At 72.0% G+C, this 56,015-nt stretch carries 50 protein-coding genes and 2 tRNA genes (1 of these 52 running past the window's edge); 36 read left to right on the top strand and 16 right to left on the bottom strand.

The window, feature by feature from the left end; translation table 11 throughout:
- The 3 genes in view from AB0E07_RS11730 to AB0E07_RS11720 are tightly spaced (at most 54 nt apart) and all read right to left on the bottom strand, a layout consistent with a single transcriptional unit that may run on beyond the window.
- On the bottom strand, positions 1–1,357 hold the 5' portion of the coding sequence (locus AB0E07_RS11730; protein ID WP_362248872.1) for a thiamine pyrophosphate-binding protein. 332 nt of this gene lie to the left of the window's left edge; only the first 1,357 of its 1,689 coding nucleotides appear in the window; it begins with the start codon at positions 1,355–1,357; its stop codon lies off the left edge, out of view.
- Positions 1,354–2,322 carry an agmatinase gene (speB, locus tag AB0E07_RS11725; RefSeq protein WP_362248869.1) on the bottom strand — a complete coding sequence of 323 codons (969 nt, stop codon included), beginning with the start codon at positions 2,320–2,322 and terminating at the stop codon, positions 1,354–1,356. The genes AB0E07_RS11730 and speB overlap by 4 nt, the downstream gene beginning before the upstream one ends.
- A gap of 54 nt (positions 2,323–2,376) precedes the next feature.
- Entirely contained in the window at positions 2,377–3,843 is a 1,467-nt protein-coding gene (locus AB0E07_RS11720; RefSeq protein WP_362248866.1) for a sodium:solute symporter, read from the bottom strand.
- Between the two features lie 187 nt (positions 3,844–4,030).
- On the opposite strand from AB0E07_RS11720, the gene AB0E07_RS11715 reads away from it, so the two are divergent.
- Positions 4,031–5,611, top strand: a complete 1,581-nt coding sequence (locus tag AB0E07_RS11715) for a PucR family transcriptional regulator ligand-binding domain-containing protein (protein ID WP_362248863.1) — start codon at positions 4,031–4,033, stop codon at positions 5,609–5,611.
- Between the two features lie 72 nt (positions 5,612–5,683).
- The gene (locus AB0E07_RS11710; RefSeq protein WP_362248860.1) at positions 5,684–6,472 is read left to right on the top strand and encodes a phosphatase; all 789 of its coding nucleotides are present in this window, start codon (positions 5,684–5,686) and stop codon (positions 6,470–6,472) included.
- A gap of 225 nt (positions 6,473–6,697) precedes the next feature.
- Here the strand turns inward: AB0E07_RS11710 and AB0E07_RS11705 are convergent, their stop codons facing one another.
- The 3 genes from AB0E07_RS11705 to AB0E07_RS11695 form a co-directional block, all read right to left on the bottom strand.
- The gene (locus AB0E07_RS11705; protein WP_362248857.1) at positions 6,698–7,564 is read right to left on the bottom strand and encodes an acyl-CoA thioesterase II; all 867 of its coding nucleotides are present in this window, start codon (positions 7,562–7,564) and stop codon (positions 6,698–6,700) included.
- A gap of 34 nt (positions 7,565–7,598) precedes the next feature.
- Complete coding sequence (locus AB0E07_RS11700; protein WP_362248854.1) at positions 7,599–8,756, bottom strand: acyl-CoA dehydrogenase family protein; 1,158 nt, start codon at positions 8,754–8,756, stop codon at positions 7,599–7,601.
- 131 nt (positions 8,757–8,887) lie between these two features.
- The gene (locus AB0E07_RS11695) at positions 8,888–9,487 is read right to left on the bottom strand and encodes a TetR/AcrR family transcriptional regulator (protein WP_362248851.1); all 600 of its coding nucleotides are present in this window, start codon (positions 9,485–9,487) and stop codon (positions 8,888–8,890) included.
- A gap of 86 nt (positions 9,488–9,573) precedes the next feature.
- On the opposite strand from AB0E07_RS11695, the gene AB0E07_RS11690 reads away from it, so the two are divergent.
- The 12 genes from AB0E07_RS11690 to AB0E07_RS11635 all read left to right on the top strand — a co-directional run bounded on the left by AB0E07_RS11690 (position 9,574) and on the right by AB0E07_RS11635 (position 24,129).
- Complete coding sequence (locus tag AB0E07_RS11690; RefSeq protein ID WP_362248848.1) at positions 9,574–11,190, top strand: carboxyl transferase domain-containing protein; 1,617 nt, start codon at positions 9,574–9,576, stop codon at positions 11,188–11,190.
- Between the two features lie 19 nt (positions 11,191–11,209).
- On the top strand, positions 11,210–13,261 hold the full coding sequence (locus AB0E07_RS11685; protein ID WP_362249077.1) for an acetyl/propionyl/methylcrotonyl-CoA carboxylase subunit alpha: 2,052 nt from the start codon (positions 11,210–11,212) through the stop codon (positions 13,259–13,261).
- A complete protein-coding gene (locus AB0E07_RS11680; protein WP_362248845.1) occupies positions 13,258–14,202 on the top strand; it encodes a hydroxymethylglutaryl-CoA lyase in 945 nt (314 codons plus the stop codon). The genes AB0E07_RS11685 and AB0E07_RS11680 overlap by 4 nt, the downstream gene beginning before the upstream one ends.
- A 5-nt stretch (positions 14,203–14,207) precedes the next feature.
- Positions 14,208–15,368, top strand: a complete 1,161-nt coding sequence (locus AB0E07_RS11675; protein WP_362248842.1) for an acyl-CoA dehydrogenase family protein — start codon at positions 14,208–14,210, stop codon at positions 15,366–15,368.
- 113 nt (positions 15,369–15,481) lie between these two features.
- Positions 15,482–15,916: a hypothetical protein gene (locus AB0E07_RS11670; RefSeq protein WP_362248839.1), complete on the top strand. Its 435-nt coding sequence runs from the start codon at positions 15,482–15,484 to the stop codon at positions 15,914–15,916.
- A gap of 5 nt (positions 15,917–15,921) precedes the next feature.
- A complete protein-coding gene (locus AB0E07_RS11665) occupies positions 15,922–16,833 on the top strand; it encodes a hypothetical protein (RefSeq protein ID WP_362248837.1) in 912 nt (303 codons plus the stop codon).
- Positions 16,834–16,950: 117 nt separating this feature from the next.
- Positions 16,951–17,994, top strand: coding sequence for an ABC transporter substrate-binding protein (locus AB0E07_RS11660; protein WP_362248834.1), 1,044 nt, complete (start codon positions 16,951–16,953; stop codon positions 17,992–17,994).
- 91 nt (positions 17,995–18,085) lie between these two features.
- On the top strand, positions 18,086–18,973 hold the full coding sequence (locus tag AB0E07_RS11655; protein ID WP_362248831.1) for a siderophore-interacting protein: 888 nt from the start codon (positions 18,086–18,088) through the stop codon (positions 18,971–18,973).
- A gap of 153 nt (positions 18,974–19,126) precedes the next feature.
- Complete coding sequence (desA, locus tag AB0E07_RS11650) at positions 19,127–20,569, top strand: lysine decarboxylase DesA (RefSeq protein ID WP_362248828.1); 1,443 nt, start codon at positions 19,127–19,129, stop codon at positions 20,567–20,569.
- Positions 20,553–21,830 carry a lysine N(6)-hydroxylase/L-ornithine N(5)-oxygenase family protein gene (locus AB0E07_RS11645; RefSeq protein ID WP_362248825.1) on the top strand — a complete coding sequence of 426 codons (1,278 nt, stop codon included), beginning with the start codon at positions 20,553–20,555 and terminating at the stop codon, positions 21,828–21,830. Before desA ends, AB0E07_RS11645 begins: the two co-directional genes overlap by 17 nt.
- Positions 21,827–22,360 carry a GNAT family N-acetyltransferase gene (locus AB0E07_RS11640; RefSeq protein WP_362248822.1) on the top strand — a complete coding sequence of 178 codons (534 nt, stop codon included), beginning with the start codon at positions 21,827–21,829 and terminating at the stop codon, positions 22,358–22,360. Before AB0E07_RS11645 ends, AB0E07_RS11640 begins: the two co-directional genes overlap by 4 nt.
- Entirely contained in the window at positions 22,357–24,129 is a 1,773-nt protein-coding gene (locus AB0E07_RS11635; protein WP_362248819.1) for an IucA/IucC family siderophore biosynthesis protein, read from the top strand. The genes AB0E07_RS11640 and AB0E07_RS11635 overlap by 4 nt, the downstream gene beginning before the upstream one ends.
- A 71-nt stretch (positions 24,130–24,200) precedes the next feature.
- Here the strand turns inward: AB0E07_RS11635 and AB0E07_RS11630 are convergent, their stop codons facing one another.
- Entirely contained in the window at positions 24,201–25,799 is a 1,599-nt protein-coding gene (locus AB0E07_RS11630) for a beta-N-acetylhexosaminidase (protein WP_362248817.1), read from the bottom strand.
- Positions 25,800–25,877: 78 nt separating this feature from the next.
- Between AB0E07_RS11630 and AB0E07_RS11625 the strand changes: the two genes are divergently transcribed.
- The 3 genes from AB0E07_RS11625 (at position 25,878) to glmS (ending at position 28,999) form a co-directional block, all read left to right on the top strand.
- Positions 25,878–26,759 (top strand): DUF4429 domain-containing protein, encoded by an 882-nt coding sequence (locus tag AB0E07_RS11625; RefSeq protein ID WP_362248814.1) that lies wholly within the window; start codon positions 25,878–25,880, stop codon positions 26,757–26,759.
- Between the two features lie 133 nt (positions 26,760–26,892).
- Positions 26,893–27,150, top strand: a complete 258-nt coding sequence (locus tag AB0E07_RS11620) for a hypothetical protein (protein WP_351924452.1) — start codon at positions 26,893–26,895, stop codon at positions 27,148–27,150.
- 31 nt (positions 27,151–27,181) lie between these two features.
- Entirely contained in the window at positions 27,182–28,999 is a 1,818-nt protein-coding gene (glmS, locus tag AB0E07_RS11615; RefSeq protein ID WP_362248811.1) for a glutamine--fructose-6-phosphate transaminase (isomerizing), read from the top strand.
- 135 nt (positions 29,000–29,134) lie between these two features.
- Here glmS and AB0E07_RS11610 read toward each other — a convergent pair whose 3' ends face one another.
- Together AB0E07_RS11610 and AB0E07_RS11605 are read right to left on the bottom strand one after the other, a co-directional pair.
- Complete coding sequence (locus AB0E07_RS11610) at positions 29,135–29,695, bottom strand: GPR1/FUN34/YaaH family transporter (RefSeq protein WP_362248808.1); 561 nt, start codon at positions 29,693–29,695, stop codon at positions 29,135–29,137.
- A gap of 161 nt (positions 29,696–29,856) precedes the next feature.
- The gene (locus tag AB0E07_RS11605; protein WP_362248805.1) at positions 29,857–30,384 is read right to left on the bottom strand and encodes a universal stress protein; all 528 of its coding nucleotides are present in this window, start codon (positions 30,382–30,384) and stop codon (positions 29,857–29,859) included.
- 330 nt (positions 30,385–30,714) lie between these two features.
- On the opposite strand from AB0E07_RS11605, the gene AB0E07_RS11600 reads away from it, so the two are divergent.
- From AB0E07_RS11600 to AB0E07_RS11575, 6 genes are all read left to right on the top strand, one after another.
- A complete protein-coding gene (locus AB0E07_RS11600; protein WP_362248802.1) occupies positions 30,715–31,023 on the top strand; it encodes a hypothetical protein in 309 nt (102 codons plus the stop codon).
- Positions 31,024–31,401: 378 nt separating this feature from the next.
- The gene (locus tag AB0E07_RS11595; RefSeq protein ID WP_362248799.1) at positions 31,402–32,625 is read left to right on the top strand and encodes a helix-turn-helix domain-containing protein; all 1,224 of its coding nucleotides are present in this window, start codon (positions 31,402–31,404) and stop codon (positions 32,623–32,625) included.
- Between the two features lie 137 nt (positions 32,626–32,762).
- Entirely contained in the window at positions 32,763–33,365 is a 603-nt protein-coding gene (gene orn / locus AB0E07_RS11590) for an oligoribonuclease (protein WP_362248796.1), read from the top strand.
- A 115-nt stretch (positions 33,366–33,480) separates the two neighbouring features.
- Positions 33,481–33,553, top strand: a tRNA-His gene (locus AB0E07_RS11585).
- Between the two features lie 76 nt (positions 33,554–33,629).
- Complete coding sequence (locus AB0E07_RS11580) at positions 33,630–34,148, top strand: GNAT family N-acetyltransferase (protein ID WP_362248793.1); 519 nt, start codon at positions 33,630–33,632, stop codon at positions 34,146–34,148.
- Positions 34,149–34,175: 27 nt separating this feature from the next.
- Entirely contained in the window at positions 34,176–34,460 is a 285-nt protein-coding gene (locus tag AB0E07_RS11575; protein ID WP_362248790.1) for a hypothetical protein, read from the top strand.
- A 510-nt stretch (positions 34,461–34,970) separates the two neighbouring features.
- Here the strand turns inward: AB0E07_RS11575 and AB0E07_RS11570 are convergent.
- The gene (locus AB0E07_RS11570) at positions 34,971–36,026 is read right to left on the bottom strand and encodes a LacI family DNA-binding transcriptional regulator (RefSeq protein ID WP_362248787.1); all 1,056 of its coding nucleotides are present in this window, start codon (positions 36,024–36,026) and stop codon (positions 34,971–34,973) included.
- Positions 36,027–36,359: 333 nt separating this feature from the next.
- On the opposite strand from AB0E07_RS11570, the gene AB0E07_RS11565 reads away from it, so the two are divergent.
- From AB0E07_RS11565 to AB0E07_RS11550, 4 genes are all read left to right on the top strand, one after another.
- Complete coding sequence (locus tag AB0E07_RS11565) at positions 36,360–37,676, top strand: extracellular solute-binding protein (protein WP_362248784.1); 1,317 nt, start codon at positions 36,360–36,362, stop codon at positions 37,674–37,676.
- Positions 37,677–37,681: 5 nt separating this feature from the next.
- Positions 37,682–38,701: a sugar ABC transporter permease gene (locus tag AB0E07_RS11560; protein WP_362248782.1), complete on the top strand. Its 1,020-nt coding sequence runs from the start codon at positions 37,682–37,684 to the stop codon at positions 38,699–38,701.
- A 10-nt stretch (positions 38,702–38,711) separates the two neighbouring features.
- On the top strand, positions 38,712–39,620 hold the full coding sequence (locus AB0E07_RS11555; protein WP_362248779.1) for a carbohydrate ABC transporter permease: 909 nt from the start codon (positions 38,712–38,714) through the stop codon (positions 39,618–39,620).
- A gap of 100 nt (positions 39,621–39,720) precedes the next feature.
- The gene (locus AB0E07_RS11550; protein WP_362248776.1) at positions 39,721–41,157 is read left to right on the top strand and encodes a GH1 family beta-glucosidase; all 1,437 of its coding nucleotides are present in this window, start codon (positions 39,721–39,723) and stop codon (positions 41,155–41,157) included.
- Between the two features lie 107 nt (positions 41,158–41,264).
- Here the strand turns inward: AB0E07_RS11550 and AB0E07_RS11545 are convergent, their stop codons facing one another.
- The 3 genes from AB0E07_RS11545 to AB0E07_RS11535 form a co-directional block, all read right to left on the bottom strand.
- Positions 41,265–42,731 (bottom strand): cellulose binding domain-containing protein, encoded by a 1,467-nt coding sequence (locus AB0E07_RS11545; protein WP_362248773.1) that lies wholly within the window; start codon positions 42,729–42,731, stop codon positions 41,265–41,267.
- 109 nt (positions 42,732–42,840) lie between these two features.
- Positions 42,841–44,238, bottom strand: coding sequence for a HAMP domain-containing sensor histidine kinase (locus AB0E07_RS11540; RefSeq protein WP_362248770.1), 1,398 nt, complete (start codon positions 44,236–44,238; stop codon positions 42,841–42,843).
- Positions 44,235–44,945 (bottom strand): response regulator transcription factor, encoded by a 711-nt coding sequence (locus AB0E07_RS11535; protein ID WP_362248767.1) that lies wholly within the window; start codon positions 44,943–44,945, stop codon positions 44,235–44,237. Before AB0E07_RS11535 ends, AB0E07_RS11540 begins: the two co-directional genes overlap by 4 nt.
- A gap of 110 nt (positions 44,946–45,055) precedes the next feature.
- Here AB0E07_RS11535 and AB0E07_RS11530 point away from each other — a divergent pair, with 110 nt between their 5' ends.
- Complete coding sequence (locus tag AB0E07_RS11530; RefSeq protein ID WP_362248764.1) at positions 45,056–45,583, top strand: hypothetical protein; 528 nt, start codon at positions 45,056–45,058, stop codon at positions 45,581–45,583.
- A gap of 53 nt (positions 45,584–45,636) precedes the next feature.
- Here AB0E07_RS11530 and AB0E07_RS11525 read toward each other — a convergent pair whose 3' ends face one another.
- Positions 45,637–46,506, bottom strand: a complete 870-nt coding sequence (locus AB0E07_RS11525; RefSeq protein ID WP_362248761.1) for a fused MFS/spermidine synthase — start codon at positions 46,504–46,506, stop codon at positions 45,637–45,639.
- Between the two features lie 84 nt (positions 46,507–46,590).
- Positions 46,591–47,028 (bottom strand): hypothetical protein, encoded by a 438-nt coding sequence (locus tag AB0E07_RS11520; RefSeq protein WP_362249073.1) that lies wholly within the window; start codon positions 47,026–47,028, stop codon positions 46,591–46,593.
- A gap of 296 nt (positions 47,029–47,324) precedes the next feature.
- On the opposite strand from AB0E07_RS11520, the gene AB0E07_RS11515 reads away from it, so the two are divergent.
- Positions 47,325–48,758 carry a hypothetical protein gene (locus AB0E07_RS11515; protein WP_362248759.1) on the top strand — a complete coding sequence of 478 codons (1,434 nt, stop codon included), beginning with the start codon at positions 47,325–47,327 and terminating at the stop codon, positions 48,756–48,758.
- A gap of 8 nt (positions 48,759–48,766) precedes the next feature.
- Here AB0E07_RS11515 and AB0E07_RS11510 read toward each other — a convergent pair whose 3' ends face one another.
- The gene (locus AB0E07_RS11510; RefSeq protein WP_362248756.1) at positions 48,767–49,363 is read right to left on the bottom strand and encodes a histidine phosphatase family protein; all 597 of its coding nucleotides are present in this window, start codon (positions 49,361–49,363) and stop codon (positions 48,767–48,769) included.
- Positions 49,364–49,553: 190 nt separating this feature from the next.
- Between AB0E07_RS11510 and AB0E07_RS11505 the strand changes: the two genes are divergently transcribed.
- From AB0E07_RS11505 to AB0E07_RS11475, 7 genes are all read left to right on the top strand, one after another.
- Complete coding sequence (locus AB0E07_RS11505; RefSeq protein ID WP_362248753.1) at positions 49,554–50,531, top strand: phosphatase PAP2 family protein; 978 nt, start codon at positions 49,554–49,556, stop codon at positions 50,529–50,531.
- Positions 50,482–51,633: a hypothetical protein gene (locus AB0E07_RS11500; RefSeq protein ID WP_362248751.1), complete on the top strand. Its 1,152-nt coding sequence runs from the start codon at positions 50,482–50,484 to the stop codon at positions 51,631–51,633. Before AB0E07_RS11505 ends, AB0E07_RS11500 begins: the two co-directional genes overlap by 50 nt.
- A complete protein-coding gene (locus AB0E07_RS11495; RefSeq protein ID WP_362248748.1) occupies positions 51,624–53,210 on the top strand; it encodes a hypothetical protein in 1,587 nt (528 codons plus the stop codon). The genes AB0E07_RS11500 and AB0E07_RS11495 overlap by 10 nt, the downstream gene beginning before the upstream one ends.
- A complete protein-coding gene (locus AB0E07_RS11490; protein WP_362248745.1) occupies positions 53,207–54,541 on the top strand; it encodes an AAA domain-containing protein in 1,335 nt (444 codons plus the stop codon). The genes AB0E07_RS11495 and AB0E07_RS11490 overlap by 4 nt, the downstream gene beginning before the upstream one ends.
- Positions 54,542–54,790: 249 nt before the next feature.
- Positions 54,791–55,159 (top strand): hypothetical protein, encoded by a 369-nt coding sequence (locus AB0E07_RS11485; protein WP_362248742.1) that lies wholly within the window; start codon positions 54,791–54,793, stop codon positions 55,157–55,159.
- Positions 55,160–55,290: 131 nt separating this feature from the next.
- Entirely contained in the window at positions 55,291–55,890 is a 600-nt protein-coding gene (locus AB0E07_RS11480; RefSeq protein ID WP_362248739.1) for a bifunctional DNA primase/polymerase, read from the top strand.
- Positions 55,881–55,954, top strand: a tRNA-Lys gene (locus tag AB0E07_RS11475). Before AB0E07_RS11480 ends, AB0E07_RS11475 begins: the two co-directional genes overlap by 10 nt.
- Positions 55,955–56,015 lie beyond the last annotated feature (61 nt).

Raw genomic sequence — 56,015 nt, 5'->3', positions numbered from 1 at the left:
CCAGTACCGGGCGGGTCGGGTCAGCCGCGGCCGCGCCGAGCGCCGCCGGGAAGCCGTAGCCGAGGCCGCCCGCGCCCTGCGCGGAGTGCATGTGGTTGGGGCCCTGGGCGTCGAAGGCGGACCAGGCCCAGTAGGCCAGGATCGTCATGTCCCAGAAGGAGGGCGAGTCGGCGGGCAGGGCCTTGCGGACCGAGGCCAGCACGTCCTGTTCCAGGGTGAGTTCCTGGGCGGCGATACGGGCGCGGACGCGGGACAGGACGTCCCTGACCCGGTCGGCGGCCGAGTCGTCCGTGCGCCGCGTCGCCGTCTCCAGCAGGGCCTGGAGCGCGAGGCGGGCGTCCGCGTGGATGCCGAGCGCGGGGTGGTTGGACTCCAGTTTGCCGAGGTCCGCCTCGATCTGGATGACCCGGCCGCGGGGCTTGAACGTGTGGTAGTTGGAGGAGAGTTCACCGAGCCCGGAGCCGACGACCAGCAGGACGTCGGCGTCCTCCAGGAAGTCGGTGGTGTGCCGGTCCTCGATCCAGGACTGGAGGGACAGCGGGTGCGTCCAGGGGAAGGCGCCCTTGCCGCCCGGGGTGGTGACCACCGGCGCCTGGAGCAGCTCGGCCAGCTGCCGCAGCTTGCGGCTCGCGTCGGCCCGGACCACTCCCCCGCCCGCGATGATCGCCGGGCGGGCGGCCCGGGACAGCAGATGGGCGGCGACCGCGGTCAGTTCCACGCGCGGCGCCAGTTCCTCCGGCGTGGCGTCGACGCCGGTCACCACCGGCAGCGCGGTCTCCGCGAGGAGGACGTCCTGCGGGATCTCCACCCACACCGGTCCGTGCGGCGCGGTCAGCGCCGACTTCCAGGCCGCCGCGATGGCGGAGGGGATCTGCGACGGGGTGCGGACGGTGTGCACGGACTTCACCACACCGCGGAACGAGGCCGCCTGGTCGGGGAGTTCGTGCAGATAGCCGTGGCGACCCCCGCCGAGGCCGGCCGTCGGGATCTGGCTGCTGACGGCGAGGACGGGGGCGGAGGCCGCCGCCGCCTCCTGGAGCGCGGCCAGCGAGGTCAGCGCGCCCGGACCGGTCGACAGCAGCAGCGGGGCCGCCTCACCGGTGATCCGGCCGTAGGCGTCGGCGGCGAAGCCGGCGTTGTTCTCCACCCGCAGGCCGACGTAGCGCAGGTCGGAGCGGCGCAGCGCGTCGAACATGCCGAGGGCGTGCTGGCCGGGCAGTCCGAAGACGGTCGTCGCGCCGAGCCCGGCCAGCGTCTCCACGACCAGGTCTCCGCCGTTGCGGCCGGGTGGAGGGTTGAGCGCGGCCTCCGTCTGGGCTGCGGTGGGGCGGAGCTCCAGGTCGTGGTCGTGAGTCACTTCGCGCGGGCCTCTGCAATCTGGCGGGACATGATCGTGGTGAGTTCGTACGCCGTGTGGGACGCGGCCACCGACGTGATCTCGGCGTGATCGTACGCGGGCGCCACCTCGACGACGTCGGCCGAGACCAGGTTGCAGGAGGCGAGTCCGCGCAGGATCTCCAGCAGTTCGCGGGAGGTCATGCCGCCCGCCTCGGGGGTGCCGGTGCCGGGCGCGTGCGCCGGGTCCAGGCAGTCGATGTCGATGGAGATGTACAGCGGGCGGTCGCCGATGCGCTGGCGCAGCTGGTCGGCGATCTCGTCGGCGCCCCGGCGGTAGACGTCGGCGGAGGTGACGATGCCGAAGCCCATCTTCTCGTCGTCGGTGAGGTCCTGCTTGCCGTAGAGCGGGCCGCGGGTGCCGACGTGGGAGAGGGCCGAGGTGTCGAGGATGCCCTCCTCCACCGCGCGCCGGAACGGGGTGCCGTGGGTGTACTCGGCGCCGAAGTAGGTGTCCCAGGTGTCGAGGTGGGCGTCGAAGTGGAGCAGGGCGACCGGGCCGTGCTTCCTGGCGACGCTCCTGAGCAGCGGCAGGGCGATGGTGTGGTCGCCGCCCAGGGTCATCAGCCGGGCGCCGGTGCCGAGCAGGTCGTCGGCCGCGGCCTCGACCGTCTCGACGGCCTCGTTGATGTTGAAGGGGTTCACCGCGATGTCGCCGCCGTCGGCGACCTGCGCGAGCGCGAACGGGGACGCGTCCTGCGCGGGGTTGTAGGGGCGCAGCAGCCGGGACGCCTCGCGGATCGCGTTGCCGCCGAAGCGGGCGCCCGGCCGGTACGAGACGCCCGAGTCGAAGGGCACCCCGACCACGGCGACGTCGGCGGTGCCGACCTCGTCCAGGCGGGGGAGCCGGGCGAAGGTCGCGGGACCGGCGTAGCGCGGGATGCGCGAGGAGTCGACGGGGCCGCGGGGCGTCTCGTTGCTGCTCATGGGGATATGCCTTCTTTCCTACGCTTCGTCGCGTATGTACATCTGGCTACGACTCTACTGGTGAGCCGGCACGGGTTCGGACACGAGTTCGGGGGCCCGTCCGGCGAGGCGCTCGCGCCAGGCGGCGAGGACGGCGGCGTCGGTGGGCTTCGTCATCAAGGAGACGGCGACGTAGGCGGCGAGGGAAGAGAGCAGGCCGTAGTAGACGGGTTCGTTGGCCAGGATTCCGTAGGCCGCCATCAGGCCGACGACGGCGAGTCCGCCGACGATCACCGAGGCGAGCGCGCCCTGCGCGGTGCCGCGCTTCCACAGCAGGCCGCCGAGGATCGGGACCAGGAGGCCGCCGACGAGCAGGTTGTAGGCGACGGTGAGCGCCTCGACGACGTTGTTCAGGGCGATGGCCGTGACGACGACCGCGACGCCCATGACCAGGATGAAGACCCGGTTGCCCTTGACCTCGTCGTGCTCCTCGCCGGCGCCGGCGGGCCTCACGACGCCGCGCAGCCGCGACCAGATGTCGTTGTTGGCGACGGTGGCGCAGGCGATGAGCGCGCCGGAGGAGGTGGACATCACGGCGGCGAGGGCGGCGGCGAGCACCAGGCCGCGCACGCCCATGGGCAGTTCGTCCTTGACGATGGTCGCGAAGGCGTCGTCGGCGCTGGCGAGGTTCGGGTAGAGCACCTTGGCCGCGGTGCCGATCACGGCGCCCGCGAGGGCGTAGGCGAGGCAGTAGGTTCCGGCCACGGTGCCGCCCCACTTGGCGGTGCGGTCGCTGCGCGCGGTGAAGACGCGCTGCCAGATGTCCTGCCCGATGAGCATGCCGAAGGTGTAGATCAGCACGTAGGTGAAGATCGTCTCGCCGCCGATGCCCAGCGGGTCGAAGTACTCGGTGGGCAGCTGCGCCTTCATCTCGGCGAAGCCGCCGGCCTTGACCACGGCGATCGGCAGCAGCAGGAGCAGCACACCGATCGTCTTCACGACGAACTGCACCATGTCGGTGAGGGTGATCGACCACATGCCGCCGAGCGTGGAGTAGGCGACGACGATGGAGCCGCCGAGCACGATGGCGAGGGTGCGGTTCATGTCGAACAGGACGTCGAAGATCGTGGCGTAGGCGATCGTCGAGGTGACGGCGAGCATCAGGGTGTACGCCCACATCACCAGGCCGGAGATGACGCCCGCCCGGCCGCCGTAGCGCAGGTCGAGCATCTCGGAGACCGTGTAGACCTTCAGCCGGGCGATCCGCGCGGAGAAGAACACCGACAGGGCGAGCAGCCCGAGTCCGATGGTGAAGACCATCCAGGCGCCCGAGAGGCCGTACTGGTAGCCGAGGCCCACGCCGCCGATGGTGGACGCGCCGCCGAGCACGATCGCCGCCATGGTCCCGGAGTACATGGCCGGGCCGAGCCGGCGTCCGGCGACCAGGAACTCGCTCTTGGACTTGGCGCGGCGCATGCCCCACCAGCCCATGGCCAGCATGCCGGCCAGATAGACGACGATCACTGTGTAGTCGACGGCCATGCGGGGCCCTCCCTTGCGTGCGTACCGGTGGCGTGTCGTGCGGGTGGCGGAACACCGGCGGCGGTTCACGGGGACATCCGCCCGTACCCGTGGCTGCCGGTCCGGACCGACCCTAGGTGGCCGGAAAGCGACTGCGAAGTGTACGTTTCATCCACCCAGGCCCCACGGAGTGGAGGGAACGCACACCATGCCGGAGCCGGCCGTTCCGCCCACCCCGCCCGTACCGCTCTCGGCGCTGCTGGCCCGCGAGGACCTCGCGCTGCGGCAGATCGCGGGCCCGTCCGACCCGGACCCCGCGATCCACTGGGCGCACACCTCGGAGATGGCGGACCCCTACCCCTACCTGCTCGGCGGGGAGCTGCTGCTGACCGCGGGCGTGCACATCCCGGAGGCGGCCGGCTCGGGCACCTATTTCGACGACTACGTCTCCCGGATCGTCGCGGCGGGCGGCGCGGCCCTCGGCTTCGGGGTCGCGCCGGTCCACGACACGGTGCCGCGCGCCCTGGTCGCGGCCTGCGAGGCGTACGAGCTGCCGCTGCTGGAGGTGCCGCCCCGGACCACGTTCTCCGGGGTGGCGCGGGCGGTGTGGCAGCTGATGGCCCAGGCCCGGCTGGCCGAGCTGCGCCGGGTCACGGAGGCCCAGCGCAGCCTCGCGGCGGCGGCCTCCCGCCCGGACCCGGTGCCCTCGGTGCTGCGGCAGCTGGCCCAGCGGGTCGGGGGCTGGGCGGTGCTGTACGGCCCGGACGGGGGCGCGGTCACGGAGGCGGGGCGCGCGCCGGAGACCCGGGCCCGGGAGGCGCTGGCCGAGCTGGCGGGGGTGGTGCGGCCGGCGGGCACGGACCCCGCGGCGGCGGACGCCGAACGGCAGCGGCCGGCGCCGCTGTCCGCCGAGAGCCACGAACAGGGGCGCCCGGGGTCCCGGTCCGCCGAGGGCGACAGGCGGGGACGGACGACCCCCACGCCCGCCTCCGCCACGGACACGGTCGCCGAGACCCACCTGGCCGCCTACGCCCTCGGCCCCGGCCACGGCTTCGTCCTCGGGGTCGCCGCCCCGGGCCGGGACACCGGCGACCACACCATCGCCTCCGTCGCCGCCGTCCTGCTCTCCCTGCTCACCGGCGAGCAGCAGAGCGGCACCGGGGCGGCCCGTACCTCCGCGCTGGTACGGCTCCTGCTCGGCGCCGCGCCCGAGGACGTGGCCGCGCTGCTGGGCACCGACCCCTGGTTCGTCGTGCACGCCCGCCCGGACACCGGCACCGCACCCGACCCCGTGGCCGCCTCCGCGCTGGGCACCGCGCTGGGCTCCCCGCTGGTCGACCTCGCCCGGGACGCCGTACGGGTCCTGCTCCCGGCCGGCCGGGTCCCCGACCGGCAGCCCGGCTGGACCCTGGGCGTCAGCGACGCGGTCGCCCCCGCCGACTGGCCCGCCGCCGACACCCGCGCCGCCCGCGCGCTGGCCCGCGCCCGCGCCACCCGCGTCCCGCTGGTCCGCCACGGCAGCCGGCCCGGACTGACCGAACTCGTCCCGCCGGACGAGGCCGAGGCGCACTCCCGTGCCCTCCTCGCGCCGATCGCCGACTCCCCCGCGCTGCTGGAGACCCTGCGCACCTGGCTCTCCCTGCACGGCAGTTGGGACCGCAGCGCGATCGCCCTCGCGGTGCACCGCAACACCGTGCGGCAGCGCGTCGCCCGCTGCCAGGCCCTGCTCGACACCGACCTGGACGATCCGGACGTCCGCATGGAGCTGTGGTTCGCGCTGCGCGGGTGAGGGTCAGTGACCCACGTCCCAGCGGCCGGGACACCCGGCGCGTCCGCCGGGCTCTGCCTCACAATGGGGCACATGCCGATACCCGGGACACCCAGCCGCGCCGAGCTCGTCGAACACCTCGTCAGGACCCGTATCGCGGGCGACGTAGCCACCCCTCGCGAGAACAACCTCTCCCACTACCGCAAGCTCGCGAACGGCGACCGCAACTTCTGGCTCGGCCTGGAGCTGGGTGACCGCTGGACCGACGAGCAGGACGTGCTCGCGGTGATGGCGGAGCGGGTCGGCGTCAACGACGACCCCGAGTACCGCTACGGCCAGGACACCATCGACCCCGAACTGACCGTCGACGCCCTGGACCGCATGGCGGGCCGGCTGCGCAAGGCCGCCGACGGCGGGCAGCGGGTGCTGTTCGCCACCGGGCACCCCGGCGGCATGCTCGACGTGCACCGCGCCACCGCGGCCGCGCTGCGCACCGCCGGCTGCGAGATCGTGGTGATCCCGGACGGACTCCAGACGGACGAGGGCTACGTGATGCAGTTCGCGGACGTGGCGATGCTGGAGCACGGGGCGACGCTGTGGCACACCCACTCGGGCGAGCCGATGAAGGCGATCCTCACCGCACTGGAGCGGCTCGGCAGCCCGCTGCCCGATCTGGTCGTCGCCGACCACGGCTGGGCGGGGTACGCGGGTCAGCACGGGGTCGACTCCGTCGGTTACGCGGACTCCAACGACCCGGCCCTGTTCCTCGCCGAGTCCGAGGGCACCCTCCAGGTGACGGTCCCCCTGGACGACCACGTGGTGAGCCCCCGCTACTACGACCCGATGACCCAGTACCTCCTGACCGCATCAGGCCTCACCTGAACAACTTCCCCGCGCCCCACCCACCCCAGGGGCGCGGGGCTGTATCGATGTGCGGCTCCGCCGCGGGGCGCGACAGCCAAAGAGCGACCCCGGCCGACTCTTTAGGGGCGCGGGGAACTGCGCGACAAGCCACGACGGCGCGGCAGCCAAAGAGCGACCCCGGCCGAAGTTTTTAGGGGCGCGGGGAACTGCGCGACCAGCCCCCACGGCGCCGCACCCGACCACCTACCGCGGCGCCCGCACCACGCCCTCCTGAATGACCGTGACGGCCAGCCGTCCGTCCTGCGTATAGATACGCGCCTGCCCGAGCCCCCGCCCGCCGGAGGCGGAGGGCGACTCCTGGTCGTACAGCAGCCACTCGTCCGCCCGGAACGGCCGGTGGAACCACATCGCGTGGTCCAGCGAGGCGCCGACCACGTCCCCCACAGCCCACCCGCCCCGCCCGTGCGCGAGCAGCACCGAGTCCAGCAAGGTCATGTCGGAGACGTACGTGGCGAGCACGACATGCAGCAACGGATCACTGTCGAGCTTGCCGTTGGCCCGGAACCACACCTGCGAGTGCGGCTCCCGGGGCTCCCCGAACGCCCCGTACGGCGGCTCGTCCACGTACCGCAGATCCACCGCGCCCCGCGCCTCCAGGAACCGCTCCACGACACCGCTGTCCAGATGGGCGTACCCCCGCAGCCGCTCCTCGGAGGTGGGCAGGGTCGCGGGATCCGGCGCGAGAGGCATCGGCTCCTGGTGCTCGAAGCCCTCCTCCGGCCGCTGGAAGGACGCGGAGAGGGCGAAGATCGGCTGCCCGTGCTGGACGGCGACGACCCGGCGGGCGGTGAAGGACCGGCCGTCGTTCATGCGGTCGACGGTGTAGACGATGGGCGCGCCCGGGTCCCCGATGCGCAGGAAGTACGCGTGCAGGGAGTGGGCGAGCCGGTCCTCGGGGACCGTACGCCCGGCGGCGACCAGCGCCTGGGCCGCGACCTGCCCGCCGAAGACGCGGGGGACGACGGCGGACCGGGACTGGCCGCGGAAGATGTTCTCCTCGATCTGCTCAAGGTCGAGCAGATCGAGGAGATCTTGTAGTGCCTGGCTCATGGGCTGGTTGTACCGGCCAGTAATTTCGGGGACCTTACAGACCCATGTCCTTGGCGATGATCGTCTTCATGATCTCGCTGGTCCCGCCGTAGATGCGGTTGACGCGGTTGTCCGCGTACAGACGCGCGATCGGGTACTCGTTCATGAAGCCGTAGCCGCCGTGCAGCTGGAGGCAGCGGTCGATGACGCGGTGCGCGACCTCGGTGCAGAACAGCTTGGCGCTCGCGGCCTCGGCCGGGCTCAGCTCGCCCTCGTCCAGCGCCTCCAGCGCGCGGTCGGCGACGGCCTGGGCGGCGTCGACCTCGGCCTGGCAGGCGGCCAGCTCGAACTTGGTGTTCTGGAACGACGCGACCGTCTTGCCGAAGACGGTGCGCTCCTGCACGTACTGCTGGGCGAACCGGACGGCGGCCTTGGCCTGCGCGTAGGCGCCGAAGGCGATGCCCCAGCGCTCGGAGGCCAGGTTGCTGCCGAGGTAGTAGAAGCCCTTGTTCTCCTCGCCCATCAGGTCCTCGACGGGCACCTTCACGTCGACGAAGGCCAGCTCGGCGGTGTCGGAGGTGCGCAGGCCCAGCTTGTCCAGCTTGCGGCCGATGGAGTAGCCCTCGGACTTGGTGTCCACCGCGAACAGCGAGATGCCGTGACGGCGGTCCTCGGCGGTCGGCGCGGCGGTACGGGCGCAGACGATCACGCGGTCGGCGTGCACACCGCCGGTGATGAAGGTCTTGGCGCCGTTGAGGACGTAGTGCGTGCCGTCCTCGGAGAGCTTGGCGGTGGACTTCATGCCCGCGAGGTCGGAACCGGTGCCCGGCTCGGTCATCGCCAGCGCCCACATCTCCTCACCGGAGACGAACTTCGGCAGGTAGCGCTTCTTCTGCTCGTCGGTGGCGAGCATCTTGATGTACGGCAGGGCGAGCAGCACGTGCACGCCGGAGCCGCCGAAGGTCACGCCGGCGCGGGCGGTCTCCTCGTACAGGACGGCCTCGAACTTGTGGGTGTCCAGGCCCGCGCCGCCGAACTCCTCGGGCACGTTGATGCCGAAGACGCCCAGCTCGCCGAGCTGGTGGTAGAACTCCCGGGGCGCCTGACCGGCGGCGAACCATTCGTCGTACACCGGTACGACCTCGGCCTCGATGAAGGCGCGGATGGTCTCCCGGAACGCCTCGTGATCCTCGTTGAACACCGTACGGCGCACGCCGCCACCTCCACCTATGTCTAAGCGCTTGCTCACCCACGGTACCGGCGAGTATGAACGGCCGTCCAGAGGAACAGGCCCGTAACGCTCGTCACGCCCCCGCGCCCTCCCGGCCCCATGCCCGCCCGCGCTCACCCCTCGCCGGCCGCCGCGCCGAAGGCACCGCGGGCCATGCGGTGCAGCAGTTCCGCGGTCGTCCCGCGCCCCGGCAGCGCACCCGGGCGGCCGAGGTGCGGGGTGGAGTTCAGCAGGCCGAAGACCGAGTGGACCGCCGAGCGGGCGGTGGGCTCGGTGAGCGCCGGATACACCTTGCGGACCAGGTCCACCCAGAGCTCCACGTACTGGCGCTGGAGCTGGCGGACCAGCTTGCGGTCGCTGTCGCGCAGGCGGTCCAGCTCCCGGTCGTGCAGGGTGATCAGGGGGCGGTCGTCGAGCGCGAAGTCGATGTGCCCCTCGATGAGGGAGTCCAGGATCTCGCCGGGCCCCCCGCCGTCGGCCTCCGCCAGGCGGCGCTTGGCCCCCGTCAGGAGTTGCTCGCTGATGCCCACCAGCAGCTCCGCCAGCATCGCGTCCTTGCCCGCGAAGTGCCGGTAGAGGCCGGGGCCGCTGATGCCGACGGCGGCGCCTATCTCGTCGACCCCCACGCCGTGGAACCCGCGCTCGGCGAAGAGGCGCGCGGCCTCCTTGAGGATCTGCTCACGACGGGTGGGTGCGTCGGTTCTGGTGGCCATGGGAGTAATTCTAGACAGGGAGGTTAGCGGTCGTTAACCTGAAGGAAATGCGTTAACGCTCATTAACAAGGTGAGGGGACCGCAGGATGCACGAGGCACCGGAGCTGACGAGCGCGGCCGATCCCGCGTCGGACGCCTGGAAGGCCAACGAGGCGGCGCAGCTCGCGCTGGTGGAGGAGTTGCGCGGCAAGCTGGCCGCCGCCCGGCTGGGCGGCGGCGAGAAGGCGCGCGCCCGGCACACCGCGCGCGGCAAGCTGCTGCCCCGGGACCGGGTCGACACCCTGCTCGACCCGGGCTCGCCCTTCCTGGAGCTGGCCCCGCTGGCCGCCGACGGGATGTACGACGGACAGGCCCCGGCGGCCGGCGCCATCGCGGGGATCGGCCGGGTGAGCGGGCGCGAGTGCGTGATCGTCGCCAACGACGCCACCGTCAAGGGCGGCACGTACTACCCGATGACGGTGAAGAAGCACCTCCGCGCCCAGGAGGTGGCGCTGGAGAACCGGCTGCCGTGTCTGTACCTGGTCGACTCCGGCGGCGCCTTCCTGCCCCTGCAGGACGAGGTCTTCCCCGACCGGGACCACTTCGGGCGGATCTTCTACAACCAGGCCCGGATGTCCGGCGCGGGCATCCCGCAGATCGCCGCGGTCCTCGGCTCCTGCACGGCGGGCGGGGCGTACGTCCCGGCGATGAGCGACGAGGCCGTGATCGTCCGCAACCAGGGCACGATCTTCCTCGGCGGACCGCCGCTGGTGAAGGCCGCCACCGGTGAGGTCGTCACCGCCGAGGAGCTGGGCGGCGGCGAGGTCCACTCCAAGGTCTCGGGCGTCACCGACCACCTCGCCGAGGACGACGCGCACGCGCTCAGGATCGTCCGGAACATCGTCGCCACGCTCCCCGCGCGCGGCCCGCTCCCCTGGCACGTGGAGCCCGCCGTCGAGCCCAAGGTCGACCCCCACGGCCTGTACGGCGCGGTGCCCGCCGACCCCCGCACCCCCTACGACGTCCGCGAGGTCGTCGCGCGCGTGGTCGACGGCTCCCGCTTCGCCGAGTTCAAGGCCGAGTTCGGGCAGACCCTGGTCACCGGCTTCGCCCGGATCCACGGCCACCCGGTCGGCATCGTCGCCAACAACGGCATCCTGTTCTCCGAGTCCGCCCAGAAGGGCGCCCACTTCATCGAGCTGTGCGACCAGCGCGGCATCCCGCTGGTGTTCCTCCAGAACATCTCCGGCTTCATGGTCGGCCGGGACTACGAGGCCGGCGGCATCGCCAAGCACGGCGCCAAGATGGTCACCGCCGTCGCCACCACCCGGGTGCCGAAGCTGACCGTCGTGGTCGGCGGCTCCTACGGTGCCGGCAACTACTCCATGTGCGGCCGGGCCTACTCGCCCCGCTTCCTGTGGATGTGGCCCGGCGCGAAGATCTCCGTCATGGGCGGCGAGCAGGCCTCGTCGGTCCTGGCCACCGTCAAGCGCGACCAGCTGGAGTCCCGCGGCGAGGAGTGGCCCGCCGAGGAGGAAGAGGCGTTCCGGGCACCGATCCGCGCCCAGTACGAGCGGCAGGGCAACGCCTACTACGCGACCGCCCGCCTCTGGGACGACGGTGTGATCGACCCGCTGGAGACCCGGCAGGTGCTGGGCCTGGCACTGACGGCCTGCGCCAACGCGCCGCTGGGTGAACCCCAGTTCGGCGTCTTCCGGATGTGAGGGGCTTTTACCGATGACGATGTTCGACACGGTCCTCGTGGCCAACCGGGGCGAGATCGCGGTCCGGGTCATCCGCACCCTGCGCGCCCTCGGCGTCCGCTCGGTCGCCGTCTTCTCCGACGCCGACGCCGACGCCCGGCACGTACGGGAGGCGGACACCGCGGTGCGCATCGGCCCGGCCCCGGCCGCCGAGAGCTATCTGTCCGCGCCCCGGCTCCTTCAGGCCGCGGCCCGCACGGGCGCCCAGGCCGTCCACCCGGGGTACGGATTCCTCGCCGAGAACGCCGACTTCGCGCGCGCCTGCGCCGAGGCCGGCCTGGTCTTCATCGGCCCGCCGGCCGAGGCGATCTCCCTGATGGGCGACAAGATCCGCGCCAAGGAGACCGTGAGGGCGGCGGGCGTCCCGGTCGTCCCCGGCGGCCGCGACCCCGAACTGGCCGCGGCGGCACGGGAGCTGGGCGCGCCCGTGCTGCTGAAGCCCAGCGCGGGCGGCGGCGGCAAGGGTATGCGGCTGGTGCGGGACCTGGCCGTCCTGGACGAGGAGATCGCGGCGGCCCGGCGCGAGGCCGCGGCCTCCTTCGGCGACGACACCCTGCTCGTCGAGCGGTGGATCGACCGGCCCCGGCACATCGAGATCCAGGTGCTGGCCGACGGCCACGGCAACGTCGTCCACCTCGGGGAGCGGGAGTGCTCCCTCCAGCGGCGCCACCAGAAGATCATCGAGGAGGCGCCCAGCGTCTTCCTCGACGAGCGGACCCGGGCGGCGATGGGCGAGGCGGCCGTGCAGGCGGCCCGCTCCTGCGGCTACCGCGGCGCGGGCACGGTGGAGTTCATCGTCCCCGGCGGCGACCCCGACGCCTACTACTTCATGGAGATGAACACCCGCCTCCAGGTCGAGCACCCGGTCACCGAGCTGATCACCGGCCTCGACCTGGTGGAGTGGCAGCTGCGGGTGGCGGCCGGGGAGGAACTCCCCTTCGCCCAGGAGGAGATCCGGCTGACCGGCCACGCGGTCGAGGCCCGGATCTGCGCCGAGGACCCCGCGCGCGGCTTCCTCCCCTCCTGCGGCACGGTGCTGCGGCTGGACGAGCCCTCCGGGGACGGCGTCCGCACCGACTCGGGGCTCAGCGAGGGCACCGAGGTCGGCAGCCTGTACGACCCGATGCTCTCCAAGGTCATCGCCTACGGCCCCGACCGGGCGACGGCCCTGCGCAAGCTCCGGGCGGCCCTCGCGGACACGGTGACGCTGGGCGTGCAGACCAACGCCGGGTTCCTGCGCCGCCTGCTGGCCCATCCGGCGGTGGTGGCGGGCGACCTGGACACCGGTCTGGTCGAACGGGACGTCGAGACCCTGGTGACGGCCGAGGTCCCGGACGAGGTGTACGCGGCCGCCGCGCTGCTGCGCCAGTCCGCGCTCGCCCCGGCGGGCGACGGCGGCTGGAGCGACCCGTTCGCCGCGGCGGACGGCTGGCGGCTGGGCGGCGAACCGGTCTGGACCCCGCACCATCTGCGCGTACCGGGCCACGACCCGGTGACCGTACGGGTGCGCCGGCGGCGCGAGGGCTGGACCGAACTGCTGCTGCCCGGCCGTGACGAGCCCCTGCGGGGACCTTCCGGCCCCCTCCCCCGGCCCGGTGCCGAGGGCCGGTTCGGTGCCGAGGGCCGGTTCGGTGCCGAGGGCCGGTTCGCCGTCCTGCTGGACGGTGTCACCCACACCTTCGCCGCCTCGGCGGACGGCACCTGGCTGGGCCGGGACGGCGACGCCTGGCAGGTCCGTGACCACGATCCGGTGGCCGCGTCCCTGACCCGTTCCGCCCATTCCGGCGCCGACTCCCTCACCGCCCCCATGCCCGGCACCGTGACCGTGGTCAAGGTCGCCGTCGGGGACGAGGTGAGCGCCGGTCAGAGCCTGCTGGTGGTGGAGGCGATGAAGATGGAGCACGTCATCTCCGCCCCGCACGCCGGGACCGTCGCCGAACTCGACGTCTCGCCCGGCACCACGGTCGCCATGGACCAGGTCCTCGCGGTCGTCGCCCCCGCGGAGACCGCGACGCCGGAGGAGCCCTCATGAGCGCCCTAGACCTCGGCCTCCCCATGCCCGTGCCGGACCCGGGCCTGCCCGCGCGGGTCCGCATCCACGAGGTCGGCGCCCGCGACGGCCTCCAGAACGAGAAGGCCACCGTCCCCACCGAGGTGAAGGCGGAGTTCATCCGCCGCCTGGCCGGCGCGGGCCTGACCACCGTCGAGGCGACCAGCTTCGTCCATCCCAAGTGGGTGCCCCAACTGGCCGACGCGGAGGCGCTGTTCCCTCTCGTCGCCGACCTGCCGGTGGCGCTGCCGGTGCTGGTGCCCAACGAACGCGGCCTGGACCGGGCGCTGGCCCTGGGCGCCGACCGGGTGGCCGTCTTCGCCAGCGCCACCGAGTCCTTCGCCAAGGCCAACCTCAACCGCACGGTGGACGAGGCGCTCGCCATGTTCGAACCCGTGGTGAGCCGCGCGAAGGCGGCGGGCGCGCAGGTGCGCGGCTATCTGTCGATGTGCTTCGGCGACCCCTGGGAGGGGCCCGTGCCCGCCGACCGGGTGGTCCGCGTCTGCCGGGCGCTGCTGGAGATGGGCTGCGACGAGCTGAGCCTAGGCGACACCATCGGCGTCGCCACCCCCGGCCAGGTGACCGCGCTGCTCACGGCCCTCGGCGGCCAGGGCGTGCCCGTCTCCGCGCTGGGCGTCCACTTCCACGACACCTACGGCCAGGCCCTGTCGAACACCCTCGCCGCGCTCCAGTACGGCGTGACCACCGTCGACGCCTCCGCGGGCGGCCTCGGCGGCTGCCCGTACGCCAAGTCCGCCACCGGGAACCTCGCCACCGAGGACCTCGTGTGGATGCTGCACGGCCTCGGCATCGAGACCGGGGTCGATCTCGGCCGCCTCGTCGCCACAAGCGAGTGGATGGCCGGCCGACTGGGCCGCCCCAGCCCGTCCCGCACCGTACGAGCCCTCTCCCACAAGGAGTGACCCCCATGGACCACAAGCTCTCCCAAGAGCTCGAAGAACTGCGCCGCACGGTGGAGGAGTTCGCGCACGACGTCGTGGCGCCCAAGATCGGCGACCTGTACGAACGCCATGAGTTCCCCTACGAGATCGTGCGCGAGATGGGCCGCATGGGCCTGTTCGGCCTGCCGTTCCCGGAGGAGTACGGCGGCATGGGCGGCGACTACCTGGCGCTCGGTATCGCCCTGGAGGAGCTGGCCCGGGTGGACTCCTCGGTGGCGATCACCCTGGAGGCGGGCGTCTCGCTGGGCGCGATGCCGATCCATCTGTTCGGCACCGAGGAGCAGAAGCGCGCGTGGCTGCCGCGGCTCTGCTCGGGCGAGCTGCTCGGCGCCTTCGGGCTGACCGAGCCGGACGGCGGCTCGGACGCCGGCGCGACCCGGACGACGGCCCGGCTGGACCCCGACACCGACGAGTGGGTGATCAACGGCACCAAGTGCTTCATCACCAACTCCGGCACCGACATCACCGGCCTGGTCACGGTCACCGCCGTCACCGGCCGGGGGCCCGACGGCCGCCCCCTGATCTCCTCGATCATCGTCCCGTCCGGCACCCCGGGCTTCACGGTGGCCGCGCCCTACTCGAAGGTCGGCTGGAACGCCTCCGACACCCGTGAGCTGTCCTTCGCCGACGTGCGCGTGCCCCGGGCCAACCTCCTCGGCACCGAGGGCCGGGGGTACGCCCAGTTCCTGCGGATCCTCGACGAGGGCCGCATCGCCATCGCGGCGCTGGCGACGGGCCTGGCGCAGGGCTGTGTCGACGAGTCGGTGCGCTATGCCAAGGAGCGGCACGCCTTCGGCCGCCCGATCGGCGCCAACCAGGCGATCCAGTTCAAGCTGGCCGACATGGAGATGCGGGCCCACACCGCCCGGCTGGCCTGGCGGGACGCGGCGAGCCGCCTGGTGACGGGCGAGCCCTTCAAGAAGGAGGCGGCCCTGGCCAAGCTGTACTCCTCCACGGTCGCGGTGGACAACGCCCGGGACGCCACGCAGATCCACGGCGGCTACGGCTTCATGAACGAGTACCCGGTGGCCCGCATGTGGCGCGACTCCAAGATCCTGGAGATCGGCGAGGGCACGAGCGAGGTGCAACGCATGCTGATCGCGCGCGAGTTGGGCCTGACCACCTGACGAGTTCACCCAATTCCCCTGCGTAACATCGGCTGTTAAGATCCCCCGGTTTGCGCGGCGAGCGACTCGGCCACGCCGCGCCATCCGTGCCTGACCAACACAGGGGATCTGCCATGCGCTTGAGTCGAAAGTTCGCCTCTATGGGGCTGACCGCCGCCGCCACGGCGGGACTCGTTCTCGGGACCGCACCGCAGTCGAGTGCCTCCGCGCACCTGACCTGTCCCGACCACGAGACGTACTGCATGACGTTCTACTTCAACAGCGGCAACGCGGGTTCCTACACCGTGTTCCGGGGATTCGACCACTACTCCCTGGACGGCTACAAGTTCCTGGGCGCCGGTGCCGGAAAGGGCCAGTACGTCAAGAACAACGCCGCCTCCGCGGCGAATCTGGCCCCGTACAACCTCGTCATCTACTACAACAGCAACCTCTCCGGCGCCTGCGACGCCCTGCCGAAGTTCTCGTCCGCCTCGCGGCTGGTGAACACGTACAACGAGAACGCCTCCTTCGGCTACGGGCGTTACGACGGCAACTGCTACAAGTTCTGATCCGCGTGCGACGCCTGGCACCCGTGTGCCTGGCCCTGGCCGCCGCCCTGCTCGGCTGCTCCTCCGGGAGCGGTCCGGGCGGGGAGGGCGCCCCGGGCACGGCCGCCGAGAGTTCCGCCGCTCCGGGCGGCGGCGCGAGGGAAGAGCGGGTCGGATACGTGGACCTGCTGCCGATCGCCCGTTACGGCTACACCGACGCCGAGACGGCCGTGATCGAGGCCGCGGAGCAGGTCCTGACCCGGCGCTGCCTGCGCTCGTTCGGCATCGCCTACGAACCGCCCGCTCCGGAACCGGAGTCGGCCCCGCCCGCCGACCGCCGCTACGGACTGTCCAGCGCGAGCGAGGCGGCCCGCCTCGGCTACCACCCCGACCTCGCTCCCCCACCCACCGGACCGGACCTCCCCGAGGACGCCCTGCGGGTCTTCTACGGAAACCGCGGCGCCCCGACGGAGAGCGGCGAGAAGCTCCGGTACAAGGGAAGGGACGTGCCGGCGGACGGCTGCTTCGGACAGTCCGTGGCGCACCTCGCCAAGAAGTACGACGCCCCTCGACAGGCGGAGACCGCGCGCTCCATCTCCACCCGGAGCTATACGGAGGCCCTCGCCGATCCCGCGGTGAAGGCGGGCTTCCGAACCTGGTCCTCGTGCATGCGGAGTTCGGGGTTCACCTACGCCTCCCCGCTGGATCCGCTGAACGAGAAGGCATTCCAGGGCGAGGACGTCTCCGCCGAGGAGAAGGCGACCGCGGTCGCGGACGTGCGCTGCAAGAAGGAGACGGGACTGCTCGACACCTGGTTCGAGGCCGAATCCGCCCTGCAGCAGGCGGACATCGACAGGAACGCCGAAGCCCTGGAGGAGCTTCTCGCCGCGCACGGAAGGAAGGTGGAGGCGGCCCGGCGCATCGTCACCGAGGGGTAGGGCGCCCGGTCCGTGGCGGCCGTCACAGGGACCCGCTCGTGGACAAGAGCTGAGGTTAGGCTAACCTACCTTCGAATTGTCCGGCGCAAGATCGCCCCGTTCGAAGGCAGCTTACCCATGCACAACCCCCGAGCCACCCACCTCACCCGCCGTGGCATCCTCGCCGCGGGCGGCGCCCTCGGCCTCGGTGCCGTGCTCGCGGCCTGCGGCGACGACACGGAAAGCGCTGGGTCCGGCAAGGAGACGGCCGCCGCGAAGTCCGGCCCGTGGACCTTCAAGGACGACCGCGGCACGACCGTGAAGCTCGACCAGGTGCCCGCGAACATCGTTGCCTTCACCGGTGTCGCCGCGGCCCTGTACGACTACGGCATCGCGGTCAAGGGCGTGTTCGGCCCGACCACGACGGCGGACGGCAAGCCCGACGTCCAGGCCGGCGACCTCGACGTCAGCAAGGTGACCGTGCTCGGCAACGAGTGGGGCAAGCTCAACATCGAGAAGTACGCGGCCCTTTCGCCCGAGGTCCTCATCACCACGACCTTCGACGACGCGGGCACCCTGTGGTCCGTGCCGCTGGAGTCCGCGGACAAGATCGCCAAGCTCGCCCCGAGCGTCGCGGTCTCCGTCTACGACCGTCAGATGACCGAGCCCCTCCAGCGCATGTGGGAGCTGGCCGAGTCGCTGGGCGCGGACATGAAGTCCGCCGAGATCGCCGACTCCAAGAAGAAGTTCGAGGCCGCCGCGGCCCGGCTGCGCGCCGCCGCCAAGGCGAAGCCCGAGATCAAGGTGATGGCCGGCTCCGCCGCCGAGACCATCTTCTACGTCTCCGGCACCAACTTCTCCATCGACCTGGAGTACTTCAAGTCGCTGGGCGTGAACTTCGTCGAACCCTCGGAGAAGGCGAAGGCCGAGAGCGCCGGCTGGTACGAGGCCCTCAGCTGGGAGAACGTCGACAAGTACGACGCGGACATCATCCTGATGGACGACCGCTCCTCCACCATCCAGCCCGCCGACATCACCGAGGCGACCTGGAAGAAGCTGCCCGCCGTCAAGGCCGGCCAGGTCATCCCGCGTTCGCCGGAGCCGATCCTGTCCTACGACAAGTGCACGCCGCTGCTGGACAACCTGGCCGAGGCGATCGAGAACGCCAAGAAGGTCGCCTGACCTCTCGGGTGCCCCAGGGGCGCGGAAGGCCGGGCGACCGGTCTTCCGCGCCCCCGAACCGAACCCTCCCCCCACCCTCCGAGGTACCCCCATGCCCACGATCGTGGCCGAGTCGTTCCGCTTCTTCTCCCTCCGTGTCCTGCGGACCCGGAGGCTCGGCCCGTCCCTGGTGCGGGTGACCTTCGACGGGGAGGACCTGGACGACTTCCGTTCCGACGGCCTCGACCAGTCGCTGTCCCTGTTCCTGCCGCAGCCGGGGCAGAGCGAGCCGGTCGTGCCGGTCGAGCTGGGGGACGGCTGGTGGCAGGGGTGGCGCGAACTGCCCGACGACGTACGGGCCGTGATGCGTTCGTACACCCTGCGGGCCCTGCGCCGGGACCCGGACGAGATCGACATCGACTTCGTGCTGCACGGGGTCGAACCCGGCGCGTCCGTGCCCGCCGGGCCCGCCTCACGGTGGGCCGCGCGGGCCGCGGCCGGGGACCGGGTGCTGCTGATCGGCCCGGCGATGGCGGACAACCGGGCCATCCGCTTCCGGCCGCCCGCGGACACCGACCTGGTGGTCGTCTGGGGTGACGAGACCGCCGTTCCGGCCGTCTCGGCCATCGTCGAGGCGCTGCCGGCCGGCACCCGGGCCCGGGTCTGGCTGGAGGTCGCCCGCAGCGGGGACGTGCAGGAGCTGGTGACCGCGGCGGACGCCGAGATCACCTGGCTGGTCCGGGAGAACCGGTGCAGCGAGGACCGGGGCGGCGAGAACCGGTGCGGCGAGGGCTCCCCCATGGCCCTCGACGCCCTTCGCGGCGCCGAACTCCCCGCCGCCGAGCGCCCGTACGTCTGGATCGCGGGCGAGTCGGGGTGTGTGAAGGCGCTGCGCCGGCACTTCGTGCACGAGCGCGGGATCGACCGGCGCCGGGTCACCTTCGTCGGCTACTGGCGGCGGGGTCTCACCGAGGAACAGCTGCGCGAGAACGGGGACTGACGGGGGCGAAGTGACGACAGTCACTGGAGGGTTGGGTTCCGCATGTGTTACCACCAGTGAAATTAGGTTAGGCTTACCTAAGTTGATCAGCGTCGTTCTCTCTCCCCGCCCCCACCCCTCGTACCCCGCACGGACTTCCCCGGAGGACCCCCCATGCGCTCGCACCTGCTCAATGACACGACCGCGGAGCGGTACCGCCGCTCCGTGACCGAAGGAGTCGAGCGGGTGGCGGCCAAACTCGCCACCACCGAACGTCCGTTCACCGGTGTCTCCGTCGACGCCCTCGCCCCCACCATCGACGCGATCGACCTCGACAAGCCGCTGCTCGACACCGCCGCCGCGCTCGACGAGCTGGAGGACGTCTACCTCCGGGACGCGGTCTACTTCCACCACCCCCGCTACCTCGCCCACCTCAACTGCCCGGTCGTCATACCGGCGGTGCTCGGCGAGGCGATCCTCTCCGCCGTCAACTCCTCCCTGGACACCTGGGACCAGTCGGCCGGCGGCACCCTCATCGAGCGCAAGCTCATCGACTGGACCAACGCCCGCATCGGCCTCGGCCCCGCCGCCGACGGCGTGTTCACCTCCGGCGGCAGCCAGTCCAACCTCCAGGCGCTGCTGCTGGCCCGCGAGGAGGCCAAGGCCGACCGCCTCGCCGACCTGCGCGTCTTCGCCTCCGAGGTCAGCCACTTCAGCGTCAAGAAGTCGGCCAAACTCCTCGGCCTGAGCGCCGACGCGGTGGTCACCGTCCCCGTCGGCCCCGACAAGCGCATGCAGACCGTCGCCCTCGCCCACGAGCTGGAGCGCTGCAAGAAGGCCGGGCTCGTGCCCATGGCCGTCGTCGCCACCGCCGGGACCACCGACTTCGGCTCCATCGACCCGCTGCCCGAGATCGCCGAGCTGTGCCAGCAGTACGGCACCTGGATGCACGTGGACGCCGCCTACGGCTGCGGGCTGCTCGCCTCGGTGAAGCACCGCGGCCGGATCGACGGCATCGAGCGGGCCGACTCCGTCACCGTGGACTACCACAAGTCCTTCTTCCAGCCGGTGAGTTCCTCCGCCGTCCTGGTCCGCGACGCCGCGACCCTGCGCCACGCCACCTACCACGCGGAGTACCTCAACCCGCGCCGGATGGTGCAGGAACGTATCCCCAACCAGGTCGACAAGTCTCTCCAGACCACCCGCCGCTTCGACGCGCTGAAGCTGTGGATGACCCTGCGCGTCATGGGCGCCGACGGCATCGGACAGCTCTTCGACGAGGTCGTCGACCTGGCCGCCGAGGGCTGGCAACTGCTCGCCGCCGACCCGCGCTTCGACGTCGTCGTCGAGCCGAGCCTGTCCACCCTGGTCTTCCGCTACATCCCGGCCGCCGTGACCGACCCCGCCGAGATCGACCGCGCCAACCTCTACGCCCGCAAGGCGCTGTTCGCCTCCGGTGACGCCGTCGTCGCGGGCACCAAGGTCGGCGGCCGCCACTACCTGAAGTTCACCCTGCTCAACCCCGAGACCACGACGGCCGACATCGCCGCCGTCCTCGACCTGATCGCCGGCCACGCCGAGCAGTACCTGGGAGACTCCCTTGACCGCGCTTCCTGAGACCACGGACCAGACCTACGACTTCGTGGGCATCGGGCTCGGCCCCTTCAACCTCGGCCTCGCCTGCCTGACCGAGCCCATCGACGAACTCGACGGTGTCTTCCTGGAGTCGAAGCCCGACTTCGAGTGGCACGCGGGCATGTTCCTGGACGGCGCCCACCTCCAGACCCCGTTCATGTCGGACCTGGTCACGCTCGCCGACCCGACCTCGCCGTACTCCTTCCTCAACTACCTGAAGGAGAAAGGCCGGCTGTACCCGTTCTACATCCGCGAGAACTTCTACCCGCTGCGCGTCGAGTACGACGACTACTGCCGCTGGGCCGCGAACCGGCTGAGCAGCGTCCGGTTCAGCACCACCGTCACCGAGGTGACCTTCGAGGACGGGCTGTACGCGGTGCGCACCGAGGGCGGCGAGGTCTTCCGCGCCCGGCACCTGGTCCTGGGCACCGGCACCTCCCCGCACTACCCGGCGGCCGTCGAGGGCCTCGGCGGCGACTTCTTCCACAACTCCCGCTACATGCAGAACAAGGCGGAGCTCCAGAAGAAGGACTCCATCACGATCGTCGGCTCCGGCCAGTCCGCCGCCGAGATCTACTACGACCTGCTCGCCGAGATCGACGTGCACGGCTACCGGCTGAACTGGGTCACCCGCTCCCCGCGCTTCTTCCCGCTGGAGTACACCAAGCTCACGCTGGAGATGACCTCCCCGGAGTACATCGACTACTTCCGCGCGCTGCCGGAGGAGACCCGCTACCGCCTCACCGCCCAGCAGAAGGGCCTGTTCAAGGGCATCGACGGCGATCTCATCAACGAGATCTTCGACCTGCTCTACCAGAAGAACCTCGGCGGCCCGGTCCCCACCCGGCTGCTCACCAACTCCGCCCTCAACGGCGCCCGTTACGAGAACGGCACGTACACCCTCTCCCTCCGCCAGGAGGAGCAGGGCAAGGAGTACGAGCTCCGGACCGAGGGCCTGGTGCTGGCCACCGGCTACGCCTACGCCGAGCCCGAGTTCCTCGCTCCGATCGCCGACCGGCTGGTCCGTGACGCGCGGGGCAGCTTCGACGTCGCCCGCAACTACGCCATCGACGTGACCGGCCGGGGTGTGTTCCTCCAGAACGCCGGTGTGCACACCCACAGCATCACCAGCCCCGATCTGGGCATGGGTGCCTATCGCAACAGCTTCATCATCAGTGAGCTGCTCGGCAGTGAGTACTACCCGGTCGAGAAGACCATCGCGTTCCAGGAGTTTGCCGTATGACCTTCACCTTCCGCCCGCTCGACCCCCTCAAGGACGCCGTCCTGCTGCACGCCTGGGTCACCCACCCCAAGGCGGCGTTCTGGATGATGCAGGACGCCCGGCTGGAGGACGTCGAGCGCGCCTACATGGAGATCGCGGCCGACGAGCACCACCACGCCCTGCTCGGCCTGGACGCCGACGGCACCCCCGCCTTCCTGATGGAGAAGTACGACCCCGCCCACCGCGAACTGGTCGGCCTCTACGAGCCGGAGCCCGGCGACGTCGGCATGCACTTCCTCACCCCGGCCACCGACCGGCCCGTGCACGGCTTCACCCGGTCCGTGATCACCGCCGTGATGGCGCACCTCTTCGAGGACCCCGCCGTCCGCAGGGTCGTGGTGGAGCCGGACGTCTCCAACACGGCCGTGCACGCCCTGAACGCGGCCGTCGGCTTCGTCCCCGAGCGGGAGATCCAGAAGCCGGAGAAGAAGGCGCTGCTCAGCTTCTGCACCCGGGAGCAGTTCTTCGCGGCGACGGCGGTGCACGCATGAGCCTCGCCGAGTCCGTCGCCCACCTCTCCCCCGAGCGCTGGGAGTTCGCCAACCGGCTGCTGGTCCGCAAGGCGCTCGCCGAGTTCGCCCACGAGCGGCTCATCACCCCGGCGGCCACCCCCGACGGTGCCTACGAGGTCCGCAGCGACGACGGTCTGACCCGCTACCGGTTCACCGCCGTCCGCCGCGCCCTCGACCACTGGCAGATCGACGCCGGCTCCCTCTCCCGGCACCGGGAAGGCGCCGAACTCCCACTCGCCGCGCTGGACTTCTTCATCGAGCTGAAGTCCGCCCTCGGGCTGAGCGACGCGATCCTGCCGGTCTACCTGGAGGAGATCTCCTCCACCCTCTCCGGCACCTGCTACAAGCTCGGCAAGGAGCAGGTCCCGGTCGCCGAGCTGGCCCGGCGCGGCTTCCAGGCCGTCGAGACGGGGATGACCGAGGGCCACCCCTGCTTCGTCGCCAACAACGGACGGCTCGGCTTCGGCGTCCACGAGTACCTGGCGTACGCCCCCGAGACGGCGAGCCCGGTCCGGCTGGTGTGGCTGGCCGCGCACCGCTCGCGGGCGGCGTTCACGGCCGGGGTGGGCCTGGAGTACGAGTCCTTCATCCGCCAGGAGCTGGGCGAGGAGACCGTCGAGCGGTTCCACGGCGTCCTGCGCGAGCAGGACCTGGACCCGGGCGACTACCTCCTCATCCCCGTCCACCCCTGGCAGTGGTGGAACAAGCTCACGGTCACCTTCGCCGCCGAGGTCGCCCGCCGGCACCTGGTGTGCCTGGGCGAGGGCGACGACGAGTACCTGGCCCAGCAGTCCATCCGGACCTTCTTCAACACCACCAGCCCCGAGAAGCACTATGTGAAGACGGCCCTGTCCGTGATCAACATGGGCTTCATGCGCGGTCTGTCGGCCGCGTACATGGAGGCGACCCCGGCCATCAACGACTGGCTGGCCCAGCTCATCGAGAACGACCCGGTGCTCAAGGAGACCGGCCTGTCGATCATCCGCGAGCGGGCGGCGGTCGGCTACCGGCACCTGGAGTACGAGGCCGCCACGGACCGCTACTCGCCGTACCGCAAGATGCTCGCGGCGCTGTGGCGGGAGAGCCCGGTCGGCTCGCTCCGGGACGGCGAGTCCCTGGTCACCATGGCCTCGCTGGTCCATGTCGACCACGAGGGCGCCTCCTTCGCGGGCGCGCTGATCGAGCGGTCCGGGCTGGCGCCCGCCGAGTGGCTGCGCCGCTACCTCCGGGCGTACTACACCCCGCTGCTGCACAGCTTCTACGCCTACGACCTGGTGTACATGCCGCACGGCGAGAACGTGATCCTGGTGCTGAAGGACGGCGCCGTCGAGCGCGCGGTCTACAAGGACATCGCCGAGGAGATCGCGGTCATGGACCCGGACGCGGTGCTGCCGCCGACGGTGGAGCGGCTGCGCGTGGACGTCCCCGAGGACACCAGACTCCTCTCCATCTTCACGGACGTCTTCGACTGCTTCTTCCGCTTCCTCGCCTCGAACCTCGCCGCCGAGGGCGTGCTCACGGAGGACGAGTTCTGGCGCACGGTCGCCGAGGTCACCCGCGAGTACCAGGACGCGGTGCCGGAACTGGCCGACAAGTTCCGCCAGTACGACATGTTCGCCCCCGAGTTCGCCCTGTCCTGCCTCAACCGGCTCCAGCTGCGCGACAACCAGCAGATGGTGGACCTGTCCGACCCGGCGGGCGCGCTCCAGCTGATCGGCACGCTGAAGAACCCGATCGCGGGGCTGTAGCGGCCCCACAGACCGGCGGGCACCCCGGAGTACGGTCCTCCGGGGTGCCCGTCCCGCCTTCTCTCCCCCCTTTACCCGGCCGGCCAGGGCACCTGCGGCGCCCGGTGGTAGCCGATGCCCAGCGCCTCCCAGCGCGGGCCCTGCGCGGCCAGCCGCACCCGGTAGGCCTCCCAGTCGTGCGCGGCCGCCGGCGACCAGCCCAGCTCGGCCACGCCCGCGACCCGCGGGAACGCCATGTACTCGATGTGCGCGGACGTCTCCAGCGTCTCGCTCCACAGCGGCGCCTCGACCCCGCGCACCGCCGAGGCGGGCACCCCGGGCAGATAGGCGCCGGGGTCCCAGTCGTAGGAGCGGCGCACGTCGACGTAGCCCGCCCAGGACAGGCCGAGCGGGGTGCTCGCGTCGTACTTCATGTCGAGGTAGATCCGGTCGGCGGGCGAGAGGATCAGCCCGGTGCCGTTCCGGGCCGCCGCCGCGACCTGCTCCTTCTCCTGCGGGCTGGTGCCGTCGAGCCCCCAGTACTGCGCGAGGGCGCCCTTCGCCGGGGTCGCGCCGGTCAGCTGGTGCCAGCCGACGACCGTCTTGCCGTACGCGGCGACGACCGGCTGCACCCGGTCCATGAACTTCACGTAGTCCTCGTGCGGGGTCGAGTGCGCCTCGTCCCCGCCGATGTGCAGGTACCGGCCCGGAGTGAGCGCCGCCAGCTCGCGGATCACGTCGTCCACGAAGTCGTAGGTGATCTCCTTCGACACGCACAGCGAGCTGAAGCCGACCTCGGTGCCGGTGTACAGCGGCGGCGCCACCCCGTCGCAGTTCAGCTCGGCGTACGAGGCGAGCGCCGCGTTGGTGTGGCCGGGCATGTCGATCTCGGGGACGACCTCCAGGTGCCGGGAGGCCGCGTACCGGACGATCTCCCGGTAGTCGGCCTTGGTGTAGAAGCCGCCGGGTCCGCCGCCGACCTCGGTCGAGCCGCCGTGGGTGGTCAGGCGCGGCCAGGAGTCGACGGCGATGCGCCAGCCCTGGTCGTCACTGAGGTGCAGATGCAGCTTGTTGAACTTGTACAGCGCCAACTGGTCGATGTACCGCTTGACCTCGGCGACGCCGAAGAAGTGCCGGGACACGTCCAGCATCGCGCCGCGCCAGGCGTAGCGCGGGCGGTCCTCGACCGAGCCGCCGGCGACCAGCCAGGGGCCGGGCTGCGCGGAGTCCTTCTCCACGGCCGCGGGCAGCAGCTGACGCAGGGTCTGGACGCCGTGGAACAGGCCGGCGGGCGCGCCCGCGGTGATGGTGACGCCCCGGGCGCCGCTGTCCAGCCGGTAGCCCTCGGCGCCGTACGGCCCCTTGGCGAGCCGCAGCCGGATGCCGTCGCCGCGGGTGGTGACGGGAAGGCGGTAGCCGGTGGAGGGCCGCAGCACGCCCGCGAGGTACTCGCCGACCCGGCGCACCTCCCGCGAGCCGTCGACACGGATACGGGTGCTGTCGGTGATGCGGTACGGGGATCCGCCCGGCGCCACCGAGGCGGGGGCCGGGACCACCCGGTCCAGCGGGCTCGCGGCGGCGGACGGCGGGGCCGGTGCCGCGCCGGAGGTGAGGGCTCCGGCCGCCGCGACGAGCAGCAGGGAACCGAGGATCCGGGAGAGACGGGGAGTCGTTCTGTGGTGCCGTGTCACATGAACTCCCTTCGGAATTGGTAGAGACCACCATCCCGCACATCCATGGATCACAGAAGCGGTGGAACAATCCCCCTCATGGTGGAAATCATCCAGAAGGACGGCACCTGGGCCTTCGACGGGGACGCGCTGCGGCTGACGCCCGGCCGGGACAAGAACGTCAGCCTCCTGCGCAAGACCCTGGGTGAACTCGTCGTCCCGCTGGGCGCGTTGGCGGGGATCTCGTTCGAGCAGGGCAAGAAGGCCGGCCGGCTCAGGCTGCGGCTGCGGGACGGCGCGGACCCGCTGCTGCACGCCACCGGCGGCCGGCTCACCGAGCCCCACGACCCCTACCAGCTGCTGGTCGAGCCCGGCCGCTACGGCGTCGCCGAGTACTTCACCGACGAGGTCCGCACCGCCCTGACCCTCGACCAGGTGCCCTCCGACCCGGTCTCGGAGTACCTGCTGCCGGGTCCGGCGGTGCCGCTGTCGGTCTCCGCCGGGGACGGCACCGCGAGCTTCGACGGCGAGCGGATCCGGCTGGAGTGGAACTGGAAGACCGAGGACTCCAAGGCGGCCGCGGGCGCCCGGACCCTGAGCCTCGCGGACATCAGCGCCGTGGAGTGGTACCCGGCGGCCGGCCTGGAGAACGGCCACCTCCGCTTCACCGTGCGCACCGCCCCGACCAAGGCGCCGCCGAAGTACGACCCCAACGCGGTCGAGCTGTGGGGCTTCAAGAAGGACCCCCTGATGGCGCTGGTGGCGGCGGCGGTCCAGGTCCGCCTCCCGCACCCGGCGTCCGCCGCCGCGCGGGAACCGGAGCCCGCCCCGGCCCTCCCGCTGCCCTCCCCCGCCACCGCCGAGGACGGCCACGACGCGCTGCTGCGCCGACTGCGCGAGCTGGGCGAACTGCACCGGGACGGCACCCTGACGGAGGAGGAGTTCACCCTCGCCAAGCAGGCCGTCCTGAAACGCATGTGAGCGGGCCCGCCGCACAGGCCGGGGACGGCTCTCACGGGTGCCTCATATCGCGTTCCCAGCCCTCTGACACGCCCCTGCCCGAAATCGGGCAGGATTCTTGCGAAAGGCTCGCCCGTACCTCAGGATCTACCGGGTGCACGACGAACTTGTTGATCACCTGACGCGGTCCACGCCCCTGAGCCGGGGCGAGGCGCTGCGGGTGGTCCAGGACGTGCTCGCCTACTTCGACGAGACGACCGAGGAGTTCGTCCGTCGCCGCCACCGCGAGCTCCAGGCCCAGGGCCTGGTGAACGCGACGATCTTCGAACGGATCGAGGCGGACCTGAAATACCGGGCGGTCGCACCGCCGGAGCTGAGCCTCCGGCAGCTGCGCCGCATCGTCTACGGCTGAGCTCCACGGCCAGGAAACGGATTACCTCCATATGTGCGGAATCGTCGGATACATCGGCAGGCGTGATGTGGCCCCGCTGCTGCTCGAAGGGCTTCAGCGCCTGGAGTACCGCGGCTACGACTCGGCGGGCATCGCCATCACCGCCCCGAAGACGGCCGGCCTGCGGACGGTCAAGGCCAAGGGCCGGGTCCGGGACCTGGAGGCCAAGGTCCCGGCGCGCTTCAAGGGCACCACCGGTATCGCCCACACCCGCTGGGCCACCCACGGCGCCCCCTCCGACGTCAACGCCCACCCGCACCTGGACGTCGACGGCAAGGTCGCCGTCGTCCACAACGGCATCATCGACAACGCCTCCGACCTGCGCCGCAAGCTGGAGGCGGACGGTGTCGAGTTCCTCTCCGAGACCGACACCGAGGTGCTGGTCCACCTCATCGCCCGGTCCCAGGCGGAGAAGCTGGAGGACAAGGTCCGCGAGACCCTCCGGCTGATCGAGGGCACGTACGGCATCGCCGTGCTGCACGCCGACTTCCCGGACCGGATCGTGGTCGCCCGCAACGGCTCCCCGGTCGTCCTCGGCATCGGCGAGAAGGAGATGTTCGTCGCCTCCGACATCGCCGCCCTGGTCGCCCACACGCGGCAGATAGTGACCCTCGACGACGGCGAGATGGCCACCCTCAAGGCCGACGACTTCCGCACCTACACCACCGAGGGCACCCGGACCACGTCCGAGCCCACCACCGTGGAGTGGGAGGCCGCCTCCTACGACATGGGCGGCCACGACACCTACATGCACAAGGAGATCCACGAGCAGGCCGAGGCCGTGGACCGCGTGCTGCGCGGCCGGATCGACGACCGCTTCTCCACCGTGCACCTCGGCGGCCTCAACCTGGACGCCCGTGAGGCGCGCCGGATCCGCCGGGTGAAGATCCTCGGCTGCGGCACCTCGTACCACGCGGGCCAGATCGGCGCCCAGATGATCGAGGAGCTGGCCCGCATCCCCGCCGACGCCGAGCCGGCCTCGGAGTTCCGCTACCGCAACGCGGTCGTGGACCCCGACACCCTGTACATCGCGGTCTCCCAGTCCGGTGAGACCTACGACGTGCTGGCGGCCGTCCAGGAGCTCAAGCGCAAGGGCGCCCGGGTGCTGGGCATCGTGAACGTCGTGGGCTCGGCCATCGCCCGAGAGGCGGACGGCGGCATCTACGTGCACGCGGGCCCCGAGGTCTGCGTGGTCTCCACGAAGTGCTTCACCAACACCACGGTCGCCTTCGGCCTGCTCGCCCTGCACCTCGGCCGCACCCGGGACCTGTCGGTCCGCGACGGCAAGCGGATCATCGCGGGCCTGCGCAAGCTCCCCGCCCAGATCGCCGAGATCATGGAGCAGGAGGCGGAGATCGAGCAGCTGGCCAAGTCCTACGCCGACGCCCGCTCGATGCTCTTCATCGGCCGGGTCCGCGGCTACCCGGTGGCCCGTGAGGCGTCCCTGAAGCTCAAGGAGGTCTCCTACATCCACGCGGAGGCCTACCCCGCCTCCGAGCTCAAGCACGGCCCCCTGGCCCTGATCGAGCCGGCCCTGCCGACGGTGGCGATCGTCCCCGACGACGACCTGCTGGAGAAGAACCGCGCCGCGATGGAGGAGATCAAGGCCCGCAGCGGCAAGATCCTCGCGGTCGCCCACCAGGAGCAGGAGAAGGCCGACCAGACCATCGTGGTCCCGAAGAACGAGGACGAGCTGGACCCGATCCTGATGGGCATCCCGCTCCAACTGCTGGCGTACCACACGGCGCTGGCCCTGGGCCGGGACATCGACAAGCCGCGGAACCTCGCCAAGTCGGTGACGGTGGAGTAGACCCTCTCCGGAGTGGATCCCTCTCCGGAGTGGATCCCTCTCGATCCGGAACGGCCCCCCACGTGATGCCACCCGTCACGCGGGGGGCCGTTCGGCTCGCCGGGGGCGCCCAACACCCCGGCTGCGGCTGCCCTTTCAGCCGGTGGCCGTCACGCCACGGCCGGCAGCCCGCCTCGGCAGCGCCGTGGGCCAGTGGGCGAGCGCCGCGGTCGCCGCGTACCAGGCGACCGCGCCCGCCGCCACGGCGAACCAGCCTCCGGCGTTGGCGAGGAGGTCGCTCTCCGCGAACTGCGCCACCGCCAGGAGCAGCAGTCCGACGAAGAAGAGCCCGTACGTGCCCTGGGTGAGCTGATCCCCGCCCGCGAGCGTCAGCGAGAGCACCACCAGGGCGAACAGCAGCAGGAACAGTCCGGCGCCGTTGGCCGAGCCCGCCTCGGAGACCGTCCAGGTGAACCAGAGCGCGCCGAGCGCCGAGAAGGCCGTACCCCCGGCGGAGTCCCCGTCCCGGAAGGCCAGCAGGCCGGCGACGAACAGGGCGACTCCGCCCACGTACTGGGCGATTGACGCGGCATCAGCCGCCGACACCCCTTCGATCACTTCGGTGTACCCCAGCCCGAAGGCCAACAGGGTGACGCCCAGGGCGAGTCGGCCGACCACAGAGGTGATTCCGCTTCCCGCGGAGACGTCTTTGTCCACGGCGGGCTCCCTTCGTGCAAGTGCAGTTGCGGTGAGCGTTATATGCCCTTCACAAGGGCACAAACACATCTACGCGCCAGTAGGTTCGCGCGCTGCGAGAAGGGTGCGAAACGGGGGTGCCGAGCCCGCGGGAGACTCATCCCGCCTGGTACGAGGGCGAGTTACGGAATGACGACGACCGGCCGCTTGGCCCGCTTGGCGAGCCGTCCGGCGACGGAGCCGAAGATCCGGCCGACGATGCCGTGGGTGGAGCCGACGACGATCGCGTCCGCCTCGTACTCCTGGCCGACCTCCTCCAGTTCGTGGCAGATGTCACCGCCGCGTTCGACCAGGATCCACGGCACCTCGGAGAGGTAGTCGGCGCAGGCCAGTTCCAGTCCGAGCACCTCGGTGCGGTGGTCCGGCACGTCGACGAAGACCGGCGGTTCGCAGCCCGCCCACACGGTGGTGGGCAGGCGGTTGGCCACGTGCACGATGATCAGGCCGGAGCCGGAGCGGTGGGCCATGCCGATGGCGTAGGCGAGGGCGCGTTCACTGGAGGTGGAGCCGTCGAAGCCGACCACGACGCCGTGCTTGAAGGCGGGGTCGCAGGAATGACGTGGCTCTTCGGCCGCCAGGGGCTCGGCCGCCGTGGGATCGGCGACGGGCCGCTTGCGGTCCGCGGGTTCGAAGAATTCGTGACCGGCCATGGCTGTCTCGGCGTTGTGATCCTTGTGTCGGGTGGGACGACAGTGTGCAGCGGAGCTGTGTCCGGGAATCATCTTCCCAACCCCATACCCCCAAGGGTACGGCCGCACGCCTCCTTAGCCCAGATCCCGCGCTGCGCTCCGCGGGGGGTTCCAGGGAGCATGCACGAGGGGGCGCCCGTAACGCAATGGTTGCTGCGCTGTACAGGCGGTTTGCACAGGGTTCGCGCCCGGGGGCCGCCGGGCGGGTCACGGACAGGTCACGGGCGGACAGTGACCGACCGCCCGACCACGCGTTGATCTCCGTGAGCCACCGACACCGGGGAGCGCGCCATGACCGGACAGCAGCCTCAGGACACCACCACCGACGTGATCCGCTGGGCGGCCTTCTCGTGCGTCCTCGTCCCGGTCGTCCTCCTCTGGTACGGCAGCTCGCTGGCCGGTGCCGCCGGCACCGCGCTGGGCCTCGCCGCCGTCACCGCGGTCTGCCGGTTCCTGCTGCGCCGCTCCGAGCGGGTGGCCGCCGCCACGGCGGCCGAGGAGCACCCCGTACCCCCGCGGCAGCGCGGGCACCGCCGGCCCGCCGGGGCGGGCGCGCACGGGGGCGGTCGCCACCCCGGGGGAAATACACCGGGCGGCTGACCGGTTTCCATGCCCTCAAGCGCTTCTTTTCAGCCAACTTCCGGACCCTGTGCATTCCTTGCCCCAACCACCCCCCAACCCCCGTTCCACCTGCACGGAAAGGGGCTGGGGGGTGTCGCGCACCCTACGTGGATTGGCCACTGCGACAAGGCGCACTTCCCTGCACGGCCCGGGAGTGCAACGCTTCGTGATCGAATGCTTCACGCCAAGTTGCCAAGTCGACAATGCGCCTGGTGTCGAACCGGCCACTGCGGCGCGATGCGACACAGTAGATTCGATCTTGACTGTCTACGGCGGGGGACTCGTGCAGGACCGAGGGGAAACGTGCAGGAGCGACACAACCGAGGAGCCGCGACCACCGAGGGGGGCTTAGCAGGGATGAGCCACGACTCCACTGCCGCGCCGGAAGCCGCGGCCCGGAAACTCTCCGGGCGACGCCGCAAGGAGATCGTCGCGGTGCTGCTGTTCAGCGGCGGCCCCATCTTCGAGAGTTCCATACCGCTGTCGGTGTTCGGCATCGACCGCCAGGACGCCGGCGTGCCACGCTACCGGCTGCTGGTGTGCGGCGGCGAGGACGGCCCACTGCGGACCACAGGGGGCCTGGAACTCACCGCGCCACATGGCCTGGAGGCGATCGCGAGGGCGGGGACGGTCGTCGTACCGGCCTGGCGCTCGATCACCTCGCCGCCACCGGAGGAGGCGCTCGACGCACTGCGCCGGGCGCACGAGGAAGGCGCCCGCATCGTCGGGCTGTGCACCGGCGCCTTCGTCCTCGCGGCGGCGGGCCTGCTGGACGGCCGACCCGCGACCACCCACTGGATGTACGCGCCGACGCTGGCCAAGCGCTATCCGTCGGTGCATGTGGATCCCAGAGAGCTGTTCGTCGACGACGGGGACGTACTGACCTCCGCCGGCACGGCGGCGGGCATCGATCTCTGTCTCCACATCGTCCGGACCGACCACGGCAACGAGGCGGCCGGCGCACTGGCCCGCCGCCTGGTCGTCCCGCCTCGCCGGTCAGGGGGCCAGGAACGCTACCTGGACCGCTCTTTACCCGAGGAGATCGGCGCCGACCCGCTCGCCGAGGTCGTCGCCTGGGCGCTGGAGCACCTCCACGAGCAGTTCGACGTGGAGACACTGGCGGCACGCGCGTACATGTCGCGGCGCACCTTCGACCGCCGGTTCCGGTCGCTGACGGGGTCCGCCCCGCTCCAGTGGCTGATCACCCAGCGGGTACTCCAGGCGCAGCGCCTGCTGGAGACGTCCGACTACTCGGTGGACGAGGTCGCGGGCCGTTGCGGCTTCCGCTCACCGGTGGCACTGCGCGGGCACTTCCGCCGCCAGCTCGGTTCGTCGCCCGCGGCGTACCGCGCGGCCTACCGTGCCCGCCGCCCCCAGCCCGAACGGCCGACGGCGGACGCCGACACCGCCCCCGGCCCGACGCACACGCTCCACCCGGACCCCGGCCCGGTACCCCTTCAGGCCCGTCGCACTCCCGCGGCGAGCACGATGGGACCGGCCCTGGCCACCGCGTCCGCCGAGCACGGCCGCGAGGCGTACATGCCACGCGCGACCCTCCCGGGCCAGCGCAGCGCGACCTGAGCGGAGACCGCCGGAACACGCCGGACGGGCACACCAGCCCGTCCGGCGTCTCGCGTGCCGGGGTCCGACGCGCGGCCGGGACGGTCCGGCGACGACGCGTGGCACCCAAAAGCAGACGTCAGCTTTAGGGTGGTCGCATGAACGATCGCATGGTGTGGATCGACTGCGAGATGACCGGCCTCTCGCTGTCCGACGACGCTCTCATCGAGGTGGCCGCCCTCGTCACCGACTCCGAGCTGAACATCCTCGGCGACGGTGTGGACATCGTGATCCGCCCGCCGGACACGGCGCTGGAGACGATGCCGGAAGTGGTGCGTCAGATGCACACCGCGTCCGGACTCCTGGAGGAGCTCGCCGGCGGCACGACCCTGGCCGACGCCGAGGCCCAGGTCCTCGCGTACGTGCGCGAGCACGTGAAGGAACCCGGCAAGGCTCCCCTGTGCGGCAACTCCGTCGGCACCGACCGGGGCTTCCTGCTGCGGGACATGCCGACCCTGGAGGACTACCTCCACTACCGCATCGTGGACGTCTCCAGCATCAAGGAGCTGGCCCGCCGCTGGTACCCGCGGGCCTACTTCAACAGTCCCAAGAAGAACGGCAACCACCGCGCGCTCGCCGACATCCGGGAGTCGATCGCGGAGCTGCGCTACTACCGCGAGGCCGTCTTCGTCCCCCAGCCGGGCCCGGACTCCGAGACCGCCAAGGGCATCGCCGCGAAGCACGTCCTGCCTGCTCAGTAGCGCCCCGCTCGGGCCCGGAACCGGGCCCCGGCAAAGGGGGGCGCGAGCACCCCTTCGGACCCTGTACACTTTTTCTCGGCCGGTCGGTGAACCACCAGGGAAACCGCCGGTCATGGTGGGTGTAGCTCAGCTGGTAGAGCACCTGGTTGTGGTCCAGGAAGTCGCGGGTTCAAGTCCCGTCACTCACCCTGATCAGTCAGCCGGTGGCCTCGGAAGAGGTCACCGGCTGACTGCGTTCCCGGGCCCCCGCGTACGCTCCCGGGAATGACCGAGCCCCTGCACTCCGCCCGTCTGGACCTCCTGCCGCTGCGGGTCGAGCACGCCGAGGAGATGGCCGCCGTCCTCGCCGACCCGGCCCTGCACACCTTCATCGGCGGCGAACCCGCCGCCCCGAAGGCGCTGCGCGCCCGCTACGAGCGGCTGGTCGCCGGCTCCCCCGATCCGGCCGTGGCCTGGCACAACTGGGTACTGCGGCTGCGCGCCGAGGACCGGCTGACCGGGACCGTCCAGGCCACCGTCGCCGGGGACCGCGCCGAGATCGCCTGGGTCGTCGGCACCGGCTGGCAGGGCCGCGGGATCGCCTCGGAGGCCGCCGGCGCGCTGGTCGAGCACCTCGTCCGGCAGGGCGCGCGGACCGTTCTCGCCCATGTGCACCCCGATCACGCGGCCTCCGCGGCCGTGGCCCGCGCCGCCGGACTGGCCCCGACCGGACAGTGGCAGGACGGCGAGGTGCGCTGGCAGGTCCGGCCGGACGAGCGGGCCGGGCGTATCGTCGGAACATGAGCCGTAGCTGAGGCCGGGAGGCTCGTCATGGCGTCACGGATGCACCGGTGGCGGCTGCTGACCTGGGTGATCCTGGCCTTCAACCTGGCGATGCTGCTGTGGCTGGTGGTCGCGCTGGACGCGGCCGAGGACAGTGGACGGAGCTGTGTCGGGGACCTGTGCGAGGAGGCCGGCGACCCCACCAGCTCGGCCGGGACCTGGCTGGTGGTCCTCGTCTGGCTGGCCGGAGCGGTACTGCTCGGCGCCGCCTGGCTCATCACCCACCACACCGAACGCCCAACCCGCCGCCCCCGCCGCGGCTGGCACCGCTGATCCCACCCGGGGGCGGCAAGCAGCACGCGTGAGCCCACCCGGAGGCGGCAAGCAGCACGGTTGAGCCCACCCAGGGGCCGCAGACACCACAGGTGATCCCGCCCAGCACCACGGCCGACACCCGGTGTACCCCCCTCAGGGCGGCAAGCGGCACGGCGAACCCGCTCAGGACAGCGGTCGGCACCGGCGAACCCACCCCAGCGCGACGGCCGTCACCCAGGGAACCCCCTCAGGGCGACAGTGGGCACTGGTGATCCCGCCCAGCACGATGACCCGCACCGACGAACCCGCTCAGCCACGACAGCCGGCACCGGCAACCCGCCCGCCACGACGGCCCACACCGGCAGACCCGCCCGCCACGGCGGCCGACGCCGGCGAACCCGCTCAACACTGCGGCCGACACCCCGGCGAACCCCGTCAGTGCGGCACCCGGCAGAGGCAAACCCGCTCAGGGCCACCGCCCGCACCGCCAGACCCGCCCGGCGCGATGATCCGCATCGGCGAACCCCCTCAGGACGAGGCCCGCTCCGCCAGTTCGGTGGCCAGGACCACCTGGCGCCGTTCCAGGCCCCGGGAGGCGGCGGGGCGGCGGTCGGCGATCTCCTCCAGCAGCAGGTCGATCATCCGGCGGCCCATCTCCTCTATGGGCTGGCGGACGCTGGTCAGCGGCGGTTCCATGTGGCGGGCGATGGCCGAGTCGTCGTAGCCGACCAGGGCCACGTCGTCCGGGATGCGGCGGCCCGCCTCCCGCAGCGCCTGCCGGGCACCCGCCGCCATCACGTCCGAGCCCGCGAAGACCGCGTCCAGACCGGGCCGGCGCCCGAGCAGCTCCGTCATCGCCCGCCGGCCGCCCTCCTCGGTGAAGTCACCGGGTTCGATCAGCTGCTCGTCGACCTTGTGCCCGGCGTCCCGCAGCGCGTCCCGGTAGCCGTCGGCACGACGGGCCGCGCCGTAGACCTCCAGGCGGCCGGTGATGTGGGCTATCTCCCTGCGCCCCCGGGAGATCAGGTGCTCCACCGCCTGCCGGGCCCCGCCGTAGTTGTCGGCGTCCACCGAGGGCAGGGTCTCCGCGGCGGACCGCGGGCCGCTGATCACGGCCGGGATCTCCAGCTGGGCCAGCAGGTCGGGCAGCGGGTCGTCGGCGTGCACGGAGACCAGCAGGACCCCGTCCACCCGGTGCGCGGCCAGGTACTGCGCGAGCCGTTGCCGCTCCCGGTCGCTGCCCGCGAAGATCAACAGCAACTGCATCTCGGTGTCGGACAGTTCGGCGCCGACACCCTTGAGCATGTCCGAGAAGTACGGCTCCGCGAAGAACCGGGTCTCCGGCTCGGGGACGACGAGGGCGATGGCGTCGGTCCGATTGGCGGCCAGGGCGCGGGCGGCCGTGTTCGGGACGTAACCGAGTTCGGCGACCGCGGCCTCCACCGCGGCACGGGTGGCGTCGCTGACCCGGGGCGAACCGTTGATCACGCGGGACACCGTGCCCCGGCCGACACCGGCACGCGCGGCGACCTCTTCGAGGGTGGGGCGACCACCGCTCCGGCCCCGCGCTCCGTGGCTTGCCATGGGCTCCGCCTTTCGCCGTTGTCCTGTCGCTGGCCTGGAATTTAACAGTCCCGGGCAGCGACGTGACCGGCCACCGGTGGCAACCTGGGCCGCACCGGGTTACGGCCCGGTTCCAGTTAACAGCCCGATAACTGAACGCATCTCGCCGCTCCCATGCCCTTGACACCCCCGCCCGGACCGACGACTCTTCAACACATCACCTGTGGGAGCGCTCCCACAGTACCTGACACATACACATCCCGCACGTTCCCCGCCCGAGCCGCAGCGAGAACTAACGGGCCCAACAATGCAGTTGGCCGGGGGGTCGGCACGTCAGGGCAACAGGAGGACTCAATGCGAGCACGTACCCGAATCCGCCGTAAGGCGGTTGTCCTCGCGGCGGTGGCGTCGCTGGGCGCCGGGCTGCTGGCCGGCTGTGCCGACGACGGCGACGACAAGGACAGTTCGTCGTCCGACGGCGGTGGCGGCAAGATCAAGATCACCCTTGGCCTGTTCGGCGCCGCCGGCTTCGAGGAGTCCGGTCTCTACAAGGAGTACGAGAAGCTCCACCCCGAGATCGACATCCAGCAGACCGTCATCGAGCGCAACGAGAACTACTACCCGGCGCTGCTGAACCACCTCACCACCAACAGCGGTCTCCAGGACATCCAGATGGTCGAGGTCGGCAACATCGCCGAGATCGTCCAGACCCAGTCCGACAAGCTGCTCGACCTGTCGAAGTACGGCAAGAAGAGCGACTACCTGGAGTGGAAGTGGGAGCAGGCCACCACCTCGGACGGTCTGACCGTCGGTGTGGGCACCGACGTCGGCCCGATGGCCATCTGCTACCGCAAGGACCTCTTCGAGGAGGCCGGGCTGCCCACCGACCGCGAGGAGGTCGGCAAGCTCTGGGCCGACGACTGGAACAAGTTCGTCGAGGTCGGCAACGACTACAAGGCGAAGGGCCCCAAGGGCACCACGTTCCTGGACTCCCCCGGCGGTCTGCTCCAGGCGATCCTGAGCAGTGAGAAGGACCGCTTCTACAACGCCTCCGGCGAGGTCATCTACAAGACGAACCCGGCCGTGAAGGACGCCTTCGAACTGACCTCGAAGGCGGCCGAGGACGGGCTGATCGGCAACCAGACGCAGTTCCAGCCCGCCTGGGACACCACCATCGCCAACTCCAAGTTCGCCGCGATGTCCTGCCCGCCGTGGATGCTCGGTTACATCAAGGGCAAGTCCAAGCCCGAGTCGGCCGGCAAGTGGGACGTGGCCCAGGCGCCGAAGTCCGGCAACTGGGGCGGTTCCTTCCTGACCGTGCCCAAGTCCGGCAAGAACACCGAGGAGGCGGCGAAGCTCGCCGCGTGGCTGACCGCTCCCGAGCAGCAGGCCAAGCTCTTCGGCAAGCAGGGCAGCTTCCCGAGCACCCCGGCGGCCTACGAGTCGGCCGAGGTGACCGGTGCCAAGAACGACATGACCGGTGACGCGCCGATCGGCACGATCTTCGCCGCCGCCGCCGCGAACATCCCCGTGCAGACGATCGGCCCGAAGGACCAGATCATCCAGCAGGGCCTGACGGACAACGGCGTGGTCCTGGTGACCCAGGGCAAGTCGCCCGAGGAAGCCTGGGACAACGCCGTCAAGACCATCGACAACGCCCTGGACCAGTGACCCGGATGACCACTGGGCACGACACCGCCGCCGCGTCCCCCTCCAAGGAGGGGGGCGCGGCCCCGGGCCGCCCCGCGGGGAACGGTCCGGAGACCGAGCAGGAGCGGCAGCGCCGGTCCCGGCTGTCCCGCCGCTGGCAGCGGGACGTGCGCTGGAGTCCGTACGCTTTCGTCTCCCCGTTCTTCCTGCTGTTCCTGGCCTTCGGCCTGTTCCCGCTGATCTACACGGGCTGGGCCTCGCTGCATCAGGTGGAACTGACCGCGCCGACCGAGATGAACTGGGTCGGACTGCGCAACTACACCCGGATCTTCGACGACGAGTTCTTCTGGAACGCGGCCGAGAACACGCTGACCATCGGCATCATCTCGACCGTCCCCCAGCTGCTGATGGCGATGGGCATCGCCCACATCCTCAACTACAAGCTGCGGGCGTCGACGTTCTACCGGGTCGCCATGCTGGCGCCGTACGCCACCTCGATCGCCGCCGCCTCCCTGGTCTTCGTGCTGCTGTTCGGCCGCGACTACGGCATGATCAACTGGGCGCTGGGCACGGTCGGCATCGACCACATCGACTGGCAGAACGACAAGTGGGCCTCCCAGATCGCCGTCTCCACCATCGTGGTCTGGCGCTGGACCGGGTACAACGCGCTGATCTACCTGGCCGCGATGCAGGCGATCCCGCAGGACCTGTACGAGTCGGCCGCGCTGGACGGGGCGAGCCGCTGGCAGCAGTTCTTCCATGTCACGCTGCCCTCGCTGCGCCCGACGATCCTGTTCACCGTCGTCGTGTCGACCATCGGCGCCTCGCAGCTGTTCGGCGAGCCACTGCTGTTCGACGCGAACAAGGGCGCCTCCGGCGGATCCCAGCACCAGTTCCAGACGCTCGGCCTCTACCTGTACGAGCAGGGCTGGGTCAACCAGCACCTGGGCCGTGCCTCCGCCATCGCCTGGACCATGTTCCTGATCCTCATCGTGGTCGGGATCGCCAACTACGTCATCTCGCGCCGGCTGCGCGCCAGTAGTTAAGGAGACGGCCGTGACGACGACCCTGACGAAACCCGGGGAACCCGACGCCCCCGACGCGCCCAAGCGGTCCCTGCGGCCGAAGTCGGCGCGGGCGGGCGGCACCCTGCACGCCGGGCCGATCGCGTACGTGATCCTCGGCCTGTTCACCATCGGTTCGCTGTTCCCGCTGGTGTGGACGGCGATCGCCGCCTCCCGCGACAACCAGCGGCTGGCCGAGACACCGCCGCCGTTCTGGTTCGGCTCGAACCTCTTCGACAACCTCGATCTGGCGTGGAACGACGCCAACCTGGGCGAGGCGTTCATCAACACGACGTTCGTGGCGGGTGTCTCCTCGCTGACCATCGTGTTCCTGTCGACGATCGCCGGGTTCGCCTTCGCCAAGCTGCGCTTCAAGGGCCGCAACGCGATGATGCTGATCGTGATCGGCACCATGATGGTGCCGCCGCAGCTCAGTGTGATCCCGCTGTACATGATGGTCGCCAAGCTCGACTGGTCCGACCAGCTCCAGGCGGTGATCCTGCCCTCGCTGGTGAGCGCGTTCGGTGTGTTCTTCATGCGGCAGTACCTGATCCAGGCGCTGCCCGACGAGATCATCGAGGCGGCGCGGGTGGACGGCGCGAGCAGCTGGCGCGTGATCTGGCACGTGGTGTTCCCGGCGGCCCGTCCGGCGATGGCCGTGCTGGGCATGCTGATGTTCGTGCAGACCTGGAACGACTTCCTGTGGCCGTTCCTGGTGCTGACCCAGAACGGCAATCCGACCGTGCAGGTGGCGGTCGCGGGTCTGGGCCGCGGCTACACGCCCGACCAGTCCCTGATCATGGCGGGCGCGCTGCTGGGCACGCTGCCGCTGCTGATCGTCTTCGCGATCTTCGGCAAGCAGATCGTGGGCGGCATCATGCAGGGCGCGGTCAAGGGCTGACGCCCCCCTTTCCCAGGGGCCGGGTCACCGCCGCTCCGGCCCCTTCCTTCCCCCCTCCTCTTACTCGTCGGTCCACCCGACCTCCTTTGGGAGCGCTTCCATGCCTGAGTCCGCACAGCCGGTGACCCCGGTGACCTTTCCTCCCGCCTTCCTCTGGGGCGCGGCGACCTCCGCGTACCAGATCGAGGGGGCGGTGCGGGAGGACGGCCGCACCCCGTCGATCTGGGACACCTTCAGCCACACGCCCGGCAAGACCACCGGCGGCGACACGGGTGACATCGCTGTCGACCACTACCACCGGTTCCGGGACGACGTGGCGCTCATGGCCGAGCTGGGCCTGAGCGCGTACCGCTTCTCGATCTCCTGGTCCCGGGTGCAGCCGACCGGCCGCGGTCCCGCGGTCCAGCGGGGTCTGGACTTCTACCGCAATCTGGTGGACGAACTGCTGGAGCACGGCATCAAACCGGCGGTGACGCTCTACCACTGGGACCTGCCGCAGGAGCTGGAGGACGCGGGCGGCTGGCCGGAGCGGGACACCGCCTACCGGTTCGCCGAGTACGCGCAGATCGTCGGTGAGGCGCTGGGCGACCGGGTGGAGCAGTGGATCACCCTCAACGAGCCCTGGTGCAGCGCCTTCCTGGGGTACGCGTCGGGCATACACGCGCCCGGCCGGACCGACCCCGCGGCCTCGCTGCGCGCGGCGCACCACCTGAACCTCGCGCACGGTCTGGGCACCAAGGCCCTGCGTTCGGTGATGCCGGCCCGCAACTCGGTCGCGGTGAGCCTGAACTCCGCGGTGGTCAGGTCCGTCTCGGACGCCCCCGGGGACCTGGCGGCCCGGCAGCGGATCGACGACCTGGCCAACGGGATCTTCCACGGCCCGATGTTCCAGGGTGCCTACCCGCAGTCGCTGCTGACGGCCACCTCGTCGCTGACGGACTGGGACTTCGTCCAGGACGGCGATCTGGCCCTGATCCACCAGCCCCTGGACGCGCTGGGCCTCAACTACTACACGCCGTCGCTGGTCTCGGCCGCCGAGTCGGCGCCGACCGGTCCGCGCGCGGACGGGCACGGGGTGACCGCGTACAGCCCGTGGCCGGCCTCGGAGGACGTGGCCTTCCACCAGTCGCCGGGCGAGCGCACCGAGATGGGCTGGTCGATCGACCCGACCGGCCTGCACGACCTGATTATGCGCTACAGCAAGCTCGCCCCCGGTCTGCCGCTGTACATCACGGAGAACGGCGCGGCCTACGACGACAAGCCCGACCCCGACGGCCAGGTCCACGACCCCGAGCGGATCGCCTACCTGCACGGCCACCTCGCCGCGGTCCGCCGCGCCATCGAGGACGGCGCGGACGTGCGGGGCTACTACCTGTGGTCGCTGCTGGACAACTTCGAGTGGTCCTACGGCTACAGCAAGCGCTTCGGCGCGGTGTACGTCGACTACACGACCCTGGAGCGGACCCCGAAGTCGAGCGCCCTGTGGTACGGACAGGCAGCTCGCACGGGCGCCCTCCCGAGCGTGGAGTCGGACTAGCCGACAGCGGGCCGCGGCACCCGTGGGGAGGTGCCGCGGCCCGCTGTTCTTCGTGCACGCCCCGGCCGGATGGGGGGGGGAAGACCGGCCGGGGCGCCCCCCGTGGGTCAGTTGTAGGCCGCGAAGGCCTTGGCGAAGGCGTTCTTGTCCTGGGTGATGGAGCTGCACGTGGCGTCGGCCGCGGGCTTCGGGCCGCCGGGGCAGGCCTTGTCGCGGGTCGCCGACCACATCGACAGCCAGCCGAGTCCCTTGGACTTCGCGAAGTCGACCAGCTGGGTGGCGTCCTCGACCTTGAAGATCTCCGTGACCACGTCGTTGACGCCGATCATCGGGGTGACCGCGACGGTCTTCCAGGCGGCGCTGTCGGACAGGCCGAGGACGCCCTTGATCTGGGCCTGGGTGGCGGTGGCCGCCTGCTCGGCGTAGGTGCCCATGTCGCCGCTGTACGCCGGGCCGTAGTCCATCGCCATGATGTTGACGGCGTCGATGGCCACGCCGTTCTTCTTCGCGTCGGCCAGGAGGTCCACACCGGGCTGGGTGAGCCCCTCGGGCATCACCGGCAGGGTGAAGGAGACGTCCAGGTCGGGGTGGTCCTGCTGGAGCTTCGCGATGGCCTGGGCGCGGCGGGTGTTGGCGGCGGTGTCGGGCAACGCGCCGCCCTCGACGTCGAAGTCGACCTTGGTGAGGTCGTAGGCGTCGACGACCTTGGTGTAGGCGGCGGCCAGGGCGCTCGCCGAGGAGCAGGTGGTGGCCAGTTCGCTGCCGGCCGCGCCGCCGAAGGAGACCCGGACGTCGCCGCCCTTGGCACGCAGCGCGCCGATCTGCGCGGCCACCGCGTCGCTCGCCAGGTCGGTCACCCCGCCCCACTTGGGCGTGCAACCGCCGCCGTCGGTGACGAAGGCCAGGTTGTAGTCCCTCACCCCGGTGGCCTCGGCGGTGGCGACCAGGTCGAAGGCCGGGTAGAGGGAGGTGTCCACGTACGGGGCGAAGCCGGCGTTCGTCGTGGTGCCCTCGCCCGGGGTCCGGGTGGGCTCCGCCGTGGGCGTGGCGCTCTGCGTCGCGGTGGCCGTGGGGGTGGGGGTCGGCGTGGCGGTGGCTGTCGGGGTCGCCGTCCCGGTGGGGCGGCCGGTGGGCTCGGGGGTCGCGCCCGTGTCGGTGGAGCACTTGACGCCGTCGATCACACAACCGGTGGGGTCGCCGGAGCCGTTGACGACGAAGCCGACCGTGACCGACTCCCCCGCCGCCAGACCGTCCTTGTCCCAGGCGGCCGGCTTCACGGTGACCCGCGAGCCGCTGACACTGGACTCGGCGTTCCACAGCGAGCTGAGCTTCGCCCCCGCGGGCAGGTCGAAGCCGAGCCTCCAGTCGGCCTTCGTGGAGCCGGTGTCGTTGGTGACGACGTACTGAGCGGTGTACCCCGTCGACCAGTCGCTGGTCCTGGTGTACGCGGCGCCCACCCCGGCCGCCTGGGCGGTACCGGTGAGGAGGACGGCGCCTCCACCGACCACGGCCGCGGCGACCAGACCGCCTATCGCCTTGTTCCTGCCGCTGACCTTGCGCCGGTGGATGCTCATCGCGTGCCTGCTTTCACTGCTCACGGGGGAGGGGTGCGGCAGCACGCTAGCGGTGCCGAATCGGGCAAAAAGCCTGATCGGGACGGTGGTTGAGGATCTTAGGGTGCGCTTAAGGAAGGGATCGGGGGCGGTTAAAGGTCGAGACCAGCCGGCCGGTGCGGCGTCTGCGGACCCGGTGCCCGCGGCGCTCGGGGGCCCGCCCGTCCAGCTGGATCCAGATCCTCACCTCGGTCCCGCCGAGGACGGACGAGCCGATCCGCACGTCACCGCCGGTCGACTCCGCGAGCCGGCGCACGATGTCCAGGCCGAGCCCGGTGGAGCCCGCGCTTCCGGAGCCGCGCCCGCGGGCCATGGCGGCCTCCGGGTCGGGTATGCCGGGGCCCGCGTCGGAGACGAGCACGATCACCGCGTCCTCGCCGTTGTGCACGTCGACGGCGAAGGCCGTGCGCTCCGGGGTGTGTCGGAAGACATTGCCGAGCAGGGCGTCCAGCGCGGCGGCCAGGTCGGCACGGGCCACGGGTATGCGCACCGGCCGGTCGACGCCGGCCACGCGCACCTTGCGGCCCTCGTCCTCGGCGAGCGCCGACCAGAACGACATCCGCTCACGCACCACCTCGGCCGCGTCGCACCCCGCGCCCGGACCGGCGGCGGCCGTCTGCGGCTTGGCCTCCCGGGCCGTACGGATGATGGTGTCGACCTCGCGCTCCAGCTGGGCCACGGCCGCCCGGGTCTGCTCGGCGGCCGGCCCCTCGCCGAGGGAGGCGGCGTTCAGCCGCAGCACGGTCAGCGGGGTCCGCAGCCGGTGCGACAGGTCGGCGGCCAGCTCCCGTTCGTTGGCGAGCAGTTGGACGACCTGGTCGGCCATGGAGTTGAACGCGGCGGCGGCCAGCCGCAGTTCGTTCGGTCCTTCCTCCGGCACCCGGGCGCCGAGTTTGCCCTCCCCCAGTTCGTGCGCGCCCTCGACCAGGCGCTGAGCGGGCTGCACCATCCGTACGCCGAGCCGGTCGGCGACCGCGACCGAGCCGACGATCAGGGCGGCACCGACGGCGGCGAGCACCGCCCAGGCCGTGGAGACGCCGTTGCTGACCTCGGCCTCGGGGACGTACACCTCCACCACGGCGATCTCGCCGGAGCTGAGGGCCACGGGCTGGAGCAGGGTGGAGCCGCCGGGCACCTCGGTGGTGGAGGCGCGGCCGAGCCGCCGTACGGTCGCGATGTCGTCGCGGGCCGCGCGCTGCCGGCCGATGTCGACGGCGGCGGAGCCGTCGGCGGCCGGTATGTGCACGGCCATCTCCGCCTCGGCGCCGGCCGAGGCGACCACGCGTTCGAGCTGCTCGCGGTCGGTGGTGATGGAGAGCGCCGGGGCGACCGCGGCGGCCTCCCGCTCGGCGTTGGAGAAGGCCCGGTCGCGGGCCATCTCCTTGATGACGAGTCCGAGCGGCACCGCGAAGGCGAGCACGACCATGGTGGTGACCGCGAGCGAGACCTTGACCAGGGCCCATCTCATCGTGGCGGCCCTCCCTGCGGACCCGGCGGCTCCAGCTTCACGCCGACCCCGCGCAGCGTGTGCAGATAGCGCGGACGGGCGGCGGTCTCCCCCAGCTTGCGGCGCAGCCAGGACAGATGGACGTCGATGGTCTGGTCGTCGCCGTAGGACTGCTGCCACACCTCGGCCAGCAGTTCCTTGCGGGGCACGACGACACCGGGCCGGCCCGCCAGGAAGGCCAGGAGGTCGAACTCGCGGCGGGTCAGGTCCAGCCGTACGCCGTCCAGTTCGGCCTGGCGGCGCAGCGGGTCGACGGTGAGGCCGCCGACGCGGAGCACCGAGGAGGGGGCGGCCTCGGCGCCGGTGGAACGGGACCGGCGCAGCACGGCCGCCATCCGGGCGGAGAGGTGCTCGACGGAGAACGGCTTGGTCAGGTAGTCGTCCGCGCCGTCGTTCAGCAGCCGGACGATCTCGGTCTCGTCGTCGCGGGCGGTGGCGATGATGACCGGGACGTCGGTGATCCCGCGCAACATCTTCAGGGCCTCGGACCCGTCGAGATCGGGCAGGCCGAGGTCCAGGATGACCACGTCGAAACGGAAATGGGCGACCTCGCGCAGCGCCTCCAGGGCCGTTCCGACGCTGCGCACGGTGTGCGCGGCCTCGGTCAGATGCCGGATGAGGGCGGAGCGCACGAACTGGTCGTCCTCGACCACGAGCACACTTGCCATGCGCCGCACCGTACGCCATGCGGGCGAGCCCGGTCCGGGCCTGTGGACAACTCCGGCGCTGTGGACGGCGGGGAGACACCTGTGGGACGGGTGAGGCAGTATGGCCCGCGATGCGCAGAGGACTCGTACACGTACTGGCTTGGTCGCTCGCCACGGGCGCGGCGGTCACGCTGTCGTGGTGGGGTGTCCACACGGTGATGGCGGGCACCGCCTACGAACCGCCGCGCGCCCTGCCCATCGCGGCGGCGGACGCGACGACTCAGGAGTCCAAGCCGCAGGTCTCGGCCACTCAGCGGTCGGTCCCGTCGCCCTCGACGCCCGCGGCGCCCTCGAAGGGCCCGTCGTCGAAGACGTCCCCCACGCCCCGGCCCTCCGACCCGCCCACCGTGTCGCCGGCCCCCTCCCCCACGGCCTCCGGCCGGATCAAGAGCTACGACACCGACGGCGGCCGGGTCGTCTTCGACCTCGCCGACACGTACGCGACGCTGGTGTCGGCGACGCCGGGCACGGGGTGGTCGATGCAGGTGTGGAAGACGGAGTCGTGGATCCGGGTGGAGTTCGCGTCGGGCGCGGACCGGGTGTCGGTCTTCTGCACCTGGCACGACAGCGCGCCGCGGGTGGAGATCGGGGACTACTGACCTGCCGGCGGTCCGGTCCGGTCCGGTCCGCGGGGTCTAGGGCGACACACGCCCTAACGGAAGACGGACGCCGGGGGTGCCGGTGAGGCGACCGCGGCCGCGTCGGTGACCGGGACGGCGCCGCCGGCGAAGTCGGTGAGGGCCCTGCCGTGCTCGACGCGCCCGGGGTGCGGGTCGGAGGCGGCCCGGCGGGTCAGTTCCGGAACCGGGAGCGGCTGGTCGGCGGCGACCAGGACGGCGTTGCCGAAGCGCTTGCCGCGCAGCACGGTCGGGTCGGCTACCAGCGCGAGTTCGGTGAAGCGGGCGGCCGCGGTGGCGATCTGGCCGCGCAGGTGGGCCAGGGGCGGGCCGTCGGCGAGGTTGGCGGCGTACCAGCCGCCGGGGCGCAGGGCGCGGCGCACCTCGTCGAGGAACTCCGTGGAGGTGAGGTGGGCGGGGGTGCGCGCGCCGCTGAAGACGTCGGCGACGACCAGGTCGGCCCAGCCGTCGGGCACCTTGGCGAGGCCCTCGCGCGCGTCCGTGGACCGCACCCGGATCCGGGCGTTGCGGTCCAGCGGCAGTTCGCGGCGGACCAGTTGGACGAGTGCCGCGTCCCGCTCGACGACCTGCTGGGTGGAGCGGGGGCGGGTGGCGGCGACGTACCGGGCCAGGGTGAGGGCGCCGCCGCCGAGGTGGACGGCCTGCACGGGCTTGCCGGGCGGGGCGACGAGGTCGATGACGTGCCCGATGCGGCGCTGGTACTCGAAGGAGAGGAAGGTGGGGTCGTCCAGGTCGACGTGCGACTGCGGGGCCCCGTCGATGAGCAGGGTCCAGGCGCGCGTCCGGTCGCGGTCGGGCATCAGTTCGGCGAGCCCTCCGTCGACGGTCTCGACGACCGGGAGGGCGGCCGACTCCTGGCGCCGCGGGTTTCTGGACTTGCCCATCCGGCCATTATGCGGAGCCGGTGGTGATCACGCAGAGCGCCCCCGCGCGGCCCCGGTCGTCCGCCGGGGCCGCACGCACCCCCGTCACCGGCAGTTGTCGGCCGCCTCGATCAGCCGTGCCGCCTCGTCCAGCGCCGCCCGCAGGACCGTCGGGTCCGTGGCGAGGTCCGCCTCGCCGGGGGGCAGCAGCCAGTCGGAGCCCTCCGGCGGCGGCTCGGGGACCAGGCTCAGCCCGCGCCCGTCGGTCTCGGTACAGGTACTGCCGGGCACGTCCCACCCCGCGGCGGTGCCGGGCGGCACGACGAAGCCGAGGGTGTCGCACCCGTCGTCGTGCAGCACCGGCCCCACCGCGTCCCCCGCGCCCCGGCGCAGGATGTCGACCGCCTCCAGACCCTGCCGGGCCGGCACCGTCACCAGGTCGCACGCGGCCGAGGTGCACGGCGGCGCGCTGCACTCCTGGGTCGGGGGGTGCCCCACCGTCGTCATCGACGTACGGGGATCGACGCTCTGCCTGGTCTCCATACCGGTCTCCACCACGCAGCCCTCCTCGAAACGGGCGGGTCGGGAGGCGGGCGGCTCCCGGTCCACGCGGTTCAACGTGCCGGGGCGTCAACGGAAACGGCGCAAGTCCGCCGCAAAGGATGGCAGTTCATGGCAGATGCTGGATGAGATATCCGGTTTGTAGCCAAACACCGCATGGCGGGTCCGAGACAGCAGGTACGTTCTTGCCCGCCGGGCACCCGGGGTACGAAGCGAACAAATGGTTCAACTCCCCACCTGTCCGGCATGGTTCGACGGTTCGCACGAGAGGACCGGCCATGACGTCGTCAGAGCTGAACGCGTCCCAGCCCGCCAGACCACCCCGACCGAATCTCGCGTTCCGGCAGTTGCGCGGACAGCGCTCGCCGGCCGAGTTCGCCGCGGCGGTACGCCGGGCCGCCCGCGAGATCGGGGAACGGGTCAGCTGTGACGCTCGTTACGTCGGCCGGGTCGAGGCCGGCGAGATCCGCTGCCCCAACTACGCGTACGAGCGGGTGTTCCTGCACATGTTCCCCGGTCGCACCCTCACCGACCTCGGCTTCGCGCCCCGCGCCTCCGTACGCGGACGGCGGGCGCGCGCCGACGAACTCCCGCCCGGCGCCGCCCTTACCGAAGCCACCGGTGAGACGCAAGGGGCGGACGAGCCGTATGACACGCAGGACCCGTACGACACGCACGAGAAACCCGAGGAGAGCGACGTGCTGCGTCGCGCATTCATGACCGGCGGCGGAGCCACGGTGGCCGCCGTCACGCTGAGCCCGCTCGGGCTCACCATCGACGCCACGGCCGCGGAACGTCCCTCCCGCCGTGTCGGGACCGGCGAGGTGGAGGTACTGGAGGAGGCGGTACGCAGGATCCGGGTGCTGGACGACCGGCACGGGGCGGACGGCCTGTACCGCAGGGCGGCGGCCCCGCTGCGCGCCGCCTACGCCCTGCTCGACGCCGGCACCACCCGGCACCGGGTGGCCGAACGGCTTCACTCGGGCGCCGGTGAACTGGCCATCTCGGTGGGCTGGCTGGCCCACGACTCGGGACGGTTCGACGACGCGCGCTCCCACTACGCGGAGGCCCTGGCGACCGCCCGGATGGCCGGGGACCCGGCGCTGGAGGCGCACGCCTTCTGCAACACCTCCTTCCTCGCCCGCGACGCCGGCCGGCCGCGCGAGGCGGTGCGCGCGGCGCAGGCCGCCCGGCGCGCCGCCGAGCCGCTCGGCTCCCCCCGCCTGCTGTCCCTGCTCGCGCTGCGCGAGGCGGGCGGCTGGGCGGGGCTCGCCGACCGCACGGGCTGCGCCCAGGCACTGGCGCGGGCGCAGGCCCTCTTCGCCCGCGGCCACTCGGACCACGACCCCGAGTGGATGAGCTTCTACGGCGAGGCGGAGCTGGAGGGCCTGGAGGCGCAGTGCTGGTCGACGCTCGGCGACTGGCGCCGGGCGGCCCGGCACGCCGACCGGGCGGCACAGCTCCAGGACCCGCACTTCACCCGCAACATCGCCCTGTACACGGCGGAGCTGGCGGACGACCTCGCGCGCGGCGGCCACCCGGACGAGGCGGCGGCGGCCGGGATGCGGCTGCTGGACCTGCTCGACGAGGTCCAGTCCTCCCGGATCCAGACGATGCTGGCGGGCACGGCCCGGGTCCTGCTCCCGCACCGGCGGGCGGCGGGCGTGTCGGGCTTCCTGGAACGGCACGCGAGCCTGCCGCGCGCGGTATGACGCGGGGCTCAGCCGACCAGGTGCCCGGTGTCGTTCCAGCTCTCCAGCGCCGGCTCGCCGTAGGCCCAGCCCAGCACCGACAGTGACGTCGGGTTCAGACGGATGCGGGCCGCGAAGTCCAGGGGCAGGCCCAGCCAGCGGGCGCCTATGGAGCGCAGGATGTGGCCGTGGGCGAAGACCAGGACGTCACGGTCGGCAGAGCGGGCCCAGGAGACCACCTCGTCGGCCCGCGCGGCGACCTCGGCCAGGCCCTCGCCCCCGGGGACACCGTCACGCCAGATCAGCCAGCCGGGCCGCACCGCCTGGATCTCGGCGGGCGTCATGCCCTCGTAGGCGCCGTAGTCCCACTCCATCAGCGTGTCCCAGCGCTCGGCCCGGTCGCCGAAGCCGGCCAGTTCGCACGTCTCACGCGCGCGTACGAGCGGACTGGTCCGCACCTCCACCCCGGGCAGCCCGTCCAGCGGCGCCCGGTGCAGCCGCTCGCCCAGCAGCTTGGCCCCGCGGCGGCCCTCCTCCAGCAGCGGCACGTCGGTCCGCCCGGTGTGCTTGCCGGACAGCGACCACTCGGTCTGTCCGTGCCGGGCCAACAGAATGCGCGGTGCCATGGCGTCGCGTGCCTTTCCGTGAATATGCGAGGCGGAACCCACCCATCATCCCGCACCCTGTGAGGGGGCAACCCGACGGGCGATCTCAGCGTCTATCAGGGCCGGGGGCGCCCGACGGGGGCGTGCGCGAGCACCGTAAGGTGGCGGGTCCGGGCGACCGGCGCCACGAAGAGATGGGGGAGGCGATCGGATGCCGCACGCCGAGACACCGGCCATGGGGGCGGCATCGCGGATACGTCTGCGCTGGTGGACCGAGCTGCCGCTGATCGTGCTGGTGTACGCGTGCTACTCGGCGGGCCGGCTGCTGGCCCGCGGCGACGTCAGCTCGGCCGTCGACCACGGCCTGGCGATCCTGCGCGTCGAGAAGGTGCTGCACCTCAACGCCGAGCACCCGCTGAACCGTCTCTTCACCAGAGAGCCGTGGCTGGGCGTGCCGGCCGACTTCTGGTACGCCTCGCTGCACTACCTGGTCACCCCGGTGGTCCTGGTCTGGATCTTCCGCTCGCGCGCGGTGCACTACCGGGCCGCCCGCACCTGGCTGATGACCTCCACGTTCATCGGCCTGATCGGCTTCACCCTGCTGCCGACCTGCCCGCCCCGGCTGCTCTCCCCGACGCACGGCTTCGTGGACACGATGGCCTACTACAGTTCGTACGGCTGGTGGGGCGGTGAGGCCAGCGCCCCGAAGGGCCTGGGCGGCCTGACCAACCAGTACGCGGCGATGCCGAGCCTGCACTGCGGCTGGGCGCTGTGGTGCGGCGTCATGCTGTGGCGGTACGGCGGGACCCGCCTCGCGAAGACCGCCGCCGTCATCTACCCGACGGTGACCGTGATCGTGGTCATGGGCACCGCGAACCACTACTTCCTGGACGCGGTGGCGGGCGCCGCCGTGATGGGTGCCGGGTTCCTGCTGACGCCGTACGTGCTGCGCTGCGCGGAGCGCGTCCGGGCCCGCTTCGAGGGCCGGGCCAGCCTGGTCGCGGCCCGCTCGGCACAGCCCGCCCAGGACACCACTTCCGCCACGGAGACCTCGATTGTCAGTGGCGGATGCCAGACTTCCGCGGGTGAGCGATTCCCACGGCAGCGCGAGTCACGGTTCGAACCCGGAGCCGAGTCGGGTGCCTCTCCCACGGACGCGGGGGACGGCGCTCCGGCAAAGGCTCGCTGAGCTGCGCGGTCCCGAGGTACCGGCCAAGGCACTGGACGCCCGCGCGCTGGCCGCGCTGGCCGCCAACCCCGGGTGCAGACGGCGCGCGATCCTGGACGGCGCCGGGGTGAACAAGGCGGTGCTGGCGACCGCGCTGGGCTCGCCGTCGGCCTTCGGACAGTCGCAGTTCGCGCTCACCCGGGGCAACGCCTTCGAGGCGAAGGTGAAGGCGGACGGCGGCGCCGAACTGCTCCGCCTGGCGCACGAGAAGCTGGACCGCTCGGCCGAGCCGCCCGCCCGGGCGTCACTGCCCGACCTCTCCGCGACCGGCCCCGAGGGCCGCGTGGCCCGCACGGCGCTGGCGCTGCGCGAGGCTAGCGGGGCCCCGGGCTCCTGGACGCTGCTGGACCATCCGCTGCTGGCGCTCGACGTCGCGGGCTCGCCCGCCTTCCTGGAGCCGGACGCGGTGGTGGTGCACCCCGACGGCAGCTGGTCGGTGGTGGAGATCAAGTCCTTCCCGATGCTGGACGGCTCGGCGGACCCGGCGAAGGTGGGCGCGGCGGCCCGTCAGGCGGCGGTGTACGTGCTGGCGCTGGAGCAGGTGGCCGCCCGCCTCGCCGGGGGCCCGGACGAGGCCCCGGCCCCCCGGGTACGGCACCGGATCCTCCTCGTCTGCCCCAAGGACTTCTCCAACCTGCCCACCGCCTCCGCGGTCGACGTCCGCAAGCAGCGCGCGGTGACCGCCCGTCAGCTGACCCGGCTCACCCGGATCGAGGAGATCGCCGACGCGCTGCCCGAGGGCGCCTGCTTCGACCCCGGGCTGCCCGCCGAGGAGCTGACGGCGGCCGTGGAGTCCGTGCCGGCGACGTACGCGCCGGACTGCCTGTCCGCCTGCGAGCTGGCCTTCCACTGCCGGGACCGCTCGCGCGCGGCCGGCGCGGTCACCTCGCTGGGCCGCGCGGCCCGTGCCGAGCTGGGTGGTCTGAGCACGGTCGAGGACGTGCTGGCGGCGGCCCGCGGCACGGCCGGGGACCCGGCCGATCCGGCGGTGGCCGCGCTGCGCAGAGCCGCGTACCTGCGGGCCGAGGCCCTCGGCGTCCGGGAGTCGGCCCTGTGTCCCTGATCTCCACCCTCGCCCGGCTGGAGGCGATCAGCACCGGCCGCGCCCAGCCCTCGGCCACCGTCCGCCACCGCCATCTGTCGGAGCGCCCGCTGGTCTTCGTGCCGCTGACCACCGCCGGTGAGGCGGGCGCCCCGCTCGGCGCCCTGGTCGGCACCGACCGGGACGCGCCCCGGCTGCTGGTCGTGCCCCAGCCCCGCGACCGCGATCTGCGGTTCACCTTCCTCGCCGACCTCGCCGACTCGGTGCTGCCGCACGTGGAGGCGTACGCCGACGTGGTCGAGGCGGCCGAGCGCACCGACACCGACCCGGAGACCGGCAAGCGGGTCAAGGTCGAGGTCGACCTGTGCGCGGACGCGCCCCAGCTGATCGTGCCGAGCCGGGCCGGCCTGGACTTCGTCCGCCTCCTCGGCCGCTCCATGCGCTTTCGGCGCACGGCGGAGCAGGACCCGGAGACGCCGTATCCGGCGCCGCCCCGGGTGCCGCTGCTCGGCCGCTGGCTGACGCACTACGGGGAGCGGTCCCGGGTGCCCGGGTCCTCGCTGCTGCTGGCGATGACCGAGGTGCTGGCCCGGCACTGGGCGACGGGCCAGTCGTCCCTGGAGGACCAGCACCTGGGCGCGCTGCTGGCGTGGATCGATCCCCCGCCCGGCGGGACCGGCGCCGAGGCGGCGCTCCGCGCGGAGCTGGCCCGGGACGCGCGGGGCCAGCTGGAGTGCCCGCCCGCGGGACCGGCCACCGACCCCGCCTTCGACAACAAGCTGCTGGCCCCCGCCTTCGAGCGCTACGACCGGGCCCGCACCGCGCTGGCCGCCGCCGAGGACGGCATGGAGGCCGACGACCGGCTGGGCATCCTCACGGCGGCCGAACGGGAGATCCGCGAGCTGGTGGAGAGCCGGACCCGGCCCACCTGGGACGCGGTCTGGCACGGCCTGGACCTGCTGCGGGAGCTGCCCGCCGGCGCCCATGTCGAGGAGCGGTGGACCCGCGACCGCTGGTCCTTCACCGCGCACCGCGACCGGATCACCGCCGGTGAGCCTCCGCAGCCGCGCCGGGACGACGCGGTGACGGCCGCGAACAAGCTCGCCTCGCGCGAGCGGGAGCAGTCCCGGCTCCAGGCGCAGGAGGCGCTCGACGACCCGCTGGTGATGGCGGGGCGGCGGCTGTCCGGGGAGGCGTTCGCGGGCGAGGTCACGGACGTGCTGATGGCGTACAGCGAGGGCAAGCGGCCGAGCCCGCGCCCGCTGGTCACCGTGCGGACGGACGACCGGCCGCAGCTCGGCGAGCGGGTGAAGGTGTACCGCTCGCTGGGCGGCAAGCCGCAGTCGGCGGAACTGGTCGGCGCCGACGGGGATCTGCTGACGCTGCGGGTGCTGGACAAGATGGGCCGCGGCAAGGAGCCCGAACAGGGGTCCGTGCCGGAGAAGGGCGACCGGGTCTGCTACACGCTGTTCGAACACGAGCAGCGGGGCGGGGCGAAGCTGCCCGACCCGGAGCAGACCCCGTGGACGCACGGCGGGCCGCCCGGCGAGGCCGTGCCGGAGACCGCCGACCGGCCCACCGAGGAGGACCTGCTGTGACCACCGTGTTCGACCCGGGAGCGGCGGCGGCGGAGGCCACCGACGCGATCCTCGCCGACACCCTGCACGGCACCCACCGCGGCGTCGTCGTCGACTCCCCGCCCGGCGCGGGCAAGTCCACGCTGGTGGTGCGGGCGGCGCTGGAACTCGCCGGGGCGGGCCGCCCGCTGATGGTCGTGGCGCAGACCAACGCCCAGGTCGACGACCTGGTGCTGCGGCTCGCCGAGAAGGCGCCCGAGCTGCCGGTGGGCCGGCTGCACAGCAGCGACTCCGACCCGTACGACAAGGCGCTGGACGGGCTGGCGAACGTCCGCAAGTCGGCGAAGGCGGCGGACCTCGCGGGCCTGCCGGTGACGATCTCCACGGCGGCGAAGTGGGCGCATGTGAAGGTCGACGAACCGTGGCGGCACGCGATCGTGGACGAGGCGTACCAGATGCGCTCGGACTCCCTGCTCGCCGTGGCCGGGCTGTTCGAACGGGCGCTGTTCGTGGGCGACCCCGGGCAGCTGGACCCGTTCTCGATCGTGGGGGGCGAGCAGTGGGCGGGGCTGTCGTACGACCCGTCGGCGTCGGCCGTGACCACCCTGCTCGCGCACAACCCCGAGCTGCCCCAGCACCGGCTGCCGGTGTCCTGGCGGCTGCCCGCGTCGGCGGCGCCGCTGGTCTCGGACGCGTTCTACCCGTTCACGCCCTTCCGCAGCGGCACCGGCCACGGCGACCGGCGGCTCTCCTTCGCGGTCGGCTCCGACGGCTCCGGTCCCGACCGGGTGATCGACGAGGCGGCCGAGGCGGGTTGGGGCCTGCTGGAGCTGCCCGCCCGGCACACCCCGCGCACCGACCCGGAGGCGGTGGGCGCGGTGGCGGCGGTCGTACGGCGGCTGCTGGAGCGGGGCGGGGCGGCCGTCTCCGAGCGCTCGCCGGACCCGGCGCCGCTGACCGCCGACCGGATCGCCGTCGGCACCGCGCACCGCGACCAGGCGGCCGCGGTCCGCTCCGCGCTGGCCGAACTGGGCGTCCACGAGGTCACCGTCGACACGGCGAACCGTCTCCAGGGCCGGGAGTACGACGTCACGGTCGTCCTGCACCCGCTCTCCGGCCGCCCCGACGCGACCGCCTTCCACCTGGAGACGGGCCGCCTGTGCGTCCTCGCCTCCCGCCACCGGCACGCCTGCATCGTGGTCTGCCGCGAGGGCGTCACCGACCTCCTCGACGACTACCCGTCCACGGAACCGGTCCAGCTGGGCACGCTGGTCAAATTCCCGGACGGTTGGGAGGCCAACCACGCGGTCCTGTCCCGCCTGTCCGAACACCGAGTCGCCTGGCAGCCCTGACCGGCCCCGGCCGCCCCAGCCCGCCGGACGGAGTCCGGCACGCCGCCGGAGGCGGCCGATGAACACAGCCCGGACGGCTGGGAGGCCAACCACGCGGTCCTGTCCCGCCTCTCGGAACACCGGGTCGCCGGCATCCCTGACCGGCCAGGTGACTCGGGGTGCGAGGCCCCCTTGCGCGGGCGCGGGACAATGGACGGTGGCCCGCTTCACCGGGGGTCATCCATGACGTACGTACGAGGAGGAGAAGACATGGCGGAGCCCACGCCGCGTCGGAACGAACCGCGGCTACGCCCCGCGCCCCTGCTCTTCGAGCCCACGCAGGCGGCAGCAGACCCGGAGCACTTCTTCGATCTGGAGTCGATCGACGACCCCCGGGCGCTGCTCGCGCGGGCGACGGAGCTGACGCTGGCCTTCCGGGCGGCGGCCGACCGGGCCGTGGAGTTCCAGGCCGTGGCGGCGGCCCAGCTGGCCGACCCGCGGCGCTTCGACCGGCTGACCACCGCGGACATCGCCGAGCGTGCGGAGTGGACCGAGGACTACGCCGTGAAGATGGTCGAGTTCGGCCGCGACCTGCTGCGGGGGGCCGTGGAGGGCCGGGAGCACGTCGACCCGGTGTGAGCCGCCGCGGGCCTCTCAGGCATATGCCAGACGGGCAAGATCCGGGCAAGATACCCCTCACCCCCCGCTCCTGTCCCGATTTCCCGCAACCCAGAGCAGCGTTCCGCTCACGGACGGTAGATCTTGGAGGCATGAGCAGTTGCCTCGACGCCGCCGGCGTCACCCCGGACGGAGCCGCCTGGCTGGCCTCGGCAGGAACGTATCCCCGCACCACTCTGGCGTTCTGGGAGGAGCGCCCCGACGCCCCCGTGGTGCTGCCCTGCGGCTCGGTTTTCGACGTGGTCAGCGCTCCCGCGATGTTCGGCCGCCGGATGCTCGCCCGGCTCTGGGACGACGGCCCGGGTTCCGGCCCGGTGGCGGCGTTCCGGGGCCGGATGCTGCTGTTCGCCGCGCCGGGCACCGCCCAGCGGCTGCCCTCGCTGATGAGCTGGGAGGAGTGGGGCACCCGCGGGGAGGACGGCACCCCGGAGCGCCGCGCCCCGGCGGCCCCGCCGCTGCTGTGCCACGGCAACGGCGACGCGGTGACCGTGCCCGCCCCGGCCCGCACCGCCGACGGCGCCTCCGCCGGCGCGCGCTGGCTGGTCGCCCCGGACACCCGTCACCCCTGGCTCCCCGGCCCGGAGATCCTGCTCTGGGCGGCCGTCCGGGCGGCCCGTGCCGCCGTGCGGATATCGATTTTTCCTCCCGCCGACCTGGATGCTAAGGTCTACGACGTCAGCAGGCGCCGCTAGCTCAGTTGGTTAGAGCAGCTGACTCTTAATCAGCGGGTCCGGGGTTCGAGTCCCTGGCGGCGCACCGACACGAAGGCCCTCCGGGAAACCGAAGGGCCTTCGCCTTTGAATCCCCGCCTTCCCGG

It is taken from the genome of Streptomyces sp. NPDC048002 (genome assembly GCF_040653275.1).
In the GTDB taxonomy this organism is placed as follows: domain Bacteria; phylum Actinomycetota; class Actinomycetes; order Streptomycetales; family Streptomycetaceae; genus Streptomyces.
The sequence above is the reverse complement of the archived record's forward strand: the minus strand, read 5'-3'. Positions and strand labels throughout refer to the sequence as shown.

What these genes read in the sequence shown, in the direction of transcription:
- AB0E07_RS11670 (WP_362248839.1), top strand. Translation starts at nt 15,482, where the DNA reads ATGCGCTTGAGTCGAAAGTTCGCCTCTATGGGGCTGACCGCCGCCGCC.
- AB0E07_RS11550 (WP_362248776.1), top strand. Translation starts at nt 39,721, where the DNA reads ATGCCTGAGTCCGCACAGCCGGTGACCCCGGTGACCTTTCCTCCCGCC.
- AB0E07_RS11535 (WP_362248767.1), bottom strand. Translation starts at nt 44,945, where the DNA reads ATGGCAAGTGTGCTCGTGGTCGAGGACGACCAGTTCGTGCGCTCCGCC.
- AB0E07_RS11560 (WP_362248782.1), top strand. Translation starts at nt 37,682, where the DNA reads ATGACCACTGGGCACGACACCGCCGCCGCGTCCCCCTCCAAGGAGGGG.
- AB0E07_RS11570 (WP_362248787.1), bottom strand. Translation starts at nt 36,026, where the DNA reads ATGGCAAGCCACGGAGCGCGGGGCCGGAGCGGTGGTCGCCCCACCCTC.
- AB0E07_RS11565 (WP_362248784.1), top strand. Translation starts at nt 36,360, where the DNA reads ATGCGAGCACGTACCCGAATCCGCCGTAAGGCGGTTGTCCTCGCGGCG.
- AB0E07_RS11480 (WP_362248739.1), top strand. Translation starts at nt 55,291, where the DNA reads ATGAGCAGTTGCCTCGACGCCGCCGGCGTCACCCCGGACGGAGCCGCC.
- AB0E07_RS11505 (WP_362248753.1), top strand. Translation starts at nt 49,554, where the DNA reads ATGCCGCACGCCGAGACACCGGCCATGGGGGCGGCATCGCGGATACGT.
- AB0E07_RS11720 (WP_362248866.1), bottom strand. Translation starts at nt 3,843, where the DNA reads ATGGCCGTCGACTACACAGTGATCGTCGTCTATCTGGCCGGCATGCTG.
- desA (WP_362248828.1), top strand. Translation starts at nt 19,127, where the DNA reads ATGCGCTCGCACCTGCTCAATGACACGACCGCGGAGCGGTACCGCCGC.
- AB0E07_RS11690 (WP_362248848.1), top strand. Translation starts at nt 9,574, where the DNA reads ATGCACGAGGCACCGGAGCTGACGAGCGCGGCCGATCCCGCGTCGGAC.
- AB0E07_RS11485 (WP_362248742.1), top strand. Translation starts at nt 54,791, where the DNA reads ATGGCGGAGCCCACGCCGCGTCGGAACGAACCGCGGCTACGCCCCGCG.
- AB0E07_RS11595 (WP_362248799.1), top strand. Translation starts at nt 31,402, where the DNA reads ATGAGCCACGACTCCACTGCCGCGCCGGAAGCCGCGGCCCGGAAACTC.
- AB0E07_RS11675 (WP_362248842.1), top strand. Translation starts at nt 14,208, where the DNA reads ATGGACCACAAGCTCTCCCAAGAGCTCGAAGAACTGCGCCGCACGGTG.
- AB0E07_RS11530 (WP_362248764.1), top strand. Translation starts at nt 45,056, where the DNA reads ATGCGCAGAGGACTCGTACACGTACTGGCTTGGTCGCTCGCCACGGGC.
- AB0E07_RS11515 (WP_362248759.1), top strand. Translation starts at nt 47,325, where the DNA reads ATGACGTCGTCAGAGCTGAACGCGTCCCAGCCCGCCAGACCACCCCGA.
- AB0E07_RS11540 (WP_362248770.1), bottom strand. Translation starts at nt 44,238, where the DNA reads ATGAGATGGGCCCTGGTCAAGGTCTCGCTCGCGGTCACCACCATGGTC.
- AB0E07_RS11685 (WP_362249077.1), top strand. Translation starts at nt 11,210, where the DNA reads ATGTTCGACACGGTCCTCGTGGCCAACCGGGGCGAGATCGCGGTCCGG.
- AB0E07_RS11580 (WP_362248793.1), top strand. Translation starts at nt 33,630, where the DNA reads ATGACCGAGCCCCTGCACTCCGCCCGTCTGGACCTCCTGCCGCTGCGG.
- AB0E07_RS11600 (WP_362248802.1), top strand. Translation starts at nt 30,715, where the DNA reads ATGACCGGACAGCAGCCTCAGGACACCACCACCGACGTGATCCGCTGG.
- AB0E07_RS11575 (WP_362248790.1), top strand. Translation starts at nt 34,176, where the DNA reads ATGGCGTCACGGATGCACCGGTGGCGGCTGCTGACCTGGGTGATCCTG.
- AB0E07_RS11525 (WP_362248761.1), bottom strand. Translation starts at nt 46,506, where the DNA reads ATGGGCAAGTCCAGAAACCCGCGGCGCCAGGAGTCGGCCGCCCTCCCG.
- AB0E07_RS11545 (WP_362248773.1), bottom strand. Translation starts at nt 42,731, where the DNA reads ATGAGCATCCACCGGCGCAAGGTCAGCGGCAGGAACAAGGCGATAGGC.
- AB0E07_RS11625 (WP_362248814.1), top strand. Translation starts at nt 25,878, where the DNA reads ATGGTGGAAATCATCCAGAAGGACGGCACCTGGGCCTTCGACGGGGAC.
- AB0E07_RS11640 (WP_362248822.1), top strand. Translation starts at nt 21,827, where the DNA reads ATGACCTTCACCTTCCGCCCGCTCGACCCCCTCAAGGACGCCGTCCTG.
- AB0E07_RS11705 (WP_362248857.1), bottom strand. Translation starts at nt 7,564, where the DNA reads ATGAGCCAGGCACTACAAGATCTCCTCGATCTGCTCGACCTTGAGCAG.
- AB0E07_RS11660 (WP_362248834.1), top strand. Translation starts at nt 16,951, where the DNA reads ATGCACAACCCCCGAGCCACCCACCTCACCCGCCGTGGCATCCTCGCC.
- AB0E07_RS11655 (WP_362248831.1), top strand. Translation starts at nt 18,086, where the DNA reads ATGCCCACGATCGTGGCCGAGTCGTTCCGCTTCTTCTCCCTCCGTGTC.
- orn (WP_362248796.1), top strand. Translation starts at nt 32,763, where the DNA reads ATGAACGATCGCATGGTGTGGATCGACTGCGAGATGACCGGCCTCTCG.
- glmS (WP_362248811.1), top strand. Translation starts at nt 27,182, where the DNA reads ATGTGCGGAATCGTCGGATACATCGGCAGGCGTGATGTGGCCCCGCTG.
- AB0E07_RS11715 (WP_362248863.1), top strand. Translation starts at nt 4,031, where the DNA reads ATGCCGGAGCCGGCCGTTCCGCCCACCCCGCCCGTACCGCTCTCGGCG.
- AB0E07_RS11695 (WP_362248851.1), bottom strand. Translation starts at nt 9,487, where the DNA reads ATGGCCACCAGAACCGACGCACCCACCCGTCGTGAGCAGATCCTCAAG.
- speB (WP_362248869.1), bottom strand. Translation starts at nt 2,322, where the DNA reads ATGAGCAGCAACGAGACGCCCCGCGGCCCCGTCGACTCCTCGCGCATC.
- AB0E07_RS11510 (WP_362248756.1), bottom strand. Translation starts at nt 49,363, where the DNA reads ATGGCACCGCGCATTCTGTTGGCCCGGCACGGACAGACCGAGTGGTCG.
- AB0E07_RS11680 (WP_362248845.1), top strand. Translation starts at nt 13,258, where the DNA reads ATGAGCGCCCTAGACCTCGGCCTCCCCATGCCCGTGCCGGACCCGGGC.
- AB0E07_RS11710 (WP_362248860.1), top strand. Translation starts at nt 5,684, where the DNA reads ATGCCGATACCCGGGACACCCAGCCGCGCCGAGCTCGTCGAACACCTC.
- AB0E07_RS11605 (WP_362248805.1), bottom strand. Translation starts at nt 30,384, where the DNA reads ATGGCCGGTCACGAATTCTTCGAACCCGCGGACCGCAAGCGGCCCGTC.
- AB0E07_RS11520 (WP_362249073.1), bottom strand. Translation starts at nt 47,028, where the DNA reads ATGGAGACCAGGCAGAGCGTCGATCCCCGTACGTCGATGACGACGGTG.
- AB0E07_RS11635 (WP_362248819.1), top strand. Translation starts at nt 22,357, where the DNA reads ATGAGCCTCGCCGAGTCCGTCGCCCACCTCTCCCCCGAGCGCTGGGAG.